Source organism: Lentilitoribacter sp. JB5-8, from assembly GCF_055693385.1.
The window spans coordinates 3,332,501-3,390,171 of sequence record NZ_CM146332.1; the positions used below are offsets into that span (position 1 = coordinate 3,332,501).

Genomic DNA, 57,671 nt, shown 5'->3' on the forward strand with positions numbered 1-57,671 from the left:
ATCGCTCATCTAACTCAACTTAAAAACTAAGCCAGATCAGCAACAATTTTACGCCCTTTAAAAAAGCTTACCGAACAAACACAAGTAAAACCCGCTAGCGACCTCGTCGACCGCTCTCGTTCGGTGAGATGCGTTCTACACACACCAATCATAACCGTCAACACCAAAATCTAAAAAAATGTCATAAAAACGAAAAAAAACTGAATTTCTTAACAAGACATTACCCACCAAAATGAAATAGTGAACAAAAACAATATCTTAATAAATTTTGCTATTTTTACACAAGCCGATCAAAACGGCACATTTTTAATGAAATTCATCAAAACCCACCTATTACGGGGTTAAGCAATCTATTGCCGAAAACACCTTTCCTATACGCCCATATTTCGAAGGCTATTTTTGCCACTTTGAAAGGCAGCTGATTAAAATGGCTAAATTAAATGCACTATCTGGCTCTAATTTAGGATGCTTTCAGCTTAGGCACATTATCTCCCCTCATATATATAAGAGACGACATGAGCGCGGATCATTTCCATATCTGTTTACATAATAAGATAGTGGTTTTCATTTAGAGTGATTTGCGTATCATGCACATTCCAACCTGCAATATGAGTGATACTAAATATGTTAAGTCCTGATCAAAACATCATTGAGAATGTTCGTGCTAAATTTGCCCATGTCGACACCTGCCCTTTTCAAGGTGAACGCATATTCTTTGAAAATGCTGGCGGCGCACTCACATTAAAGTCGGTTGTCGATACATCTGCAAAATTTGCGGCGATCCCCGATAATCAGGGACGGGATAATCCAGCAAGTTATGCCCTTGTTGATATCATTAAAAAAGCAAAAGAAGATGCAAGCATCTTCTTCAACGCGAAATCAGGACAATTCTTTGTGGGCGAAAGCGGCACAGAGCTCATTTTCCGTATTGTTTGTGCCGCTATCATGTCATCGGAAGCTGGTGGTCAGGTTTTGGGAAGCACGCTAGAGCATCCGGCGACCAGAAGCGCCTGCGAAAAATGGGCAAAAGCTGCCGGCAAACCACATATTTTAATCAAACATAATAATGAAACCGGATCAGTTGATGCAAATGCCTATGCTAAGCACATCACCAAAGATACGCGTGTTGCAACAATTCTGCACACCTCCCCCGTTTCAGGAATGGGTGTGGATGTGGCAGCAATTTCAAAGGCGATAAGAAATGTAGCGCCTGATTGCTTTATTATCGTGGATGGTATTCAGCACGCAGCGCATGGCGGGCTCGATATAGATGCATATGATATTGATGCATATGTCGTCTCTCCCTATAAAATGTTCTCGCGCCATGGATACGGTTTTGCCTGGATTTCCGACAGATTATCTGAACTTGAGCATAATTCGCTAGTTGGCGGTCCTGAGAAAAACTGGGAATTGGGCACGCGCGACACCGGTGCTTATGCAACATTTTCCGATGTTGTTGAATATTATGAATGGCTGGGCAGCCAATTTACTAATGCATCAGATCGCCGTGAGAAAATCATGGCTGCAAGTTATGCCATTAAATCTCATGAAACTGATCTAACAAACGCCATGATTAAAGGAACCGGCAACCAAAAAGGTCTGGCAGATATGCCGGAAGTAACGGTGCTATGCGGCATCGATAATCCATTGCGCGAAGGTCTTGTTGCAATGAATATTGATGGCATGGATGCTTTGGAACTTGTTGAAGCACTCAACAATCGCGGCATTCGCACCCATGCACGAAAAGCCGATCATTATTCCGGCAACATTCTTGATCCACTTGGGTTAAAATCCTGCGTGCGGGTTTCCATGTGCCATTATAATACTGAGCATGAGGTGTCGACATTTTTGGCGGCGGTTTCTGAAATCATCGACGAACTAAAGAGTTAATAATCTCTCGATAAAGCGGTTCTTAATCCACCATCTTTCAAGCGGCGGATCTAAACAGATCGTTAATTGAATTCCCAATCCTCATAACTAAAACATAAATGTTTCTTTAGCACTTTTTGCAAGACTGTAACTCCATGCTGGGCATATCGCCCGTCATCGGGGGACAGAGCTTGCAAGATATGTCAAACATAACAAGGGAAATTTCAGCTGATGACAGCGCCAACGCATCTCAAATAAACGGCATGCGCGGCAAACCTTTACGCAAGCTATTTTTCATTCTGACAATTACCTCATTATTTTTTTTCGCAGCCACATATATTGGCATCCAATACGCGCTAAATAATCTACTTGAAGAAAAATCAGATAGCCTAGGCATGGGCTGGGCGCACCATTTGGAAACACAATTCCCTGAGGCTGGAAAAATTGCTGGCGTCACGAAAGGAAGCACTCAATACTCGGCTCTGTTACGAGGAGAGATGGCTGAACTGATTGATGGCATGTTTCAGGTGGGAAGTATTTATCAGCTAGACCTTATAAATCCTGATTGTAATTGTAGTGCAACTTTCGGTTCCTACACAACAAATAGCGGCCATCGTGTACACCATGATCTTAGTGCGCAAAGCAATCTGGATATTAGTTCTGAAAAAGTTGGCTTGGCAGGTTTAGAGCCGGACCCACACCAAGACCACATAACCCGCAACAATAATGATGTTCACCAAGATCACAATACACATGCTAAGACCGAACATGATGTCAAACATGAACATCCAGAACTCATCATCAACAGCGATTTGAAATCGATATGGCCGATGAATTATGCTGCGGCAACAGAAGTTGCGAAAATAGGCGTTCACCCAAGCTACATCGTTAAATCCAGTATCGTAAACCAACCGTCAGTGTTTGGCGAGGTTTATCATCCAGTTTATGCCGATGGTGAGATGCAATATATCATTCGCGTATTGGTAAACTTAGAAGAAGCTTACGTTACTTATACAAGATCGTTATATGGTGGTGCCGTATTTATCTTTATATTGCTGATTGTCGTTGCAAGTTACCCATTGATGAAGGTTTTTCGTACATCTAAAGCACAAAGAAAACTTGATGATAAAGCACATTTCTTAGCAACACACGATGTATTGACTAAAACATATAATCGAAATGCCTTCCAAGAATTTGCTCCCAAGATCTTGCGCTCGTGTGGTGATCGCGAAACATCTGCAATCATTTTCTTATTTGATCTCAACAATTTCAAAGAGATTAATGATTATTACAGCCATCATGCAGGAGACGAAATTCTGCGCGCATTTGCACATGCTTTAAGAGCAAACCTTCCAGGCAATGGATATCTTGCGCGCCTGGGCGGCGATGAGTTTGTAATCATCATACCTGACATTGATCCAACCATGGCAATTGAAGACATTTTAGAGATCCCGGAGGAGCTTGCGACTGAAATCGATAATGGTCGCCAAATTATCCACGCAACAGTTTCCGCGGGAGTAGCGATTTATCCAAGAGATGGCAGTAATATTAGCGAGTTGATCAGGAATGCTGATCTTGCGCTATATGCTGCCAAATCAGAATCAAAAACCAAGCTTTGTGAATACGACGCCGAAATGGGCAAGGTGTTCAATGATCGTCTTGATTTGCGAGATGAATTTAAGTTTGCATTGCTCGAGTCCGAGATTGAGCCTTTTTATCAACCGGTGATGAATACAAAAACTGGCAACGTCATAGGGTTTGAAGCACTTGCGAGATGGCGCCACCCTAAACGTGGGGTTTTAACACCAGGTGTTTTTGGCGAAATGCTTGATGACATTGAGCTGAGCGCAATGGTCGGCGACATTATGTTTGAAAAAGTCATTGGTAATATGAAGGAATGGCAGAAGGCCAATATACCCTTCGGCACAATCGGATTAAATGCAGGCGAAGGCGATCTGTTACGTCCGGGATTTTCGCTTAAAATTATATCTGATCTGGAAAAAAACAATCTAAGCACAGATTTGCTGGCCATTGAGATCGTTGAAACCTGCATGTTTGGCAATAATAAAGACTTATTCATCAACCACCTTACCGCATTAAAGGATGCAGGTTGCCGAGTTGCATTGGATGATTTTGGCACCGGCTATTCCTCGATTACGCAAATAAAAGAAATCCCCTGCACGACGGTCAAAATAGACAAATCCTTTATTGACAATGTTGTTGAAAGTGACGCTGATCGCGCAATTATTCAAGCATTGATTAATCTCGGCCGTGAACTTGGGTTCCATCTGATCATGGAAGGGATTGAAACAAAGGAGCAGATGGATATCCTGAACCAGATTGGTGCAAATTATATGCAAGGATTTTACTTCGCCAAACCAATGCCAGCGCATTCCGTACCCAAATTTATTCAAGATACACTCAGCAATCAAAATGTTGGGCGCAAGGAAGCGTAAGACCGCTTTAAATCGATAAATTGTGATTCTTCTTTTGAAGCTAACAGTGCTAAATACCCGTAAACAATGAAGGTATGAATATGGGTTATATGATTAAGGGCGTTTACCACGAAGGTGAAGACGTTGGAGCTAATTTACCCACCGGTGAATTTGAACGCACAAAAAGCACAATCCGAAACTGGATCACACGATCAGGTGCAAAAGGCCCAACCGGTAGAGATGGATTTAGCCCAGATGCCGGACGCTATCACCTTTTTGTTGCTTGGAATTGCCCATGGGCGCATCGCACATTGCTCACGCGTTCCCTCAAAAATCTTGATGACATTATCTCTATTTCTGTTGCCAAACCAAATCGAAATGAGCAGGGTTGGATATTTGATGAAAGTGGCGAGTTTTCAGACCCGCTTTACGGCCTAAATGCAGTTCATCAAATCTATGCAAAAGATAAAATTGAATATACTGGCCGTATCACCGTTCCGGTCCTATGGGATAAAGTTCAAAACTGCATGGTCAGCAACGAGTCCGCCGACATTGTAAGAATGTTGAACGACGCTTTTGCAGATAAATCCAAGAACACACCCAATCTATATCCGGATGAATTACAAAATGACATCGATAGCTGGAATGAAAAGATATATAACAAGGTAAATAACGGCGTTTACCGCGCTGGCTTTGCCTCCACTCAAAGCGCATATGAAACAGCGGCAATTGAGCTTTTTGAAAATCTAGATGAAATCGATGAACATCTTGGCAATAATCGCTTCTTATGCGGCGATCATTTCACAGAAGCCGATGTGCGACTTTTCCCTACACTTGCACGTTTTGATGTCGCTTATCATTACGCCTTTAAATGCAATTTAAAAAAGCTTTCAGACTATGAAAACCTCTGGCCATATGCGCGGGAAATTTATCAAATGCCCGGCGTTGCTGACACCGTGCGTTTTGAGATTTATAAACGTGGATATTTTAGCAAAAGCGAGAAACGCAATCCATTGGGTATTATTCCAATCGGCCCCATAGTTGATTGGAACAAGGCACATAATCGTTAAGTTGCTCTTTGCGAATAAAATTCGACTTGTCAGCAGATCGATTGCCACTTTATATGAGAGCCATCAATTATAAGGAACACATATATGGCGCTTAAACGAATGGTTTTAGAGCTGGGCATGGGCACAGATATCCGCGGTGAAGACCATACCAAAGCAGCCTTGCGCGCTGTTCACAACGCTTTGCGCCAAAACTCACTTTCGATTGCAGATGCATTTGGTCTTAATCGCGAAGATATGGTGGTTAAAATCATCATCGGGGCTCAAAAGCCTGAAACTGTTGACAAGCAAGCCGTCGCTGACCTCTTGCCATACGGCAAGCCAGAGGTCGTTGTTGAACATGGCGGCATGGACACACTTGCTGAAGATGGATCAAGATCAACCATTATGGTCAATGCTGCATTAGTTGTTTATCTGGACTTGCCAGAGGACAAAGTGTGGGGAGATGCGGCATGAGCAAAGAATTAAAACGCATTATCCTTGAAATGGGTACAGGTAACGATCTTTATGGAGAAGATTATACCAAAGCTGCCAAGCGAGCAGTTCAAGATGCGCTACATCACTCGTCTCTGACCGTTTTTAAAAGCCTAAATATCGACCCAAACTCAATGCAGATCGAGCTCAATCTGGCCGCACAATGCCCTGAAAAAATTGACTTGGACGAGGTGGCTAGCACTCTTCCCTACGGACAGGTTACGGCAAAGGGCATTCAAGGCGGATTAAACATCTATGATGAAGTAACAGATCGCACGACGGTGATCGTGAACGCCGGTATTATTGTAAGACTACCGCTTTAAATCTAACCAATGCGATCAAGCTAGCCTCAAATTTATCCGCCTGGCCCGTCCTGAATCGCTTGATTAAAATCGTCAAAACAGCAATTAAATTCACGCAAATAAAAACTTGTATACATATATACCATATAATAGAATTGCTCTGATATGACGTAATAAAAGAGCCTGATATGAAGAAAAATCCATTAAATGTTGCCATTATTGGCACAGGAATGGTTGCAAAAACGCATTTATTGGCGATTGCTGACCTCAAAGATAAGGTCAAGCTTTGTGGTATTTTCTCTCGCAATTCAGAAAATGCTGGCCGATTTGCCAAACAGGCTGAAGACGTATTGAACGCCCCAGTTAAACAATATGGACACATAGATGATATCGCCAATGATAAAGATGTCGACTTTGTCATCGTACTAACCCCGCCAAATGCAAGACTTGAAATCACAAAAACCCTTGCAGGTGCTGGTAAATCCATCTTGATGGAAAAACCCGTAGAGCGCACTTTAAAGGCTGCGGAAAATATTGTTGAGATCTGCAAACAGGCGAATGTGAAGCTGGGCATTGTATTTCAACATCGCACGCGCGCTGCCTCTCAAAAACTAGGTGAAATGATTGCACAAAACGCTTTCGGTTCGCTATCGATTGTTGATGTGCTCGTACCTTGGTGGCGCGATCAAGCCTATTATGACGAACCAGGTCGCGGCACATATGAACGTGATGGCGGCGGAGTTTTAATTTCGCAAGCCATACATTCATTGGACTTAATGCTCAGTCTCACAGGCGAAGTAAAGCAAGTACAAGCCACCGCACGGACCAGTTCGCTACATAAGATGGAGGCAGAAGACTATGTTACAGCCGGATTGGATTTCGCCAATGGTGCGATTGGATCATTACTGGCGACAACTGCAAATTATCCGGGTGCGACTGAAACCATCACACTGCACTTTCAAAAAGCCGTTGCGGAGCTAAAGGCAGGAGGGCTAAAAATACTGTGGCACGAGGGAAAAGACGCTGGAAAAACAGAACATTATGGCGTTGAAACCACCAGCGGTGGCGGTGCGGACCCCATGGCTTTTACTCATGATTGGCATCGGGCAATCATTGATGACTTTGCCAATTGTTTGATCAATGACACCGCTCCCCTCATCTCAGGTCAAGAAGCTCTAAAAGTCCACAAACTCATTGATGCTTTGGTGGCATCTTCTGATAACAAAACTGCAATTGAGATCTAAGGCGAGATAAAAATGAAAAAGAAACTAAAATTCGCAGCACTTGGATTGGACCATCGTCACATTTATGGGCAAGCCACTCATATGCTTGATATTGGCGCTGAGTTTGTTGGTTATTGGACTGAAGGCAACCCAACAACACTTGATGGTTTTGAAAAACGCTTTCCGCAGACAAAGCGCTTTCATGATAAAAAAGCCCTCTTAGAAGATGAAAGTATCGACCTTATATTGATTGCAGCCATTCCATGCGATCGCGCAGCTCTTGCCATTGAAGCCATGGAGCATGGTAAAGATGTCATGACTGATAAACCAGGTTGCACATCGTTAGATCAGTTGGATGCGATTAAGGCTTGCGTTGCGCAAACAGAGCGCATTTGGTCAGTGGATTTTTCAGAACGTTTTGAAGTTGCTTCCGTGACTAAGGCTGCAGAACTTGTGCACCAAGGCGCAATTGGTAAAGTCGTCCAAACAGTGGGACTTGGACCTCACCGTAAAAATTTATCCACCCGACCAGACTGGTTTTTCAAGCTTGAAAAATATGGCGGCATCATCACCGACATCGGATCGCATCAGATCGATCAATTTCTGTATTTTACCAATTCTACAGATGCTGAAGTCACGATGGCCAATGTTGCAAACTATGCCAATCCTGAACATCCTGAACTCCAAGATTTTGGCGAAGTATCGCTCAAATCAGATCAAGGACATGGCTATGTGCGTTTGGATTGGTATACCCCAGACGCATTACCAACCTGGGGTGACGGACGTCTGACAATTCTCGGAACAGATGGATATATCGAGTTGCGAAAATACATAGATGTAGCGCGCAATAACACAACCGATCACTTATATCTCGTCAACAACAATAAATGTGAGCATATTGAATGTGCTGACGCGGGTTATCCATATTTTCAAAATCTAGCCGATGATATTTTGAACCGAACTGAAACAGCAATGTCACAAGCACATTGTTTTAAAGTCATGGAGCTTTCAATCATTGCACAAGAGATGGCGGATAGATCATTTAATGGACCAACAGCATCATGAAAAAGTTCAATATTGCGATCATTGGCGCAGGAATTGGTGAAGAGCATCTAGCAGCCTATTTAAAAATCCAAGATCAGTTCACAGTCAAAACGCTTTGCGACATTGATGAAAACCGCGCAATAAACGTTCGGGCAGATCACAAACATATCGCAATTGAAACCGATTTTGATGCTATTTTAGCCGACCCCGAAATTGATATTATTGATATCTGCTTACCACCCCATCTTCATTTTAAAATGTCGATGGCGGCATTAGCAGCAAAAAAACATGTTATCTGCGAAAAACCATTAGTGAACTCACTAAGCGAAGCAGATCAACTCGAAAAACAGGCACAAAGATACGAACGTGTATTAACGCCCGTCTTCCAATATCGATTTGGACCCGCTCTTGCCAAGTTAACTGCGTTAATGAAAGCCGGATACACTGGTCGCCCCCTCGTCGCTAGTGTTGAAACACACTGGCACCGTGATGCTGAATATTACAACAATCCATGGCGCGGCACATGGAAAGGTGAACAAGGTGGCGCTGTTTTAGGCCATGCCATTCATAACCATGATCTTTTATGCGCAATATTTGGCCCTGTTAAACAATTATCCGCGTTCACCCAAACACGCGTCAATGACATCGAAGTGGAAGATTGCGCCTCGATTTCGTTTCAAATGCAAAATGGTGCCCTCGCCTCAAGCTCCATCACGCTGGGAGCGGCAAGCGATACAACGCGGTTGCGTTTTTGCTTTGAAAAATTAACGGCAGAAAGCGGAGACCTTCCCTATGCCCCCGCTGATGGTAAGTGGAAGTTTCTTGCAAGAGGTGCTGGAGACATTGGCGCCAAACAAAGTGAAATCGATGCGTTTCTAGAATCAACACCCACGCAACATTCTGGTTATGTCGGCTTTTTTAATGCACTTTATGAAAAGCTCAACGGACGAACAAACAATGCTGTCAGTTTTGAGGACGGACGTCGATCCCTCGAACTGGTTTCAGCAATTTATAAATCCACCCGCAACAACAAGATCATCGACCTACCGCTTGCTTCAGATGATGATTATTTCAATGGTTGGATGCCGAAACTCTAATGCAATTATTTTCAAAGCTAATGCCTGCGTTTAAAGGGGTAATGAAATGAAACAAACATGGCGCTGGTTTGGACCCGCTGATACAATTTCTATCGAAGAGCTTTTACAAGCAGGTGTTCAAGGTGTGGTCTCAGCACTACATCACATCGATACCGGCGCAGTTTGGTCCATTAAAGAAATTCAAAAACGCCAAAAGCTCATTGAAACGCTCAAAGATGGTTCACCGTCCAATATCACATGGGATGTTGTTGAAAGCCTTCCCGTTTCCGAAAAAATAAAGACACAATCTGATGGCTGGCGTGAGGATATATCCAATTACATCCAAAGTCTTCACAATCTCTCTGAGTGTGGCATTCAAACCGTTTGCTATAATTTCATGCCTGTATTGGATTGGACCCGAACTGAATTGCGCTCAAAACTCCCTCATGGCGGTTCTGCTATGCGGTTTAATATCGTTGAGTTTGCCTGTTTTGATATCCACATTTTAAAAAGATTAAATGCGGAAAAAGACTATACAAGCGAGATAACAAACGCAGCTGGAAACTATTATGAAAAACTTGACCATCATGGACAAAATGCACTGCAACACAACATCATTGCAGGTCTTCCCGGTGCCAATGACAATTGGCAAATTGATGATATTAAAGCGTTACTTGAAACCTATAACGACATAGATGCAGATAAGCTTCGTCAAAATCTCGTCGATTTTCTAAGTCTTGTTATACCGACATGCGAAGAACTGGGCATTAATTTGTGTTGTCATCCAGATGACCCGCCATTTTCAATTATGGGTCTACCTCGCATCGTGTCAAACCCTGATGATTATGCACATATCATGAAAGCTGTTGATAGCCCCCACAATGGGATCACATTGTGCACCGGATCACTGGGAGTTGCAAAAGATATTGATTTTGAACACTTTATCTCCCAATGGGGGCATCGAATTCATTTTGTGCACCTGCGCAACACCACGCGCGAAGGACCATCATCTGACGAAAAGCACAGCTTTTATGAAGCAGCACATCTTGAGGGTGATACAAATATGGTTGGTGTCATTGCTGGCCTCTTAAACGAAGAGAAAAAACGCCGACAACAAAACCGCACGGACCACGAAATACCTATGAGGCCCGACCACGGACAGGAGATTTTGGACGACTTGCATCGTAACTCAATGCCGGGCTATCCACTAATTGGCCGTGTACGCGGACTTGCAGAACTCCGAGGAATTATAAAAGCGCTTGAATAAAGCGTTTTTCATCATTTCAACTTGGAAAACCAATCTTCAAGGTGTTTTATCTCATCCTTTGAATATCTGATACCAAGTTTTGACCGCCGCCATAAAACATCATCGGCACACGTTACCCATTCATGTTCTATCAGATAACCAACTTCTGCTTCAGTCAATGTATGGGCAAATTGAACACCGAGATCTTCATATGACTTTGCGTCTTTTGTAATTTTCCAAGCATTCGTGCCGTAAGAGCGCACCAATCGTGCTGCATGATTTTGCGTCAAAAACGGATATTCCGATTTAAGTTTTGCAACTTTGGAATCATATTCAGACGGTGCAAAATCACCACCAGGCAACATGCCTTCAGCTGTCCAAGGTTTTCCTTTTGCACCGATGGTTTCTTCAATCTTTTCCAACATTGATTCTGCCAACCTGCGGAACGTGGTAATCTTTCCGCCAAAAATATTAATCATGGCGGCTTGATTATCGGGTTGCTCCTTTTTCAAAACATAGTCGCGTGTTGCTTCTTGCGCTGCGGTCGCACCATCGTCAAACAATGGACGAACACCTGAATAAGTCCACACAATATCGTCTTCAACAATTGGTTTTTGGAAATATTCGCTCGCAGCATCACACAAATAACTACGCTCTTTCGGAGTAATTTTTACATCAGCAGGATCACCTTCATAATCCTGATCTGTTGTACCAATCAATGTAAAATCTTGCTCATATGGCAACGCAAAAATAATTCTGCCGTCAGCATTTTGGAAGATATAAGCGCGATCATGATCATGCAATTTCGGCACAACAATGTGACTGCCCTGCACCAAACGCACATTCTTTGCATCATTGACCCCTGCGGCTTGACCTAAAACTTTATCTACCCAAGGCCCAGCGGCATTAATAACAATACGTGCTTTGTGTTCAGACACATCCCCTGACTGCATATCCTGGGTTTTAATAACCCATATATCATCCTGACGAATTGCTGAGATCACCTTTGTTTGTGTATTAATAGACGCACCGCGCGCGCGCGCATCCATCGCATTGAGCACCACAAGGCGCGCATCGTTGACCCAACAATCGGAATATTCAAATCCTTTTGTGAACAGGGGCTTTAATGGCTTACCAGTCTCATCAGTCTTTAAGTTCACTGTTTTTGTTGGTGGAAGTAACTTACGCTTCCCAATATAATCATAAAGAAAAAGCCCAGCACGCAATAACCATGCGGGACGTAAATCTTTATGATGCGGCAAAATAAACCGCATTGGCCAAATAATATGTGGCGCAGCTTTTAATAAAACCTCACGTTCACTTAGTGCTTCTCGCACCAGGCGAAACTCGTAATGCTCAAGATAGCGTAATCCACCATGAATCAACTTTGACGACCATGAAGAAGTCCCACTCGCCAGATCATTCATCTCAGCAAGATAAACAGAATATCCTCGGCCCGCCGCATCACGCGCGATTCCGCAGCCATTTACGCCACCACCGATTACAAATACATCCATCAGATCAGACAATTTATTCTCCATCATCGTTCATTATGATGATGGATATAACCGAAACGAAAATAAAATGAAAGCATAACGAAAATAAAATTTTCGTTATTTGCCGTTAAATCGAAAACACGTTCATCGGACCAATATGTGTTTGCTGCGGATCATTGAACTGCGATTTCGGTGCGATTGTAAAGCACTCTTGGTCAAACCACTTCCAGTCATCACGCCAGGTCCAACAACCATGTTTCTTATAAACATTGGTGAATTCCTGTGCATAGGCAATATCCGTTTTGAAGCATATCGGGTCTTGAAGTTCCGCACCGAAATAAGTTTTTGCCAACGGCAATGATCGATTTGACAGATAATTGCCCATCCATTGCTTAAATCCGATCTCAGACTGCAACTGATCGACCACCCGAAAAACTTGTAGATGGTCTTCATGTCCGTATTCTCCCCATGGATTATGGGTAAAGACATTCATGTCTGATGTCAGTTCAGCTCGCAAAAGCTCGATGATCGAATAGTAATTCTCGGTGTAAATCTGTGATATGCTTTTGGGAGCAGAATTTGTTGCAAGCCCAGGTATGGCCCGAACAGCTCGCCTCTTCAGCTCACGTTTAATGGCTTCATTACTAAAGATGATGCCATATTGAGAGATCTCTGGCTTCTCCCAATTGGCACATCCATATGTACCAGCCTCGGTTATTTTTAAAGATTTAATGTTTGGATGCGGTAATTCTGCAAGTGCAGCTGCTCGTTTTGCACCAATATCTGGTTCCGCCCAAAAATCTTCGTAGACCACAATAATCTTGCTAGCCTCACGTAGAATTGATGAAAACCAAAGGTTCTCATCGTCTGGATGTGCAACAACAACCACAATATTTGACAATATTGTGCTCTCTGGATCAGCCATGAACGCCCCTTCAAAGTTAGACCCGCATATTAAATTGTAATCGCATTTCGCAAGATTTCGATCGACTGGAGCAAAACCTGATGAAAAACGTGCAAACACATGTCTGCATTCGTCACCATAACATAAGAAACCGAAATGGCAGTAAAGACTTTTGAGGAAGGTTAATTCTTAGGAGGTGCTGTGCTCTCACGCACAACCAGATCAACATCCATTACAATCACATCTGAATCTGAGATCGCACTGTCGTTCATCATACGAGATAACAATATTTGAGCGGCTTGACGTCCAAGACCTAATCTATCCTGTCGCATGGTTGTAAGCGCCGGTACAAAATGTTCGGCAAGCTCAATATCATCAAAACCAATCACCGCCATATCTTCAGGAACGTTGATATTGGAAGCTGAGAACTCCGCAATCAAGGCACAAGCAATCTGATCTGACGCACAGAAAATTGCCGTTGGCTTTTCATCCATCTCCATAATTCGTCGCGCGGCAAGCCGTCCAGAATTTAAATGGAAATCACCATCTAAAACCCATTCTTTACGAACCGGGATATTATGTTCTTTGAGGGTTTTGATAAAACTCTCATGCCGCGCATCTGTCAGCACATTCCCCTGAGGCCCCATAATATGTGCAATTTTCGTATGCCCTAAATCAATAAGATGTTTAACTGCTTCAACAGCGCCCCTACGGTTCGCGCTTCTGACAGATGGAAAATCAGCGTTATCCAACCACTCACAAGCGAAAACGATTTGATTGCGTTGCGGTGCTTCAACCAGATCTCTCGCCACATCCCGATCAAGCCCGCCATCGAACACAATCATACCATCAGCACGACCATCATTAAAATAATCAATAAGATGCTCACCAGCTGCAGATATCTGTGCCGTTTCAGCAATCAGCATGGAAAATCCGTTAGGGGAAAGCACGGTCTGAATACCCTGCAGGATCTGTGAAAAAAACGGATTTCCAATATCCGGCAACAGAACTAAAATCGCATTAGATTTGCGTGTTCGAAGGTTGCGAGCGGCTCTATTTACACGATATCCAGTGGCCTTTACAGCCTCCAAAACAGCTTCTCGAGTTGCTTTACTCACAACCGAAGGGTTACTTAGAGTGCGAGAGATAGTGGCTGTTGAAACTCCAGCAACTTTTGCAACATCCTGAATTTTAACGGATTTTTTCAATCGACTTCCAACCAACGCAAAGTATTTTTTATAGAACTACTTTTTTTTGTTGACTCATTCAATAAAAAAAGAAATCTTTATGTAATCGTTTGCAGGCGTGTTTTCAGAAGACACCAATGTAATCGATTACAGACACATTTAACTCAACAATCGTTATTTCTGGGAGGAAATTGTATGAGAATTCTAAAAACAGCATTGGCTGTTACTACAGCTTTGTCTTTCACAACACTTGCAAACGCAACAGATCTTGAAGTTACACACTGGTGGACTTCTGGTGGTGAAGCTGCCGCTGTGGCTGAATTTGCTAAAGCGTTCGACGCGACAGGCAACAAATGGGTAGACGGAGCGATCGCCGGTTCAGGTGGTACAGCGCGTCCAATCATCATTTCACGCATCTTGGGCGGTGACCCAATGCACGCTACACAGCTAAACCACGGTCGTCAGGCTGAAGAGTTGGTTGAAGCTGGTTTGATGCTTGACCTAACAGATGTTGCAGAAGCTGGTGGCTGGCGCGATGTTGTAAACCCTGTTCGCCTTCTAGACAGCTGTACTGTTGACGGTAAAGTTTATTGTGTTCCTGTGAACATTCACTCACCACAGTGGTTGTGGTTGTCACACGAAGCATACAAAACAGCTGGCATCGACGTTCCTTCTGATTGGTTTGAGTTTGTAGAATCAGCTCCAAAACTAACTGAAGCTGGTATCGTTCCACTAGCTATGGGTCAGCAGTCATGGCAGACAAACCTCGCATTCGGTGCGATCATGGTTGCTGTGGGCGGTACAGACCTTTACCTTGACGTTCTAACAAACAAAAGCGCTGAAGCTGCTGCAAGTGCTGAAATGACAAAAGTGTTTGAAGCATTTGCTGCTGCACGTCTATTGTCAGAAGGTTCAAACGTTCAAGACTGGAACCAAGCAACAAACTTGGTGATCACTGGTAAAGCTGGTGGCCAGATCCATGGTGACTGGGCCCAAGGTGAGTTCCAAGTTGCAAACCAAACAGCTGGTACAGACTACACATGTCTTCCTGGCTTGGGTGTAAACGAAATCATCGCAACTGGTGGTGATGCATTCTACTTCCCTAAGCAGGATGATCCAGAAATCGAAAAAGCACAAAAAGAACTTGCTGCTTTGATGATTTCACAAGAAGTGCAAGTCGCCTTTAACCTCAAGAAAGGCTCATTGCCGATCCGTGGTGATGTTGATCTTTCAGCAGCAAACGACTGCATGAAAAAAGGTCTTGCTATTCTAGCTGCTGGCAACATTTTGCCAGATGGCGTGAACGCATACACAGCAGATACACAAGGTCAGATGGACGACCTTACTGTTGAGTTCTGGAACGACAAAAGCATCACAGTTGCTGATGCACAAGCTCGTTACGTTGAAATCATCAAAAACGCTGACTAAGAGCTGAATATTATCAGGGCTGCAGTTTAAAACACTGCGGCCCTGGTTTTTATCAGTCTAGTTACAAGGCACACCCAAATACCTCTCAGACAGGGGTGTTTTGATGTACTTTGAAAAAAAGTAAAGGGGAGGCATGATGTCACTTTCGGACGCAGAACATTTGAGCGGAGCTGCAAAGCCACCGTCCAAACTGTTCAAAAACTTAACGGCTAAAATCGCTGCTATTCCGATGATTTTCACAGCGGTAGTCGTATTTATCGGATGTACGATCTGGACGATCTACCACTCCTTTACAAAATCACGCCTGTTGCCCGCACCGGACAAATGGGTTGGTTTAGACAATTATGAACGTCTATGGAGCGAAAACCGTTGGGTGGTTAGCATTGAAAACCTTGCGATCTACGGCGTCTGCTCGCTGATTTTGTCACTCGTTATTGGCTTTTTACTCGCCGCATTGCTGGACCGTAAAATCCGATTTGAAAACACAATCCGAACCATCATTTTGTATCCATTTGCGCTTTCCTTCGTGGTGACCGGTCTTGTCTGGCAGTGGATTTTGAACCCGGAACTTGGCCTTCAAAATGTTGTCCGCAATTTAGGCTTTGAGAACTTCACCTTTGACCCGATCAACAACGCAGAAATCGTAATCTTCGGCATCTTGATTGCAGGTATCTGGCAAGGTTCAGGCTTTGTGATGGTCCTTCTGCTTGCAGGTATGCGCGGCATTGATGAGGATATCTGGAAAGCCTCACGCGTTGAAGGTATCCCAGCTTGGAAAACCTATCTTTTCATTGTGATCCCAATGATGCGCCCAGTATTTGTGACCGCTCTTGTGATCATCTCAGCAGGTATCATTAAAGTTTATGATCTGGTTGTGGCGCAAACATCTGGGGGACCGGGTATCGCGTCTGAAGTTCCAGCTAAATACGTGATCGACAAAATGTTCCAATCACAGAATTTGGGGCTCGGTTTCGCAGCTTCTACAATGATGTTGCTAAGTGTTTTGGTGGTTCTAATTCCATGGGCCTACCTTGAATTTGGAGGTAAGAAAAATGGCTGATACGACCGCAACTACATTTGAAGGTCCAAGCGGACCAAAGCCAAAGAGAGCGTTCTCTTCAACCAATATCATTATCTACGGCACATTGTTTGTCGTTTGCTTATACTACCTCTTGCCACTCTATGTCATGATCATGACATCACTTAAAGGCATGCCGGAAATCCGTTTGGGCAATATTTTTGGCCCTCCGGTTGAAGTGACATTTGAACCATGGGTGAAAGCTTGGGCAGAAGCTTGTACTGGAATTAATTGTGATGGTCTAAGCCGCGGGTTTAGTAATTCGATTTGGATCTTGGTACCATCTGTATTCCTGTCGATCGCCATTGCATCAGTTAATGGCTATGCGTTGGCAAACTGGAAATTCAAAGGTTCTGAAGTCTTCTTCACTATTTTAATCTTTGGTGCATTCATTCCCTATCAGGTTATGATCTACCCAATCGTGATTTTGCTTCGTGAAAGTGGCGATGGGATAACCAATATTATGCAATTCTTCTATGAGGATGCACCAAGGTTCCGTCTCATGGGCTCACTCTCTGGCCTCGTCATCGTACACACAATCTTCGGCATGCCGATATTAACATTGCTCTTCAGAAACTACTTCACATCTGTTCCTGAAGACTTGTTTAAAGCTGCCCGTGTTGATGGCGCAAAATTCTGGGGTATTTACTTCCGCATTATGTTGCCAATGTCACTGCCGATCTTCGTCGTCGCTATGATCTTGCAAGTCACAGGGATTTGGAATGACTTCCTCTTTGGCGTGATCTACACCAAGCCTGAAACATATCCAATGACAGTGCAACTCAACAATATCGTAAACTCGGTTCAAGGCGTTAAAGAATATAACGTTAACATGGCGGCAACTCTTCTAACCGGCCTTGTACCACTCATAATTTATTTCGCTTCTGGCAAGCTATTTGTTCGCGGCATCGCAGCCGGCGCTGTAAAAGGATAATAAAAATGACAAACACCAACCCTTCAGTTGAAATCAAACAGCTCGATCTTAGCTTTGGTAGAGTCGAAGTTCTTAAAAACTTAAACCTTGAAATTGCGCGCGGCGAATTTCTAGTCCTTCTTGGATCATCAGGTTGCGGCAAATCTACTTTGCTAAACTGTATTGCAGGCCTTTTGGATGTGACAGGTGGTCAGATTTTCATCAATGATAAAAACGTCACCTGGGCTGAACCTTCTGACCGCGGTATTGGGATGGTATTCCAATCATACGCGCTTTATCCGCAGATGACAGTGGAAGGTAACATGAGCTTTGGCCTCAAAAACGCTGGGATGGCAAAAGACGAGATCAAGCGCCGTGTTGATAAAGCCGCCGGTATTTTACAGCTTGAGCCATTATTGGCACGTAAACCATCAGCTCTATCTGGTGGTCAGCGCCAGCGTGTTGCGATCGGTCGCGCTCTGGTTCGTGATGTGGATGTGTTCTTGTTTGATGAACCGCTCTCTAACCTTGATGCAAAACTTCGTACTGATTTGCGTGTTGAGATTAAGCGTCTTCACCAACAGCTTCAAAACACAATGATCTATGTTACGCATGACCAAGTGGAAGCGATGACATTGGCTGACCGGATTGCCATCATGAAAGACGGCATCATCCAACAGCTTGATGATCCAAACACAATCTATGCCAAGCCTCGCAACAAATATGTTGCCGACTTTATCGGCTCACCTGCGATGAACTTCTTTAAAGGCGATATCAAAAACGGTTCATTTAAAAGCCCTGAAGTCCAGATGGACCTAAAGGGATACGAGACTGTAGAAGATAAAGTGCCTGATACTGAGGCATGGCTTGGTATTCGACCTGAGCATATTTTATCCGGAGACAACGCTAAGGGCTGCTCATTCGTTGGAGATGCGACAATTGAAATCGTTGATCCAATGGGTTCCGATACGCTTGTTTGGGCATCGCTTGCAGGACAATCCATCCGGGTTCGAACTGAAGGACAGTCTTCACTCAAAGTTGGTGAAACACTTAAGATTGGCTTCAATGCAGACAAACTTTCAATATTTGACACAGCTACTGAACTAAGAGTTTAAAATGGTGTTAAAAACTTCGTTGCTTGGCTGCTGGGATCTGAAAGACGAGACCAGCAAATATAGCCTGCCGTTCAAAATTCCAGGAGATGGCATAACAGCACTTCACAATGAAGGACTGATTAGCGATCCATATTTTGGCCGAAACGAATATGACGTTCGCTGGATTTGTGATCGCGACTGGATTGCCAAGCGCTCATTTGAGGTGACAGATACAGACCTTGATTTGGTTGTATCTGAACTCGACACTGTGTCTGAGATCAAAATCAACAACGAAGTAATTCATGAAACCAAAAATGCATTTAGAACCTACCGAGCATCGGTAAAGTCAGCCCTACGCCAAGGGCAAAATGATATTGAAATCCGCTTTAAGGCGGTCACAAAATACGCAAATGCGCAGCAAGAAGCTCAACCTTACTTCGTGCCAGATATGAAGAAAATGTGCCCTATCCATAACGGGAATATGGTGCGCAAACCACAATGTGATTTTGGCTGGGATTGGAATATTGCGCTCGCGCCATTTGGCTTGTTTGGAGATATATATCTTGAACCAAGCAAAGCGGTTCGATTTGAAAACTTTAAAGTCAATCAGACCCACAGTAACGGCACTGTTTCGGTTGAACTATCAGTCGCGATTGCAAATAACGCGAATAATGATCTTGATTGTGTATTCAGCTTAGATGGCCAAGATATTAAAGGAACCTATGACGCAACACGAAGCATAGCAATTGCAACTATTGAAATAACAAACCCAGATTTATGGTGGCCAGCTGGCCAAGGCGATCAAAAACTTTACGACGTGACCGTTTCAATCGGTGAAGCCAAACTGCAAAAACGTATCGGTCTTTGTGATATTAAACTTGTCAGCGAACCTGATGAGGTGGGTCGTTCCTTCGGCTTTGAGGTAAATGGTCGAGCTATATTTGCCAAAGGCGCCAATTGGATTCCTGCTGATGCGTTAGCCGGGCGAATTTCAAAGCAGGATGTAAGCGAGCTGCTACAATCCGCTGTCGATGCAAACATGAATATGATCCGCATCTGGGGCGGTGGTCGCTATGAACCGGATTGGTTTTACGACATGTGCGACGAACTCGGACTGATGATCTGGCATGACCTCATGTTCTCCTGCAATTTATATTCAGCAACCGATGAATTCATTTCAGAGATCGAAATTGAAGTTAAAGAAGCAGTCCTTCGCATCGATTATCACGCATGTATTGCGGTGTGGTGTGGCGATAATGAATTGTTGGGTGCGCTAACCTGGTTCGAAGAAGCTGTTAAAGACAGAGATCGCTATCTCGTCGGTTACGATCGGCTTAACCGGGCGATTGAAAAACAAGTGAAAGGCAGCGCACCTCATTCTAATTGGTGGCCATCTAGCCCCTCACCTGGACCCATGTCTTTTGGTGACACATGGCATGACGACACATCCGGCGACATGCATTTCTGGTCGGTATGGCACGAAGGTAGAGACTTTGATCATTATCGCGATGTATCACCGCGGTTCTGTTCAGAATTCGGCTTCCAATCCTATCCATCAATGAATGTCATCCGACAATTCGCTGAAGACGAAGATTTAAACATCGCGTCACCTGTTATGGAAAGTCACCAAAAAGACAAAGGTGGTAATGCGCGCATTGCAGAAACAATGTTCCGCTACTTCCGCTTCCCAAACAGCTTCGAAAATTTTGTCTATCTTAGCCAGGTTCAACAGGGTCTTGCTATCAAAACCGCTGTTACGCATTGGCGAAGCTTAAAACCTCACAGCATGGGTGCACTCATCTGGCAACTCAATGACACTTGGCCGGTTTGTAGCTGGGCAAGCTTGAATTATGGCGGCGACTGGAAACTGCTCCATCACATGGAAAAGCACTTCTTCACACCTTTGCTTGTCAGCGCTGTTCCAATGGACGATAAAATTGTGCTCAGAGCCTCCAACGATCTTCCACAAGCAAGCAAGGCTGAATTGCAGGTCTTTGCACTATCAATGTCAGGCGAGCAACGTGAATTGGCAACCAAAACATTCAACGTTGGTATCGAGCAAGCAATCGATATCGTTGAAATTTCAAAAACCGATATCTGCGATGATATTTTGGTTTACAAATGGATAGATGAAGAAGGCGCAGTGATGCAAGATCACCTTGCACTTCAACCATACAAAGCCTATGCGCTGCCGGATCCAAATATCTCATTTGATATTGAGGAAAAAGAAGGCGTCTTTAGCCTTACTCTTCGCGCTGACAAACCAGCATTTTACGTTTCAATTGAAGCCGATGTTTCCGGGCGTTTTTCGGACAACGGGTTCCTCATGACGTCGCACGAAGATGTCGTGATCACGTTCGTACCTAAAGACAACGGTGCGCGAGCTAATTTTGTTATTCGCGATCTAAGAAACGCGACCTTATAAATTATATAAAGGAAAAATCATGCAGAGCTTTTCATATCAACTTTATTCCTCCCGTAACTTTCCGCCTCTGGATATCACATTGCAGATGCTATCTAATTTGGGATATGCAGGCGTGGAAAGCTACGGCGCCCTTTTGCTAGAAATACAAGATCCAGCCGCAACACGCGCGATGTTGGATGAGAATAACCTAGCAATGAAATCCAGCCATGTTGGCCTTGATTTCATTAAAGATGATCCAAAAGCAGTTATTGCTCTTTGCAATGCGCTTGGCATCACCAATGTTTACGGACCATATTTACAGGCAGAAGATCGTCCAACAACATCAGATGGTTGGATTGATTTTGCAAAATCGCTGACTGAAATGAGCAAGCCACTGCGCGACGCAGGCTTGGGATTTGGCTGGCACAATCACGATTTCGAATTCACTGCACTTGCAGATGGTGGCATGCCGATGGAAATCATGATGGATGAAGCCGACACGCTTGAAATGGAATTTGATGTTGCTTGGGCTGTTCGCGCAGACTACGACCCAATCGAGTTCATCAAGAAATACGCCTCTCGCATTACAGCAGCTCACGTTAAAGATATTGCACCTGCAGGTGAATGTGTCGAAGAAGATGGTTGGGCCGATGTTGGTCACGGCGTTATTGATTGGCCAAGCATTTATGGCGAGTTGCGCTCAGTTGGTACCGAGCTGTTTGTTATGGAACATGACAATCCAAGTGATCACCATCGTTTTGCAAAGCGCTCTTTAGAAAACTGCTTAAAATTCTAAGTTACAGTAAGGATGAAACTCATGAAAAAACTAGGTGTAGGCATCATTGGCTGTGGCAACGTTTCTGCCCATTACATGCGTTATGGCAATACATTTAATGGCACTGAAGTCATTGCATGCGCAGATATTAATCCTGAGGCTGCAAAAGCGCGCGCAGAGGAATTTAATTTGCGCGCTGATACGATAGAAGGTCTGCTCGCTGCAGATGACATTGATATCATCATCAATCTCACCATTCCAGCGGCCCATCTTGAAGTCTCGCGCTCGATCCTGAATGCTGGCAAACATGTTTATTCAGAAAAACCTTATGTGCTAAGCACAGAAGAAGGTGATGAGCTAAAAAAACTTGCGACTGAAAAAGGCCTTCGCATTGGTTCTGCACCAGATACATTCTTGGGCGGAAGTCATCAGCATGCAAGACAACTGATTGATAGCAATGCAATTGGCAAGGTTACATCTGGCACCGCTATCGTAATGAGCCATGGCATGGAACATTGGCATCCGAACCCGGACTTCTTCTTCCAACCAGGTGCTGGTCCGGTATTAGACATCGGTCCTTACTATATTTCAAACTTGGTACAGCTATTAGGACCTGTTGAAAATATATCAGCCATGACATCAACGCCGTCTAAAACCAGAACGATCTCAAACGGCCCACGTAATGGCGAGCAAATTCCAGTTGATACACCTACAACGATCCATGCTTTGCTGCAGTTTAAATCTGGCGCAATCATTACCGTGATTTGTAGTTGGGATGTTTGGAACCATGATCATAATCACATGGAGCTTTATGGTGAAGATGGAACGATGTATCTGCCAGACCCAAACTTCTTCGCTGGCGATCTGAAGATCACATCACAAGGCGAAGCGGTTGATCTTCCATCTTGGGAACATCCTTTCTCAGTGCCAAACTTTAAGAATGACAATGCGGGTGGCCAGATGCTTGCAAACTATCGCGGTGCAGGTTTGTCCGACATGTCCCTCGCGATCCAAGAAGGTCGTGAGCACAGATGTTCAATGGAATTTGCCCATCATGTGGTTGATGTCATGACATCCATATTGAAGGCTGGTGAAACAGGTCAAACAGTCCAATTGACAACAACTTGCGAGCGCCCCGCGGCTCTTGATGCTGCAGCAGCGCAAGAACTATTAGCGTAAAAGTTAGGTAACGGAGGAAATGAAATGCCAAATACAATGAAAGGCCCAGGAATATTTCTGGCTCAGTTTTTAGGTGATGAGGCACCATTTAACTCGTTACCGGCAATTACCAAATGGGCGGCAAGCTTGGGCTATGAAGGCGTGCAAATTCCAACTTGGGATGCCCGCATTTTTGATCTTGAAAAAGCGGCAACATCGCAAGCTTATTGCGATGAAGTTAAGGGCATTTGCCAAGATGCTGGCGTTGAGATCACCGAGCTTTCAACGCACCTCCAAGGCCAACTGATCGCGGTCAACCCCGCTTACGATGCGCAGTTTGATGGATTTGCCCCCAAAGAAGTGCATGGCAATCCCAAAGCACGACAAGAATGGGCTGTTCAGCAAATGTTGTGGGCCGCAAAAGCCTGTCAAAATTTGGGGTTAACCGGTTCAGTCTCATTCACTGGATCCCTCGCCTTCCCTTATCTGTATCCTTGGCCACAGCGCCCACAAGGCTTGATTGAAGAAACCTTTGCAGAGCTTGGGCGCCGCTGGACTCCAATTCTCAATGCCTATGAAGATGCAGGTGTTGATGTTGGCTATGAAATTCACCCAGGTGAAGATGTATTTGATGGCATTACATTTGAAATGTTCTTAGAGGCTGTTGGCAATCACAATCGCTGCATGATCAATTATGATCCATCACACTTCTTGTTGCAGCAATTAGATTATCTCGACTTTATTGATATTTATCACGAACGCATCAGCGCATTTCACGTCAAAGACGCCGAGTTTAACCCATCTGGTCGTCAAGGCGTTTATTCCGGTTATCAAAGCTGGACACAACGCGCTGGACGTTTCCGTTCGTTAGGCGATGGTCAGGTTGATTTTGCAGGGATCTTCTCTCGCCTTGCCACACATGGATTTGATGGTTGGCCAGTGCTTGAATGGGAATGTTGCTTAAAACACCCAGAAGTCGGTGCTGCAGAAGGTGCACCGTTCATCAAAAAGCACATCATTCCGTTAACAGACAAAGCATTTGATGATTTCGCGGATGCTGGAACGGATATGGATGCAATCCACAAAATGATTGGGATTAAATAGGAAATACAATGACCTGCACTGATTTGCAAAACCCTTTAAAACTAGGCATGGTTGGCGGTGGTGAAGGAGCTTTCATCGGTGCTGTCCATCGCATTGCTGCACGTATTGACAACAGGTTCTCGCTCGTTGCGGGTGCATTGTCATCAAACCCTGATCGTGCCCTAAGATCAGGCCAATCTCTTGGTCTTGCAGAAGACCGCATTTATTCAGACTTTAAACAAATGGCAAAGATGGAAGCAGCGCGTGACGATGGTATTGATGCTGTCTCCATTGTTACGCCAAACCATATGCATGCGCCTGTCGCAAAAGCGTTTTTAGAAGCTGGCATTCACGTCATTTGCGACAAGCCTCTGACGGCGCAATTGGACGAAGCGCTTGAGCTGGAGCAAGTCGTCAAAAGCAGCGGCAAATTATTTGTGCTTACACATAATTACACCGGCTATCCGATGATGCGTCAGGCACGAGAAATGGTGCAAAACGGTGATCTTGGTGCCATTCGTGTAGTACAAGCTGAATACGCGCAGGATTGGCTCACCGAACCCGCTGATGATGATAATAAACAAGCGGCTTGGCGCACAGATCCGAAAATGGCTGGCGCGGGTGCAATTGGTGATATTGGTACCCATGCATATAATCTGGCTTGTTTTGTCTCAGGCCTTAAAGTTGAGCAATTGTCAGCTGAACTTTCGAGCTTTGTCGGCGCTCGTCTTGTAGATGATAACGCACATATTAATTTACGCTTTGAAAATGGTGCGCGTGGCAGCATTTGGGCGAGCCAAATTGCACCCGGCAACGAAAACAGCTTAAGACTGCGGGTTTATGGCGACAAAGGCGGCATTGAATGGTCGCAAGAAAATCCAAATAATTTATGGTTCACCCCGTTTGGAGAACCCAAAAGATTGATCACCCGCTCTGGCGCTGGTGCATCGGACTTAGCAAATCGTGTGAGCCGCACACCTGGCGGGCATCCTGAAGGTTACCTTGAAGGCTTCGCTACAATTTATACAGAAGCTGCCGATGCGATTTTAGCCCACAACAATAGCTCTGCTTTAGCTGCCGGCCATCATATCAACTCAATTGAAGAAGGCATGGCTGGCATGAGATTTATCGATGCCTGTCAGAGCTCCTCAAAAAATGATGCAGGTTGGGTCTCTCTCTAGTTTGATATGATATTTACCCTGAAGTTCTAAACTTCAGGGTAATAACCAAAACTTTTAAAGCTGGCCGATTTGCCATGTCCGTTCATATCAAACGCGACCATGCCAACAAACGCGCCAGTAAACGAGGAATGTTCACCCACACCACCTTCATCTGATATTACCGAGGCATCCATTTCAGGGCCGATGGGTTGCCATACCTGTTCACCGACCATGCGCCAAAAAAACTGCTGTACTTTCCGGTCAACTTCCACACGCAATTCGACCTCACCATCTGGAATAGCGACAGGCACTTCCAGTAGAAAATCAATTTCGCCCATCGGCCAGTTGCCAGGGCAAGATTGGATCACCAAACAGCGACCGAGCTCTTCATCAGCTGTGACCAGAAGTGCATGATATTTTGTTTGATTATAATAGGTCGTCAGACCAGCACCATGTTGATAAAGCTCAGGCGAGAAATCTGTAATTGTCGATGCAGAGTAACAATGATGTTCTTGACGCCGCGCGACCAAAGCTTGCTCAAACCAGCTGCCGATCATCTCACGACCAATTAACGTAAGACCGCTACTTTCGCTTTTAAAAATTCGGTCCGTTTCAGGTGTACGCAACCATTGAAATTCCTTCGGCAACGCTTGCCCGGTAAATTGATGCTCAACAGCTTTTGGCGCATTGGGTTCTAAACCATTTAGCGCAATTTCTTCACGTGCCAATGAAGAACCATGTTCAAGATAAAGCCAGTCATCGTCTTTCCAAACACAGCGTTCTATCCCTGTTTCACGCCCCAGCGGACAAAATCGGCCTTCAAGCGGTCGCCCCATCAAAAATGTATGATAGAAATCACCATTTGGCGTATCAACATACTGGCCGTGCCCTGTACGTTGGATCGGATGATCAGAGGCATCTTTTGCCGTGATTAAATGTTTATCAGGGTGTGTTTCATAAGGCCCCTCAATGTGCCGTGAACGCGCCATCGTCACCGCATGCTGATAACCTGTTCCACCTTCCGCAACCGTTAAATAATAGTAACCATTGCGTTTGAAGATATGGGGTCCTTCTGTCAAACCAAGATCAGTCCCTGGATAGATATCGATGGCAGGGCCAAATAGACCTTTTTCTTCCGACCATTCCTGCAACAAAGTACCATTGAAGCGGTGATGCGCCTGATTAACACCTGTGCCCTTTGCACGATGGTTCCATTGCATGTTCACAAACCATTTTCGACCATCATCATCATGGAATAAAGACGGGTCAAATCCGGATGAATTTACAAAGATCCGCTCTGACCATTCGCCGTCAATCGTATCGCAAGATACAATATAATTGTGCGTATCTTTAGAGCTGCCCCATAAGCGTTTTACATCAGTATAAACCAACCAAAACTTCCCATCAGCGTGGCTTAAACACGGCGCCCAAATGCCGCCACTGTCTGGATTTCCACGCATGTCCAATTGGTCAGCTCGGTTGAGAGGACGTGAGACAAGTTCCCAATTAACAAGATCCTTACTATGATGGATTTGAACGCCGGGATACCATTCGAAAGTGGATGTTGCGATATAATAATCATCCCCCACCCGACAGATTGATGGATCTGGATTAAACCCCGGCAATATTGGATTTTTTATCATGACATCCTCCCTTTTTTTAACGATTAAAAAAATACATTAATTTGGAGAGAACACCAAGTCCTTTCAGTCAAAAAAGCCAAATAAATATGATTATTTGGATAAGTCTTTGATCTCCATATATTGAGCAATCGTATTGATTTCTTGCATCCAACTATTCACAAGCCCGAGCGATGATGGCGCAGCTGATACACCAGGCGCAATTTCATTTTTCAAAACAGAATTTACCGCAAGGGCAACTGTGATAGAAACGAGTTGCGCCATGGCTGATCCTTGTTCGTTCCCATGCGCATCCAAGGAATACGTCTTGTGATAAACCGTTTCACCATTTAAGTTTTCAGCCTGCAAAGACACACAAAGCACAACGCGGTCAGGTTCATTTTCATCATAGGAATGTTGGGCTAAAAGATCATCGGAGATCTGCTTTAATCGCGCATCCCCCTCAGTACCCGTCAAAGTCTCGATCTCTTTAAACAAACCATCCCAAGCCTGCGCCCAACCGTTAAGTCGTAAGGTTCCGCGCACAAACTGTTTGACCTTCCAATCAGCATCAAATTTATAATCTTCGATGAAAGGCAAACTGTCTCTGTTTGGATAAACCTCAAACTCTTCATCTTTGGCGAGCGGTGCTTTAAAGGTAGAAATCGCATCCCAAGGGCGCGCCACATCATAAGGCTTGAAGTCCTTTATGGATTTGGATGGAGACCGCAGCGCTTTTAGAACGCCCAACGGCGACCAACTAAACTTATACCGAAAGTCATTTGCAAACTTCGGCACGCCACCACAATAAGACACAAAGCTCAATTCGTTATCCGCATTGTAGGTATCAGATTTACGATAATCATCGACCAACCAATGCGCCATCAGGTGATCAATCCCTGGATCAAGCCCAACCTCATTGACAAAGCACAAGCCTTTTTCACGCGCTGTGGAACTTAAATCCCGCATCTCTGGAGAGATATAAGAAGACGACACAAAATGCGCGTTGTTGGCAATACACTTCACCGCAATTGGCACATGCCAGTCACCCGGCAACATGGAAACTGCAAGGTCCCCTTCCCCTAAAGCATTGCCCAACGTATCAATATCAAAGGCACGAATATCAGCATCTAGTCCAGCGAGTGCAGCTTGCGCCGTTGCAACGGTTCTATTCCAAACCACAACATTGTGACCTTCTGAGATCAGTTTTTTCAAACCTGGAATGGATGAAAGGCCAGTACCAACCCAATGTATTGTCGTCATGATATCGCCCTTTTAAAGTTCTGATGTGTGTTGTTTGAAAGACTCATATGCACCTGCCCAAACACCTTGATCCATATTATCAAGTTTAAGCAGATACGGAAGCAATTGCTCAGCATAATCCTGACTACTTTCAACAGGAAGCATAGAAGGTAAATTATCAATTGCCATCACATCAAGATAATTCGGTGCTGACTGAACCCGAATGATGGGATCCGCAAAAGTAGTTGAACGATCATAAACAGGCACCGGATTATAAGGACTATTTGGATCACATGAGACATCGGCAATCACACGAAGTTGCCGATCCTTAGCAACAGCAGATTTTGGCACAAATACCGGGACATTTGGAGACGCTAAAATGCAGTTCACAAAGATTGTATGCTCTAAAATTTCAGGAAACGGACCACCATGTGCCGTTTCAGCCATATCCCATTCGCTCACATCCAAACCAAGAGATTTAGCTAGTTCTAAAGCCCCACTACCGACGCGGCCCTTCGCACCAATAATGATAACATTGGGCTTTGTGGCGCCGTCATTCAGAACAGTTTGGCAACCTTCTTCAAGTTCAGCGATCAGATCATCTTTATCGCCATAAACCCCGACTTTACCAAGCTTTTGATCATTTTGCTGAGAAAGCCAGGCCATCATACCGACAGCAGCTCCTGCAAAACCTGCCCAATATCCAAATGCAGCAATTCGGCGCTTGTTTTCATCCAATAAATATTCAAGATCATAAAGTGCACCGCCGCCACGCTTAAATCTCGATAACAGTGCCGGACCTTCCGCCTGCCCTTTATAGGCATGGCCAAACATGATGTGGCGATGAGCTAGGTCAGGGCCATCCTCATCTAGTTCTTTTAACCCAAATATAATCGCATCAGATGGCGCATTAACCCAGGAATGAGCTGCTGCAATAGCGCAACCGGTCTCTTCATATTGCGAAATATCGATTGCGCGCGAAGGACTTTCTTCAACCGTTACCCTATGTCCCGCTTCCATAAGTTTGCTTACACCCTGAGGTATAACACCCACCCGTTGTTCAAATTCTCTTTGTTCGGATCGAACCCAAATATGCGCCATATTACCCTCTTAGAATTGGACTATTTGGTCCCATATATAAAATCCACCGTCAACCAATTTTCTGGTATGCAAGCGCTTTCATTTGTGCCACAAATAGCGAAATCCCTCCTAAAATAACACGCAAATCACTTTGCTGATGTCTAAAGGCCAATCCAATGCCAAAAATACACTTTGAAAAACCTTTTACACAACAAGAATCAATCCCAGAAACCGCGATTGCCGAGGCAGTAAAAGTACTGCAATCAGGAAGGTTACACAGGTATAATCTTGTTCCTGACGAGAATGGTGAAGCCAACCAGTTGGAAGTTGAATATGCTGAATACCAAGGTTCAAAATATTGCCTTGCGACTACTTCAGGTGGGACGGCTATGCAAATCGCATTGCGTGCTGTTGGAACCAAACCCGGCGACAAGGTGTTAACAAACGCCTTTACGCTCGCTCCGGTCCCAGGCGCTGTTGCCGCGATTGGTGGTGAGCCAATATTTGTTGAAACAACAGACGAGCTGACAATAGACCTTCAAGACTTGGAGACAAAATTTAAAGAAACCGGCGCAAAAGTTTTGCTTTTGTCACATATGCGCGGCCATATCGCCCCAATGGAAGCACTTTGTGCCATCGCCAAACAGCACGGCGCGGTGATCATTGAAGATTGTGCACATACTATGGGCGCAGAATGGAATGGGATTAAAAGCGGTAATTTTGGCGTTATCGGTTGTTTCAGCACACAAACATACAAGCATATGAATTCTGGTGAAGGTGGGTTCTTAACCACCGATGATCCAGACCTCATGGCAAAGGCAACGATCCTGTCAGGATCATATATGCTTTATGAAAAGCATCTCGCCAGACCAGACATGTCAGATTACGCTGATGCAAGATATGAAATGCCGAATTGTTCATCTCGTATGGATAATTTGCGCGCAGCAATTTTAAGACCACAACTTGCTCAACTCGATCATAATATTGATCGATGGAACTCAAGATATCAGGTGCTAGAACAAGCATTTAAAAACACCGGTGGACTGAACATTCGTGAACGTCCTCAAAGTGAGAAATATGTTGGCTCTTCCATTCAATTTTTAATCCCTGATTGGCCGCAGGAAAAAATTTCTCTGTTTGTTAAAAACTGCTTCGATCGCGGGGTTGAATTAAAATGGTTCGGTGATGCAAATCCGGTTGGCTTCACCTCGCGATATGATAGTTGGACCTATGCGCCAAAACAATCATTGGCACAAACCATTGAAATTTTGAAACGCATCATGGATATGCGTATTCCGCTCAGTTTTTCAGAGGAAGATTGTGCAGTCATTGGAACCATCATCGATGAAGAATTCACCGCGCTAAATGACTAATAACGGCGCGAATAATTCACCAGACAATGTGAAATTAGCGATCTCTGCGATCATCTTCGCAGTGTTTTCACTCTCATTGGGTGATGCGATTATAAAATCGATCAGTGTCAGCTTTCCGTTATGGCAGCTTTATGTGCTTCGATCTGTCATTGCTATTCCGCTTCTGCTGATCTTTATCAAATGGCGTCATTCAGATTTGACACTGATACCAAAAGCTATCGGCTGGGTTCTGTTACGCAGTTTCTTTATGGCTGCCATGCTTGCAACATACTATATCGCGCTACCGCATTTGCAGCTTTCGGTCGCCGCAGCCGCTTATAACACATTACCGCTTTTCATTATTTTGTTGTCTGCAATTGTTCTAAGACAAAAAATCCAACCTATCGGATGGTTCGCAATTGGCTTGGGATTTGTGGGGGTTTTGTTTTTACTACGTCCAACGATTGACGGATTTAATCTTTACGCACTGCTCCCGCTATTCGGTGCTGTGCTCCACGCAAGCGCTATGCTTTTGACGCGCACAAAATGCAAGAATGAAAACCCATTAGTGCTCACATTGTTTATCAACTACATGTTCATCGCAATTGGCGGACTTGTGACACTGAGCTTACTATCATTAAATTTGCCACAAGATATCGTTGAGCTAAATTCATTTTTACTAAGCGGGTGGGTGAAGGTAGGCACACTTGAAATTGTTGCTCTGGTCATTTTAGCAAGCACAATTTTATTGGGTAATATATTTGGCGCCATAGGTTATCAAATCGCCTCACCGCATATCGTGGCACCATTTGATTATTTCTATCTGATTTTCAGTGTCCTTTGGGGCATTTTGTTTTTTGCCGAATTCCCGAACACGACAACGATTATTGGTATGATTTTGATTACTTCAGCAGGCATCATTACCATAAGGCAAAAGTCGTAACGAGAAGACCTGTGACCTTCTGCCTATTGCAAAATTAATGGTAAATTCTTACGTTTAAAACCAACATCGGGAGTTTATTTCTCCTTTCAATTTAGCAAATGCAAACGGGTGACCACTATGAAAAAGTTAAAAACATCTTCAAAAGATATGGTTGCTGCAGCACGTGCAAAAATTGAGGAAATTGAAACAGCTGATCTGATAAATATGGTGGATGATGATAACGTTGTCATCGTTGATATTAGAGACATTCGCGAGCGCCAACGAACAGGATACATCCCCGGAAGCTTTCACGCTCCACGCGGGATGATCGAATTTTGGGTCGACCCGGATAGTCCATATTTTAAAGACGTGTTTGGCCAAGACAAAAAATATGTCTTCCACTGTGCATCGGGTTGGCGCTCAGCAATTACTGTTGCAACATTAAATGATATGGGCTTTGAAGCATCGCACTTAAAAGAAGGCTTCTCCACTTGGGCGGACAAAGGTGGCCCTGTAGGAACTGATAAATCATAACGCGGTTATCGCATTACGAAGTCAGCATTTCTTGCAGCATGTAATATGATTTTTTCGGTGTGCGCTCCTGTGTGTCGAAATCAACATGAACAATGCCAAACCGTTCATCATAACCAAAGGCCCATTCAAAATTATCAAGCAGCGACCAGGCAAAATATCCTTGAACATTGACGCCATTTTCAATGGCAGATTTTACAGCCCCCAAATGCAGCTGGAAGAATTCACAGCGAAGATCGTCTTCAACTTTGCCGTCGGATACATGGTCATGCAATGCCATGCCGTTTTCGGTTACAAAAATTGGAATATCCTTGGAATATTCAGTCGAAATTCGATTTAAGAAAAATTCCAAACCTTCAGGGTAAATTTCCCATCCCATAGAGGTCTTCGGAAGATTGCCCTTATGGGATTTAGCAAACGGGAATACGCCCGTGCCATCATCAGAAATGAAATTGCGGGTGTAATAATTAAGCCCTAACCAATCAATTGGCTTGGAAATGACCTCAAGATCCTCCTGCCATCCATCAGGCATGTGCGGGGCAAAATACTCCATCACATTCTCAGGATATTGCCCTTTGAAAATTGCGTCTGCAAACCAACGGTTATAAATTCCATCAAACAAATCGCGCGCGCGAATATCTTCTTCTTTATCGCTATCAATTGCGCCAAATTCCATATTTAGCACAATGCCAGCATTCGTGTCGGTCTCATTGCGAATAGCTTCCATCCCAAGCCCGTGGGCTAAAAGGATATTATGCATGGATTTAACGCCTGCTTCGAGCGAAGTTAAACCAGGTGCATGATGTCCCAAAAAGTGGGAAAGCCATGCCACACACCAAGGCTCATTAATCGTTGCAATAGAGGCTAGTCGATCACCAAATCGATTGGCCATAATAGCAGAAAAGTCCGCAAAATATTTAGCAGTATCACCAGATTGCCAACCGCCCTTTTGCGACAAAGTTAGCGGCAACTCCCAATGGTACAGCGTAAGGTGCGGCTCTAACCCGCGATCCAAGCAACCATCGATTACTTTGTCATAAAAATCCAAACCCACCGGCAGTGCTTTGCCCTTTCCTTCAGGCTGAATGCGTGGCCACGCCGTTGAAAAACGATAAGCAGACATGCCAGCATTTTTAATGAGGTCTAGATCTTCAGCCCATTTTTCAAAATGCGCACAAGCAATATCCCCATTTGACTTGTTAACCGTGCCACCACGTTTGGCAAATTCATCCCAATGAGATGGTCCGCATGTGCCAAGCTTCGTCCCTTCAATTTGGTAAGACGCGGTCGCTGCACCAAATATAAAATCGTTCGGGAATTCCTGACGCGAAATGCGCTGTTCACTCATTTAAGGTCCCCTCCATGCTGCCGTTTAACAAAGAACACTGACCTGAGCGTTCCGATGCTTGATCAAAAAATGTAATCGATTACATATACAATTACAAATGCGCTATTGGCAAGTGATTTCTTACAAAACCACGTTCAATATTGTGTAAAGCAAGCCAGATTAAATAGTTACGAGGTAAGGCACATCAAAGAAATGCTCTTCGAGATTATTGCCTTCCCCAATGCGATCAACGATGAGGAATTTAGATGCGCTGTTGAATGGCGTAAGTACACCATGCCAGACATTGCGGTGATAATTCACGCCTTGCCCACCCTGAGATAAAAACACAACAGGCTGTTTCGGTGTTCCATTGTCATCTTCCGCAACAATGACCAGAAATGGTTGTTGCTCAAGCGGGATAAACGCCTGACTGCCAAGCGGATGCCGCTCAACCATTTTCAGTGTCAGCGGAACTTCATAGGGGCGTCCATAACCAAGACTAATTCCAGTATTTGCCCCCTCTCCAATGACATCTGAAATGGCAAGGCCGTGATACCGATCACAGAAACCATTATTAATGGCAAAGTTTGGGTTGCGATCAAAATCAATCACATCACCAAAGGGTGCAAAAAGCTTCGATGTAAGCGCTGTCGCTTTAATCTCAATCATCTCTAAAAGCTCAATTTGGCGTGGCGATTTACATCCTTATAAAGCAAGTATCTAAATTTGCCGGGACCGCCAGCATAACATGCCTGCGGGCAAAATGCGCGTAGCCACATGAAGTCACCAGCTTCCACCTCAACCCAATCCTGATTGAGGCGATAAACCGCTTTGCCTTCCAAAACGTATAATCCGTGTTCCATAACATGAGTTTCGGCAAAAGGGATCACAGCGCCCGGTTCAAAGGTCACCACATTAACATGCATATCATGGCGCAGATCATCTGAATCGACAAATCGCGTTGTCGCCCAAGCACCGTCGGTATCGGGCATGGGCGTTGGCGCAACATCCTTATCGCTCGTGATGACCACATCGGGATAATCGATGCCTTCAACCTTCTCATATTTTTTGCGTATCCAATGAAAGATTGCAGGATCCCCTGTATGATTTCTCACCGTCCATGTGGCAGTTGGCGGAATATAGGCAAATCCCCCTCACCCAAAACATGCAATTCACCATTAATGGTTAGGGTTAAATTACCGCTAACAACAAAAACAACTCCTTCTGCCTCAGGATCGGGCTCTGGTTTTTCACTCCCGCCACCTTCGGACACTTCGACAATGTATTGCGAGAATGTTTCAGCAAAACCAGATAATGGTCTTGCAATAATCCATGCGCGCGTTTTATCCCAAAACGGCAATTTGCTCGTCACAATATCCTGCATAGTGCCATGCGGGATCACTGCGTAAGCATCGGTAAACACTGCTCGGCCGGTTAAAAGCTCTGATTGCGGAGACAAACCACCTTTTGGCGTGGCGTAGGATTTAGAACTCATAATCGTCTTTCTTATGCGCTTGGTAAAATATCGTTCAAACGCAATCTTGCTATGCGCTCGACTTGTTTGCATGCTGTTTTAAATTCTTGATCTTTGTTGTTCTCAATACGTTTTTTAAACGCTTCAAGAATTTGCGCCTTGGTATTGTCTTTCACAGCAATGATGAATGGAAAACCAAATTTTGATGTGTATTGATCATTCAAATCCGTAAATGTCGCGCGTTCCTCATCCGTTAATGCATCAAGACCTGCGCTTGCTTGCTCCTGGGTAGATTCAGCCGTCAATTGTTTTGCAGCTGCAAGTTTGCCAGCCAAATCAGGGTGCGCATTCAAAACGCCAAGTTTCGCGTCATCAGAAGCTGTTCTAAATTGGTAGACCAATGCTGCGTGTAACCCACACGCGGTATCATTTGCTGGTGCAAGTTCGTCATCAAATGCGCGCTCGGCAATCCATGGAGAAAGCTCAAAGATACCGCCATATGCACGGATAAAGTCGTCTTTATTCATCTCGCAAGGACGCGGATTTTGTAATAGTTCAGCATGATGTTCACGCCAATGCCGCGCAATATCGATACGGCGTGCGCACCAAACACGTTCATGCGATTGTACATAGTCCAAGAAGCGCTCTAAAGCAGCGGCGCGACCCGGACGCCCAACCAGGCGACAATGCAATCCAATATTCATCATTTTTGGGCTACCAGCTAACCCTTCTGCATAAAGAACATCAAACGTGTCTTTCAAATATGCATAAAACTGATCACCAGAATTAAACCCTTGCGGTGTCGCAAAGCGCATATCATTGCAGTCCAATGTATAGGGAATAATCAGCTGCTGATGGCCATCATGATCATACCAATAAGGCAAATCATCTGCATAAGTATCAGAGACATATTCAAAGCCGCCCTCTTCGCAAATCAGATCAACCGTATTGACCGAACAGCGACCTGTATACCAACCTAATGGGCGTTCACCTGTGACCGCCGCATGCATATCAATCGCGGTTTGGATGTCATCGCGTTCAGCATCTTTATCAAAGTCTTTATATTCAATCCACTTCAAGCCATGAGAAGCGATTTCCCAATTAGCGGATTGCATAGCTTCAACTTGTGCTGGCGAACGCTTTAATGCTGTTGCCACACCATAGACGGTCACGGGGATATCTCGCGATGTGAACATTCGGTGCAGTCGCCAAAAACCCGCGCGAGCACCGTATTCATAAATCGATTCCATGTTCCAATGGCGTTGACCTGGCCAAGCTGCAGCCCCCACAATTTCGGATAAAAACGCTTCAGACGCCGCATCCCCATGCAGAACGTTATTCTCACCGCCCTCTTCATAATTGACCACAAATTGCACAGCGATGGCTGCATTATCAGGCCAAACGCTTTCAGGTGTGTTTGCCCCACAACCTTGCATATCTCTTGGGTATCTATTTTGCACTATAAACTCCGAATTTAGCAACTTACTTTATCTTCAAACACTGCGAACACTATCAGAATTTTTTTGAAGAATTTTCGCATATAATTTTATCAAGCACCGCCATCCACCAATTGCTTTTTCAATTCTTTAGACATGAAATCAATAAACAGACGGATTTTGGGATCCTGAAGTCTCTTATGTGGATAGACACACGAAAACGGCAGACTAATCGGTGGCGTTTCTTTCACAACCTCAATCAATTCACCGCTTTGCAGATATTGTTTCACCTCAAAAACCGGCTTATTGATAATGCCACAACCTGAAAGCGCCCAATCGGTGAGAACATCACCATCATCTGATTCAAGCGGACTGACAAATTCATAACGCTCAATCTGATCGCCGGTCTTCAGGCTCCAGAAAAATTCCGTCAATCCGGGATATCGCAGCAAGAGGCATCTATGATTGTATATAAACAAATCTCCGGCTTTTTCAGGCATCCCATGGTTTTTGATATATTCAGGCGATGCACACAAAACACGATCGAAATCATAGATCGGTAAAACCCGTAATTCTGAATCAATCAAGCGCCCGAGCACGAAGGCCGCATCCAAGCCCTCATTCGTAATATCTACTTTGCGATCCGACAAACGCAAGCGTACATTAATATCAGGATAAATCTCCTGAAAATTCGGGATCATTGGTGCGATCAACTTTTTCCCAATACCCAAAGGTGCGGACACAAAAATAGTCCCCTTGGGCTTGGCGGTAATCTCAGAAACACTTCCCTCAACCTCACTAATTGTATCAAGGATTTTCACCGCACCTTTGTAAAACAATTCGCCTTGTTGTGTGGGCGTCAAATTGCGCGTTGTTCGGTTAAACAATCGTGCACCCAAATGTTTTTCAAGCTCCGATATACGGCTACTCGACACAGCGGGAGAAATCCGTAGATCACGGCCAGCTGCGGACATGGAACCAAGTTCATAAACTCTGACAAACGTTTTTAGGTTGTTGACATAAGACATGAGGTAAACATAGCATTATCATTATTTTTTTGAAAGTCCTAGAATTTTATTGATATTCAAACACCTTAAAATGGGTGTCAAAATAATGTTTAATAAGTGTATGCATGCTTGATAGAGGGGTCTAAACGTGTACGAATTTGCAATAAGCATGGAATGGGTTTCATTTGCTGCTCGATGGTTCCATGTCATTACCGCAATAGCCTGGATTGGCTCTTCGTTCTACTTTATCGCGCTCGATCTCGGGCTGCATAAACACGACAATCTTCCAAAAGGTGCCGCAGGTGATGAATGGCAGGTGCATGGTGGTGGTTTTTATCACATTCAAAAATATATGATCGCACCAGAAAAAATGCCAGAAAACCTGGTTTGGTTTAAATGGGAAGCCTATAGCACCTGGCTATCGGGCTTCGTATTGCTTGCCTTGGTCTACTATCTCGGCGCCGAACTTTATCTTGTGGATCCCAATGTTTTAGATATCACCCCCACAACAGGCATTTTAATTTCATTGGCATCAATCGGCTTTGGTTGGATCGTTTATGATCTGCTCTGCAAATCACCTATTGGAAACAACAATACAAGATTGATGATCCTGCTCTATTTTGTGCTTGTTGCCATGGCATGGGGATATACACAAATCTTTACAGGACGCGCTGCATTTTTGCATTTGGGCGCGTTTACCGGCACCATCATGTCGGCCAATGTTTTCTTCATCATTATCCCAAATCAGAAGAAAGTTGTTGCGGATCTATTGGCAGGAAAAAGTCCTGACCCTGCGCTTGGCATGCAAGCAAAACAACGTTCCACGCACAACAATTACCTTACGCTTCCTGTTATATTCCTGATGCTATCAAACCATGCGCCTTTAGCATTTGCCACAGAATTTAACTGGATTATCGCGTCGCTGGTATTTCTAATGGGCGTTACCATTCGCCATTATTTTAACACCAAACATGCACGCAAAGGCGATCCGATTTGGACATGGTTGGTAACAGTTATTTTGTTCATCATCATTATGTGGCTATCGAGCGTTCCAAAGGTGCTGGTGGGTGAAGATGAAAGCGCAAAGCTGACAAATTACGAACAGCAATTCGTCTCAGCCACACATTTCGAACAGGTTCGCGATACGGTTCTTGGACGATGTTCAATGTGCCATGCCAGCGAACCAGTGTGGGATGGTATTATTGCAGCACCAAAAGGTGTTTTACTTGAAACCGACTCACAAATCGCAAAAAATGCCAAAGCAATCTATTTACAGTCCGGCCGAAGTCACGCCATGCCGCCAGCGAATATCACTTTTATGGAAGAGAGCGAACGAAAAGCCGTTGTTCAGTGGTACAATGAAGTGATTGCAGGCAAATCGTAAAACACCGCTGCGTCACTTGTGAATAGAGCTTGAATTACACAACTTTAAAGATAGCATAAACGTTATGCCAATCAGGAGAATCAGAACCCAATGAGCGCTGCCAATAATGACCAAGGTCGTTTAACGACACATGTTCTTGATACTGCAAACGGAACTCCGGCTGCGAATATGCAGATTGATCTTTACAAGATTGATAATAATTCAAAAGAACTGCTTCTAACCATTCATACAAACCACGATGGTCGCGCTAACTCTCCGTTAATGGAAGGTAATGGTTTTCAAGAAGGCGTTTATGAATTGGTCTTCCATGCCGGTAAATATTTCGCTCGAGGTGAAGAGATAAGCTTCTTAGATGAAGTTCCCATCCGCTTCGGCATCAACAATGCCGATGAGCATTACCACGTGCCGCTACTTGTTTCCCCTTTCAGCTTTTCAACATATCGAGGCAGCTAAATTGGCAGAGACCAAAGATCACATAAACTTTGTGCTCAATGATGAAGCAATCAGCCTGTCAGACCTTCCATCTGGCCTGACGCTGCTTGATTATATTCGCCTTAACAAAAGCCTTAAAGGCACCAAGGAAGGTTGCGCTGAGGGCGATTGCGGCGCATGCACGGTCTTAGTGGGCAGGCTAACAGATAATGGTCTCAGCTATGAAACCGTCAATTCTTGCATCCGCTTTATGGGTTCGCTAAATGCCTGCCACATTGTGACTGTGGAGCACCTCACAGGTAAAAATGGTGAATTACATCCCGTTCAGCAGGCAATGGTCAATCAGCATGGCAGCCAATGCGGATTTTGCACGCCTGGATTTGTCATGTCGCTTTACGCATTATGGATGACAACGCCAAACCCAACCAACATGCAGATCGAACGCGCATTACAGGGCAATTTATGTCGCTGCACGGGTTATGAACCCATTATTAAAACTGCAATTGAGGTATCAAATAGCGCTGATCCCGTTCATGATAAGCTCAATGTTGAACGCGCAGATATGATCAAACGACTCTCAAAGATGCGCGATATTCAACGAATTGAAATACGCCACAAAGAAGATCTCGTGATCATTCCAAAAGATGTAGCGGATCTGAAATCAGCACGTGCAGAATATCCAAACTCTACGATTGTTGCTGGATCTACAGATGTCGGACTTTGGGTGACCAAACATATGCACGACATCTCGCCCACGATCTTTATCAATCACCTAAGTGAGCTGCATCAGATCGACGTTCAAACCGATGGCATTCAAATCGGTGCATGTGTGTCCTATACCGATATGCAATCCATAATTTCCAAGCACTTCCCGCAAATGGAGGTATTTTGGAACAGAATTGGTGGTGAGCAAGTGCGCAATATGGGCACAGTTGGCGGCAACATTGCCAATGGCTCACCAATTGGCGACACTCCTCCTGCGCTCATCGCATTGGGTGCATCTGTTACCTTGTCGTCCGAAAATGGCCATAGAACATTACCGCTCAAAGACTTCTTTATCGAATATGGCAAGCAAGATCGAACAAAGGGTGACTTTGTTGAAAGTGTATTTATTCCTTTTGTTAGATCCGAAGAACTCTTCACCGTTTACAAAATCTCAAAGCGCCGGGATGAAGATATCTCAGCCCTTTGTTGTGCTATTAAAATGACCATTGAAAATGACAAGATATCTCATGTCAGCATCGCCTTTGGTGGCATGGCGGGAACACCGATGCATGCTATTGAAACTGAGAAATTGCTTGAAGGCCAACCCTGGTCACTTGAGACCATTCGAAATGCAAAAACTGGTATTGATCGCGATTTCTCACCACTCACGGATTGGCGGGCCTCCAAAGAATATCGCGCTCTTGCAGCGAAAAACCTTCTTGAACGTTTCTATATTGAAATAACGGATGGTGTGTCCGCGTCTCAACTTGATCGCAACGCGATTTGCGAGGCTGCGGAATGACCAACGCAACCAATATAAAGGGCGGTGTTCATCAAGCACAAAAACACGATTCAGCCCATAAACATGTTTCAGGCCAAGCTGAATATATCGATGATATTAACGAGCCAAGCGGATTATTGCATGCTTATTTGGGCCTATCCGAAATTGCCAACGGTAAAATCATCTCCATGGATTTCTCTGCAGTGGAAGCAGATGGTGATGTTATTGGCGTTCTAACGGCAACTGATATCAAAGGGGAAAATGATATTAGCCCCACGGGCAAAAAAGATGATCCCGTCTTTGCCGAAAAGATTGAATTTCACGGACAGCCTATTTTTGCCGTTGTGGCTAAAACGCGAGATGCCGCTCGCCGTGCGTCAAAACTTGCTAAAATCGAATATGAAACCACTTCGCATATCACTGATGTTGCCGATGCTATTGCGCAAGATTATCCGCTTGTAACAGAACCTCTGACCCTCAAACGTGGCGATGCGTCAAAGGCATTGGAAACTGCACAAAATCGCATCAGTGGCCAAATGCGAATTGGCGGACAGGATCACTTTTATCTCGAAGGTCATATCGCAATGGCGATCCCCGGAGAAGATGATGATGTCTTGGTCTATTCCTCCACACAACATCCGAGCGAAGTTCAGCACATGGTGGGCCATGTGTTAGACATCCCCTCTCATGCCATCACCGTGAATGTGCGTAGAATGGGAGGAGGATTTGGTGGCAAAGAAACGCAATCCAACCTCTTTGCAGCGGTTGCTGCACTAGCCGCTAAAAAGTATAATCAAGCTGTAAAAATTCGCCCTGATCGCGATGATGATATGATCGCGACCGGCAAACGCCATGACTTCCTTGTCGATTATGATGTGGGCTTTGAGAAAGATGGTAAAATCACAGCACTTGATGCAACTTTTGCTGCACGCTGCGGAAATTCAGCCGATCTGTCTGGACCCGTCACGGATCGCGCATTGTTCCATGCGGATAACTGTTATTATTTCCCCGATGTCACATTAAAGTCCAAGCCCTATAAAACCAATACGGTTTCTAACACTGCGTTTCGCGGGTTCGGTGGACCTCAAGGCATGTTGGGTGGTGAACGGGTAATCGAAGAAATCGCTTATGCATTGGGCAAAGACCCGCTTGCGATCAGAAAGGCAAATTTCTACGGCGAAACCATCCGTAATATCACGCCTTATCATCAAGAAATAAATGATAACATTATTGGCCAAATTGTTGAGCAACTCGAAACATCGAGCGATTATCAAGCGCGACGAAACGCCATTATTGAGTTTAACAACAACAAAGGCATTATCCGCAAGGGCATTGCACTAACCCCGGTCAAATTTGGCATCTCCTTTACAGCTACTTGGTACAATCAGGCAGGTGCTTTGGTGCATATTTATAATGATGGCTCGATCCACCTTAATCATGGTGGCACCGAGATGGGCCAAGGCCTGAACACAAAAGTTGCGCAAGTTTTAGCTGATGAATTTCAGGTGGATTTAGAACGGATCAAAATCACCGCGACCAACACAGGCAAAGTGCCAAACACATCCGCAACGGCTGCATCTTCTGGTTCGGATCTTAACGGTATGGCAGCTGCAAATGCGGCCCATCAAATCAAAGAACGATTGATCAAATTCGCCTGTGAAACGCATAATGTCAGCGAAGATGAAATTGCTTTCGTCACCAACGAAGTGCAGATCGGCAATAAGAAAATCAGCTTCGATGAATTCATTCATTCAGCCTATATGGCGCGCGTACAATTATCCGCGGCTGGTTTTTATAAGACCCCGGATATTCATTGGGATCGCGAAGCAGGTAAAGGTCGCCCGTTTTACTATTTCGCTTATGGCGCATCCGTATCAGAAGTCAGCATCGATACGCTGACCGGCGAATATCAAATTGATCGCGCTGATATTTTACATGACGTTGGCAAATCGCTTAACCCAGCAATCGATATCGGCCAAATCGAAGGCGGATTTGTACAAGGCATGGGATGGCTCACTACCGAAGAACTTTGGTGGGACGATGCTGGGCGTTTAAGAACCCATGCGCCATCAACATATAAAATCCCGCTCGCATCTGACCGTCCGCGGATTTTCAATGTCTCCCTTGCCGATTGGTCCGAAAACCGCGAAATGACAATCCGTCGTTCCAAAGCCGTTGGTGAACCTCCATTCATGCTCGCAAATTCTGTCCTTGAAGCACTCTCGATGGCTGTTGCTTCTGAACAAGATTACAAGATCTGCCCACGATTAGATGCACCAGCCACGCCCGAGCGAGTATTGCTCGCTGTTGAAAAACTGAAAGGCGGGTAAATTGTATTTAGAACGCCATGATATCGAAAAATTTTTAGCTGATAATGCGCCTGTTGCAGGTGTCAAAATCACGCAAATCAAAGGATCAACACCGCGCAATCAAGACGCATGGATGCTGGTCGCACCTTCCTCAATTTTTCGAACAATTGGCGGTGGACAGCTCGAAAGCATCGCGATTGAAAAAGCCCGAAATCTGTTACAATCAGGTTCTGAAGACAAACTCGAACTCAATGTTCCCCTCGGCCCAGAAATTGGCCAATGTTGCGGCGGACATGTTTCCATCTCGATCGAACGGCTTGACGATAGTGATCGCGATACTTATCGCAAAATGCTCAAAGCAGAATTCAACGAGCAACCACATATCTACATTTTTGGCGCAGGTCATGTCGGCAAAGCATTGGCTGAAGCATGTGCGCTGCTGCCCTATAAACCAATCCTCATTGATAGCCGTGAAGACGAATTATCCGGTGCACCACAAGGCATTGAAACCCACCTGACTTCCCTTCCCGAAGCTATTGTTAGAGCCGCCAAACCAGAAAGCGCATTCGTTGTGCTCACACATGATCATGCACTTGATTTCATGATCGTGGAAGCAGCACTGGCACGGAGCGATACAGCCTATATCGGCATGATTGGCTCAAAAACCAAGCGCGCGTCATTTAACAGTTGGTACAAACAAGAGACTGGCCAGTCTCAAAATTTGGATAGGCTGACGTGCCCAATCGGTGGAAAAGCTATAGATAGTAATTCCCTTGGTGATAAACGCCCAGAGATCATCGCAGCGCTTGCTCTCTCAGAAATCATAATTCAAATAGACAAAGCCAAACATGGTGATGCTGACTATTCTGCATCAACTTCACACTTTGGGGTAAACATATGACAGAACACTCGAACTATCGCATCGAGCTTGATGCGATCACCAAGTCATTCCCTGGTGTATTGGCCAATGACCGCGTTAGTTTTGCTATCAAGCCCGGTGAAATCCATGCGCTTTTGGGCGAAAATGGCGCAGGCAAATCAACACTTGTAAAAATGATTTACGGCATCATGCAGCCCGATGAAGGTGAAATACGCTGGGAAGGTGAAGTAATTAAAGTCGCCAATCCTAAAGCCGCCCGCAAGCTTGGCGTCGGTATGGTTTTTCAGCATTTCTCGCTCTTTGAAGCCATGACCGTTTTAGAAAATATTGCGCTTGGCATGGATGCAAAGATTTCGCAGAACCTGCTCGAAGATAAAATTCGCGAAGTCATGGATGTGTATGGGCTCAAACTTGATCCGCATCGCATTGTTAGCACCTTGAGTGTGGGGGAACGCCAACGCATTGAAATTGTGCGGGCATTGCTGTTAAATCCGCGATTGCTGATCATGGATGAACCAACATCCGTGCTGACCCCGCAAGAAGTGGCTCAACTTTTTGAAACCTTGCGAAAGCTATCAGCAACGGGATGCTCAATTTTATACATCTCTCACAAACTCCACGAGATTAAAGAGCTTTGTGATCAGGCTACGATTTTGCGTGGCGGCAAAGTTGTCGGTCATTGCGATCCGAAGCAAGAAACTTCGAAAAGTATGGCCGAGATGATGATTGGCGGCGATCTCAAGCAAATTGAAAAAGAGGTCAAAACCGAGTTTGGCGAACCTCGTTTTGTGGTCAAAAATCTCAGCCAAGAGGGTGAAGGCGACTTCGGTGTTGCATTATCTGATATCAGTTTCACAGTTCGCGCAGGAGAAATATTTGGGATTGCTGGTGTTGCCGGCAACGGCCAAAACGAGCTTTTGATGGCTTTGAGCGGAGAAACGCCGTCTCTCAACGCCGAGACCATAAAGCTCGATGGCAAATCAGTCGCCGATCAAAATATTCTCCAGCGGCGCAAGCATGGACTATGTGCTGTACCAGAAGAGCGTAACGGCCATGCTGCCGTGGTCGATTTCTCTCTGTCAGACAATGCCATCCTCACAGCCAGAGATCGCATGAACCTCTCCAATAAAGGCATTATCAAGCATGCTGATGCGCGCAAATATACGAAGTATGTTATTTCCACATTTGGCGTAAAAACCACAGGCGACGCTTCACCAGCAGGGTCATTATCCGGGGGAAATCTACAAAAATTCGTGGTGGGTCGAGAGATCATGCAGAAACCTGATGTGCTGCTGATATCCCAACCAACATGGGGTGTGGACGCGGGCGCGGCTGCAGCTATTCACCAAGCAATTGTTGATCTGGCGGCAAACGGCTCAGCAATCATTGTCATTTCACAAGACCTCGATGAATTGCTCGCAATTTGCGATGAAATGGCCGTCATCAACGAGGGTAAATTATCAAAAACTCTGAAAGTTGGTGAAGCATCGGTAGATGAGATAGGCCTGCTGATGGGTGGTGTCCATGGCGAACCAAGTACAAGTCAGGACCAGGTGGAGAATGCCCATGCTCATTGAGTTGGAAAAACGTAAAGAGCCAAGTCAGGCGATGCTCTATCTAACGCCAGTTATTGCCGTACTGGCGACCATGCTTGTTGGTGGCATCCTCTTCTCGCTAATAGGACATAATGGTTTTGCAGCGGTGCGCGAGATTTTCATCACGCCGCTCATTGATACCCATAAATGGCAGGATTTGGGAATCAAAGCCGCGCCTTTGATACTAATTGCAGTTGGTCTTTCCATCGGTTTTCGCGCAAATGTCTGGAATATTGGCGCTGAAGGGCAGTATATTGTCGGTGGATTAGCTGGCACGGGCGTCGCCCTCCTCACATGGGAACTTGAAGGCTGGTGGATCTTACCGCTTATGTGTATCGCGGGAGTAATCGGTGGCGGGCTTTACGCAGCGATCCCTGCATTTTTAAAAACCAAACTTAACGTCAATGAAATCTTGTCCAGTTTGATGCTGACTTATGCGTCCATTCAGCTTTTGTACTATCTGATGCGTGGCCCGTGGAAAGACCCTGAAGGATTTAACTTCCCGCAAACAAGACTTTTCAACGATTCTCAAATCCTGCCCGAAATCATCCCCGGAACGATTGTGCATCTGGGTGTGCCATTGGCGTTCATCATCGCAATTATCGCATGGTTTGTGATGAGCAAATCAATCTTCGGATTTCAAATTCGCGTTGTAGGTTCAGCGCCGGCCGCCGCGCGCTACGGTGGATTTAGCGCCAGACGTACGATCTGGGCAGCCATGCTTATTGGCGGTGGTTTTGCAGGTTTGGCTGGCATATTCGAAGCCGCTGGCCCGTTCCAGCAGATGGTTCCGCAATTCCCAACAGGATACGGTTTTACTGCAATCATTGTCGCTTTCTTGGGCCGCTTACACCCTATCGGAATAATCTTAGGTGGGTTGGTGCTCGCTGTCTCCTATGTGGGTGGTGAAATTGCGCAAACATCCTTGGGTCTGCCAAATGCGGCTGCAGGTATCTTCCAAGCCATGATGCTGTTCTTCCTACTCGCAACCGATATCTTGGTGAAATATCGTCTCAAGTTGAACACGGCTAAACAGGCAGGAGATGCATCATGAATGATACAATCATCATTTCAATCATCATGACAGTTGTTGGCGCGTCGACGCCCATCCTTCTCGCGGCACTTGGCGAACTCGTTGTTGAAAAAAGCGGTGTGCTTAATCTTGGCATCGAAGGCATGATGCTAATCGGCGCTGTGGTTGGATTTGCCGTAACGCTGACAACGGGATTTCACTTGCTTGGAATTGTCGTCGCAATGCTCGCCTCAACATTATCGGCCATGTTGTTTGCCTATCTCACCTTAACGCTCACCGCCAATCAGGTGGCGACTGGTCTGGCGCTCACCATATTTGGCATCGGGATTTCCTCGCTGATGGGTGAACCTTATGTGGGCAAAACCATAGAAATCTTCAGCTCATGGTTTCCAGCATCTCTTGCCGAACATCCGCAGCTGCGCGTGATTTTCGGCTATAGCCCATTGGTTTACGTATCTTTGGCTCTAACTATTGGTGTGAGCTATTTCCTGAAAAAGACACGTGCTGGGCTAATTCTACGTGCTGTGGGAGAATCAGATCTATCTGCGCACTCCATCGGCTATTCCGTTATTGGCGTGCGTTATGCAGCTGTTGCATTTGGCGGTGCAATGGCGGGCCTTGCAGGCTGTTATTTCTCGCTTGTGCTTATTCCACTTTGGTCAGAGGAACTAACCGCGGGGCGCGGCTGGATCGCATTGGCGCTAGTGGTGTTTGCCGCTTGGAAACCATCGCGTTTGCTGCTTGGTGCTTATTTGTTTGGCGCCATCATGACATTGGAGTTACATGCAAAAGCAGCTGGGTTCTCATTTATTGCACCCGAACTACTTGCGGCAATGCCGTACCTTGCTACAATCGTAGTGCTCGCGCTTATATCACTACGCAAATCATCCGGTTTAGCCGCACCAGCATGCTTGGCAAAACCGTTTAAACCATCAACATAATGATAACGATGAATGGAGAGACATCATGAAACTTATTTCGAGACGTAACGTCCTTAAGTCCGCCGCGGCGGCAAGTACATTACCTCTACTTGGAAAATCAGCTTTTGCTATGGATCCGGTAAAGGTTGCGTTTGTTTACCTTGGACCAATTGGTGACCACGGCTGGACATATGCGCATGAGCAAGGCCGTCAGGCAGCCATTGCAAAATTCGGCGACGCAATTTCAACAACAATCGTTGAAAATGTAGCCGAAGGTCCAGATTCTGAGCGTGTTATTCGCCGTCTTGCAGAAGAAGGTAACGATCTTATCTTCACATGTTCATTCGGTTACATGAACCCAACGCTTAAAGTTGCTAAGCGCTTCAAGGATGTGAAATTTGAGCATGCAACAGGCTATAAACGTGCACCAAATATGGCAACATATAATGCACGCTTCCACGAAGGCCGTGCAATTTGCGGCACCATCGCTGGTCACATGTCTGAATCAGGCACAGCTGGTTACATTGCGTCTTTCCCAATTCCAGAAGTGGTGATGGGCATTAACGCATTCACGCTAGCTGCGCAAAAGGTCAACCCAGACTTTAAAACCAATGTCCTTTGGGTAAACAGCTGGTATGATCCGCCAAAAGAAGCGGATGCAGCCACTGCATTGATCGACCAAGGCGCTGACATCATCACACAGCACACTGACAGCCCTGCAGCCCTTCGCGTATGTGAAGAACGCGATCTTTTGGCCTTCGGTCAAAGCTGGGACATGACATCATTTGCTCCAAAAGCGCATTTGACTGCGATCATGGATATTTGGGGTCCTTACTATATCGACCGTATTCAAAAGGTTATGGACAAGAAATGGGAAAGCGCTGACACTTGGTGGGGCTTTAAAGAAGGCATCGTTGCCCTTGCGCCATACAATGAGCGGATTCCTGCAGATGTTGTTGCAGAAGCTGAAGCCATCAGAGAAGGCATCATTGACGGATCATATGATGTATTTACTGGTCCAATTAAAGATCAGTCCGGCACTGTTCGTCTCGCAGAAGGCAGACTAACAGACGGTGATCTTCTATCCATGGATTGGTACGTTGAAGGCGTCCAAAGCTAATTTGGTTTTATAATATCAAGCCATTCGCGATTAAAATCGCGGATGGCATCTATCGAGTTCTGGAAGGCATAGAATGAGTGTTTTAATCTTACGCGGGCGTATTCTAAGTTTTATCTCAGAACCTCAATCACTCGATGATGATGATTGCTATATTTACATCGAAGATGGTGCCCTCGCCTTATTGGATGGATTGATCATCGCACGTGGCGAATTTTCAAATATTTCCAAGAAATACCCAGACGCAGACATTAATGATCATCGTCCGCACCTTATCCTACCCGGTTTTATCGATACACATGTTCATTTCCCGCAAATGCAGGTTATCGGTTCCTTTGGTGCCAAACTGTTGGATTGGCTCAACACTTACACATTTGTTGAAGAGCAAAAATTTGCTGATCCCCAACATTGTGAACGCATAGCGAAGATATTCTTTGATACATCGCTGCGCCATGGCACGACAACAGCAGTGACCTATTGCTCGGTTCATAAATCATCAGCTGATGCGTTTTTTAAAGAGGCGAAAAACCGAAATCTCCGCATGATCGGTGGCAAGGTCATGATGGATCGAAATGCACCCGAAGCTTTACGCGACACGCCGCAATCTGGCTATGATGACACCAAAGCACTGATTGCAGATTGGCATGATGTTGATCGTTTAAGCTATGCTATCTCACCACGATTTGCGATCACATCAACACCCACTCAGCTTGAGATGTCACAAGCGCTGATGCATGAGCATCCTGATTGTTATATGCAAACGCATTTGTCCGAAAACTTAGACGAAATCGAGTTCGCCAAGCAGCTTTATCAATCTGCCAGAGACTATCTTGAGATCTATGACATGTACGATCTCTTGGGCGATAAAAGCCTGTTCGGCCATTGTATCCATCTCTCAGAGCGCGAGAAGGCATCCATGGCTGAAACCGGATCAATTGCTGTTTTTTGCCCGACATCAAACCTGTTTTTGGGCAGCGGCTTATTTGATTTTGATGGCATGAGAGAAAAAGGCGTAAGAACCTCTGTTGCGACTGACACCGGAGGCGGCACAAGCTATTCAATGCTTAAAACCATGGATGAAGCTTATAAGATCCTGCAGTTACGCAACCAGATCCTCTCACCACTTCATTCCTTTTACATGATGACATTGGGCAATGCTAAAGCTCTAAGTCTAGCCGATAAAATCGGAACACTTGATGTGGGATCAGAAGCGGATGTTATTGTACTCAATGCAAGCCCAACACCCACAATGAAACTGCGTTATGAAACCGTGACGACGCTTTCAGAAGAGCTTTTCATGCTGCAAACAATGGGCGATGATCGAAGCATTGCGGCCGTTTATGTTGCGGGAAAAGCTTCACATCCTGATCTTTAGGATTTCTCTGAGAGTTTCTTTGCAAGTTGGTTTTGCTTCTCAATTAGCTTAGGAAGTTCAACGCTTGTCAACACACCGTCTCTAACGATCTGCTTTCCTTCAACGAAAAGATCACGCACGTCAAATGGACCACATAATACAAGCGCCGCAACAGGGTCCCATGATCCTGCCGCGGCAAGTCCGGAAACATCCCAAATTGCAATGTCAGCGCGTTTACCAATCTCAATAGAACCACAATCATCACGACCTAAAACTTGCGCACCACCCAATGTTGCAATTTCCAAAGCCTCACGTGCAGCCATTGCATCAGCACCATTTTGAACGCGTTGTAATAGCATCGCTTGTCGCGCTTCAGATAGAATATGCGCACAATCATTGGACGCTGAACCATCAACCCCCAAACCAACTTTAACGCCTTTGTCGCGCATTTTGCGCACAGGCGCTATCCCAGAACCCAAACGACAATTTGAACAAGGACAATGCGCGACGCCAGTTTTGGTGCGAGCGAATAGATCGATCTCGTTCGTATCGAGCTTTACACAATGAGCATGCCAAACATCATCGCCGACCCATCCTAAATCTTCCGCATACTGACCTGGGCGACAACCAAATTTTTCAAGACTATAAGCGATGTCTTCATCATTCTCAGCCAGATGAGTATGCAGCATGACTTTTTTGTCACGCGCTAACAAAGCTGATTCTCGCATTAGGTCGCGGCTAACAGAAAATGGTGAACAAGGGGCCAGACCAACGCGCACCATTGCCCCCGGATTTGGATCATGGAATTTATCCACAACGCGGATGCTGTCGTTTAAAATATCATCCTCTCGCTCAACCAAACTATCGGGCGGCAATCCCCCATCGCTCTCGCCAATACTCATTGAACCGCGGGTGGCGTGAAATCTCAAACCAATCTCTTGCGCAGCGCTGATTGTATCATCAAGCTTTGCACCATTTGGATAAAGATAAAGATGATCCGAGCTCATTGTACACCCGGACATGGCCAGCTCAGCCAAACCAAATTGTGCGGAAATATGAAATTCCTCTGGCCCAAATTTCGACCAAATCGGATAGAGCGTTTGGAGCCATCCAAACAACAACGCGTCTTGTCCATTTGGAACCGCTTTGGTCAAGCTTTGATATAAATGATGATGGGTATTTACAAGCCCAGGGGTTACAACACAATTTTGCGCATCAACTACCTGATCAGCATCGCCAGAAAGGTTGTGACCAATCGCCTCAATCACGCCATCGCGGACAAAAATATCCGCATCTTTTAGTTCTGCGCGATCCTGGTTCATCGTCACCAAGCATTTCGCATTTTTTATCAAAACCGTCGGCATTTTATTCCCTGTTTCAGCTTTAAAACCAAAAATACTATCAAATTCACTCAAAAACCGGCGCAAACGCAAAATCACCGCTTACACAAATTTTACAATTCTTGTAGAATCTGCGTCATAGTGACCGATATTTTGCCCATATTGGATAAAAACTCCCCAATAGCAGCGAATATAGAAGTTTTTGCCACCGTTATCTATCAAAAAACAGTTTTACAGAATGTTTTTGAAACGTTACCGTATCAATCTGCGGAGTAAACACATAATGGCAACGAAAAGTTCAGTACGACAAGATATTCATAATTCGGAAATCCCGGTATTATGCCGGTCTTGTGAAGCACGTCATCGCGGTATTTGCGGCGCTATGACCCCTGAACAACTTCTAACGTTAAGCAAGCACACGCGCCGCACTCAAAAAGACACCGACGCAAACCTAATCGTTGCGGACAGCAAAGCAACGCAAGTATCAAACATTTTGCGCGGGGTCGTGAAGCTTACGAAAATTATGCCCGATGGACGCCAACAAATTGTCGGTCTTCAATTCGCGCCTGATTTTTTAGGCACACCATTTGGCGAATATAACAATATCGATGCGGAAGCTGCGAACAATGTGCAATTGTGCTCTTTTCCAAAATCTGTTTTGGAAGACATGATCAAACAATCTCCAGAACTTGAGCATAAGCTGCATCAACAAGCGCTCAAACAATTGGATGAAGCGCGTGACATGATGCTCACACTTGGTCGAAAAACAGCTGCAGAAAAAGTCGCCAGCTTTTTATATATGCTGGCCATTCATCTAGACCCAGAAATTGACCATGACACCGATCAAGTTGAATTTGAACTTCCGCTAAAGCGCGCTGATATCGCTGATTATTTGGGCTTAACGATTGAAACCGTCAGCCGTCAGATTACCAAGCTCCGAAAAGATGGCGTGGTGCATATTGAAAACAACCGCCTGTTTAAAATACCTGACATCTATCGTCTAAAAGCACGTGGTGAAAGCTAAACCGCTTTTGAATATTTAAAGTCTGCACCTTTAAGATAAGCATCAAACTGTGATGCGATAATGCGTGTAAACGGTTTTCCATCGCTTTGGATCTCAAACACGTCATTGTCCATATTAGCCAAATTAAATGGATCTTTCGCAATAAATTCTGCAGCTATATTTCGGTAAATCTCTGGTGCGGCAGTCATTTCCCTTAATGCGCCAAAGTCAAATTTAAAATCACACATAATGCGTTCGATTATATGCGACCGGATCTTATCATCTTCGGTCAAAAACAACCCTTTGGCGGCGGCAAATTCATCATTCTCGATCATTTCTTGATAACTCGAAGTCGCAACAACATTTTGGTAAAACCCATCTTTCGTGCGGCCAATTGATGAACCACCCAACGCTATCAACGTATTGCATTCATCTGTCGTATAGCCTTGAAAATTTCGATGAATACGGCCCGTCTCAGCAGCGATTGCGAGCGTATCATTTGGCTTTGCAAAGTGATCGATCCCAATACTCTTATAACCGGCGCCAATTAATGCGCGACTGGCGGCCATAGAATGCTCAAACCGTGCATGACTATCAGGTAAATCATCCTGAGAAATCATATTCTGATGCTTTTTCACCCACGGAACATGCGCATATCCAAACAGCGCTATTCGGTCAGGCGAAAGTGATACACACTTCGAAATCGTATCCATAAGACGCGCAAAACTCTGTCTCGGCAGCCCATATAAAGCATCAATATTGATTGATTTAATACCCATCTGGCGCAGTGATGCGACCACATCTTTGGTCAATTTAAAGCTCTGCGGACGGTTGATAGCTTTTTGCACATCATCGTGAAAGTCCTGCACCCCAATGCTGGCGCGGGTTACACCAAAATATTTCATCCCCACTAACACATCTTCATTCACATCAGATGGGTCGATCTCAACGCTGACTTCTGAACCAGCCAAAAACTGAAAAACGTTATCCAATGTCTTGCGAAGACGTACAAAGTCTTTGCTTTTGAGCAAGCTTGGAGAACCGCCACCTAAGTGGATCTGCTGAATTTTTGGCTTGAAATCCAGCTTATTGCCAAGCATCTCAATCTCTTTGATGAGATAATTCATATACCGCGCAACGGGCGCATATTTTAAAGTGTGTTTGGTGTTACACCCACAAAACCAGCACAATTTATCGCAATAAGGAATGTGGATATAAATTGACACAGGTTCATCCGCGGTCAAATTTTCCAACAAATCATTGAGTACTTTTGCCCCCACCCCTTGTGAGAAGTGTGGTGCAGTTGGATAGCTTGTATAGCGTGGAACAGCTGTCGGGTAATGCGACAACACAGCTTTGTAATCGAGCATAAGATGAGCCGTTATTTTGAGATGAGAGGAATGAGATGTTCGCGTTCAAAAGCAATATGGCGCTTCACACCTTCGAAAAATCCACGCAACATATAGCCTAGTTTTTCAGGATTATCTTGTTCGCCATGCACTAAATCTATGAGCGCTTCGGAAACCTCCTCACCAAAGCTTTCATCCTCCCAATGTTCGGCATGTAAGCGGTTGAAAATCTGCTGCAGTCGTTCGCCGTCCCCTTCCTTTTTCGCAAGATATGGGAACAACACGTTTTCCTCAAAATCATGCGCACCTTTGAAAACTGGATAAATAGACTTTGCTGCATGCAAACACATCTGCGGATCAAAATCTTCGGGCAAACTATCAGCTATTTTTTCAAGGACTGCACACAGCGAAACTTGTTCTTCTATGTGTTCGTCAATTGCGAGGGTTAGTGACTCAGGCAAAACCTCGGCATCCTTTCCGATTGAGTTCATAATCATATTCTCACCTTCATCGGTTCACCCACCAAATTGGGTTTGTAAAACAAGAAAATCAAAACATTGCGTGAAACCAATATGCGCGTGACAAAAACTGTTAACATTGATCTAGATCAAAGCCCGATTGTGTTTTTCAAACTATCTCTCTCATCGTTATCGAGCGTTTTTGGGCGCTCACATTTGAACGAAGATGAGGGGTTCACATGACTTCCGGAATACCAATTATATTTACCGCACTGGCCGCCTTTGCTGCCATGTTGGCGGCTGCATTTGGGCAAGATAGCTTGTTCCAGGCGCATATGACTGTGCTTTGCATCGCAATGGCTTTAGCCAGCATTGTGATGCTTCGTAATCTGAAATTTGCACCTGACTGGGATAAGTCAAAACCAGCGAAAGCTGATCCATCTGAATATATGGATGATGTTATTCGCGCAGGGGTAATCGCAACAACATTTTGGGGAGTCGTTGGCTTTCTTGTGGGTGTTGTGGCGGCTATGCAGCTGGCTTGGCCTGAACTTAACTTTCAACCCTATTTCAATTTCGGGCGCATCAGACCACTGCACACATCTGCAGTGATTTTTGCCTTTGGTGGTAACGCCCTGATTGCAACTTCGTTCTATATCGTTCAACGCACATGCCGTGCGCGACTTTGGGGTGGTGGACTTGGATGGTTCGTCTTTTGGGGATACCAACTCTTCATCGTTATGGCTGCAACAGGCTACTTGCTTGGTATCACCCAAGGCAAAGAATATGCAGAACCTGAATGGTATGTTGATCTTTGGCTAACAGTTGTTTGGGTCGCTTTTTTAATCGTTTTCCTTGGTACGCTTGTGAAACGTAAAGAGCCGCATATTTACGTCGCAAACTGGTTCTTATTATCGTTCATCATCACCGTTGCGATGTTGCACTTGGTCAATGGTTTGACAATGCCGGTCTCACTGCTTGGCTCTAAAAGCTATTCAGCATTTGCAGGTGTTCAGGATGCTTTGACCCAATGGTGGTACGGCCATAACGCGGTTGGTTTCTTCCTAACAGCCGGCTTCTTGGGCATGATGTATTACTTCGTTCCAAAACAAGCAAACCGTCCGGTTTATTCATATAGACTATCCATCATCCACTTCTGGGGTTTGATCTTCCTATATATTTGGGCCGGTCCTCACCACTTACATTACACAGCATTACCTGATTGGGCTCAGACATTGGGTATGGTCTTTTCCATCATGCTTTGGATGCCATCATGGGGTGGTATGATCAACGGTCTTATGACCTTGCAAGGTGCTTGGGATAAAGTGCGTACCGATCCAATCCTGCGTATGATGGTGATCTCACTCGCCTTTTATGGAATGTCGACTTTTGAGGGACCAATGATGTCAATCAAAACCGTCAACTCGCTATCTCACTACACTGATTGGACCATTGGTCACGTGCATTCAGGTGCACTCGGATGGAATGGTATGATCACCTTTGGTGCGCTTTATTACCTTGTGCCAAAACTTTGGGGTCGTAACCAGCTCTACTCACTTCGCATGGTGAACTGGCACTTCTGGCTCGCAACTTTAGGCATCGTGGTCTACGCAGCTGTGATGTGGGTATCAGGCATTACACAAGGCTTGATGTGGCGTGAATATGATAGCCAAGGTTACCTTGTGTACTCCTTCGCTGAAAGTATCGCAGCGATGCATCCATACTATGTCATGCGTGTATTTGGTGGCCTTCTATTCCTCTCAGGCTCAATCGTTATGGCCTACAATTTGACCATGACAATCCTTGGTAAATCTCGAGATGAGCAACCGTTCACCTCTGTGGCAACTGCTGCGACACCAGCTGAATAGGAGCTAGAAACATGTCACTTTTATCAAAACACACAGTCCTTGAGAAAAACGTCACATTGTTGATGGTTACCTCACTTGTCGCCGTTACCATCGGCGGCATCGTGGAGATCGCACCCCTTTTCTATCTCGAAAATACCATCGAGAAAGTTAAAGGTATGCGCCCCTACACACCTTTGGAGCTCGCAGGTCGTAACATTTATATCCGTGAAGGATGTTATGTTTGCCACAGTCAGATGATCCGTCCATTCCGCGATGAAGTTGAACGCTACGGTCATTATTCGCTGGCAGCTGAATCCATGTATGATCACCCATTTCAGTGGGGGTCAAAACGTACAGGCCCAGATCTGGCCCGCGTTGGTGCGCGCTATTCAAATGAATGGCACGTTCAACACTTGATTGACCCTCAATCTGTGGTGCCAGAATCCATCATGCCGCAATACGGCTTCTTGGCTGAAAACGAGTTGGAATTCAACAACCCTGAAAGTCATTTGGTCGCCAATCGTCGCGTAGGTGTCCCCTATTCTGATGATATGGTTGAAAACGCTCAAGCCGATCTCGTTGCGCAAGCAGATCCTGATGCTGATTGGGATGGATTAGAAGAGCGTTATCCAAAAGCCGTCCTTGGAGATTTTGATGGTGATCCATCCAAATTGACTGAGATGGATGCATTGGTTGCCTATCTTCAAATGCTCGGAACATTGGTGGATTTCTCCGCCTATGAACCCGACCAGAACATTCGCTAGGAGGATTGATCATGGATTTTGAATATCAAGCCATGCGCACATTCGCTGATAGCTGGGGATTGCTCTACATGTTTGCAATTTTCGTCTTCGTCGTTTTCTGGACCTTTCGTCCAGGCGCAAAATCACTCTCCGACGACGCAGCACAAATTCCATTTAAAGAGGACTAAACCATGAAAGATCACAAAGAAATCGATGATATTTCAGGTGTTGAAACAACACAGCACGAATGGGATGGCATTAAAGAGCTCAACAACCCATTGCCACGCTCATGGCTTTGGGGGTTATATGGAACAATCTTATTCTCCATCGGCTACACCATCGTCTATCCAGCATGGCCAGGCATTACCACCAACACCAAGGGTATTTGGAACTGGTCAAGCCGCGGTGAGCTTGCAACTGAAATGACAAAAGTCGAAGAGAGCCGTCAGGTTCTTGGAGACCAACTTGTTAGTGTCGAGCTGGAGGATGTGAGCCAAAACCCTGACTTGCTGCAATTTGCAGTTAATGGTGGGCAATCTGCCTTTAAAGTTTACTGCTCTCAATGTCATGGTTCAGGCGCCAATGGTGGCACAATCTACCCAAGTTTGATCGATGATGATTGGATCTGGGGCGGTACTTTGGAAGACATCTACATCACTTTGCAGCACGGCATTCGCTATGAGCAAGACGATGATACGCGTTTGTCTGAAATGCCAAGATATGGCGCTGATGAATTGCTTGAACGCAATGAGATTGTCGATGTTGCTTGGTATGTGCGCCAAATGTCTGGTCAGGAGTTTGATGCCGAAGCTGCAGCACGTGGACAAACTGTTTTCGCTGACAATTGCGCTGCATGTCACGGCGAAAAAGGTGAAGGCATCCGCGAACTTGGTGCACCTAACCTTAGCGATGCAATCTGGTTTTATGGAAACACACATGAACAGATCGTTGCGCAAATCTCAGATCCTAAACAGGGTGTAATGCCAGGTTGGACGGGTCGCTTATCTGAAGTGAC

At 45.0% G+C, this 57,671-nt stretch carries 49 protein-coding genes and 1 pseudogene (1 of these 50 cut by a window edge); 36 read left to right on the top strand and 14 right to left on the bottom strand.

Annotated features, from left to right (window positions below; translation table 11 throughout):
• The first annotated feature begins 624 nt into the window (after positions 1-624).
• From ACZ1GZ_RS16245 to uxuA, 9 genes are all read left to right on the top strand, one after another.
• Positions 625-1,890, top strand: coding sequence for an aminotransferase class V-fold PLP-dependent enzyme (locus ACZ1GZ_RS16245; RefSeq protein ID WP_472665915.1), 1,266 nt, complete (start codon positions 625-627; stop codon positions 1,888-1,890).
• Positions 1,891-2,069: 179 nt separating this feature from the next.
• Complete coding sequence (locus tag ACZ1GZ_RS16250; protein ID WP_472665916.1) at positions 2,070-4,325, top strand: putative bifunctional diguanylate cyclase/phosphodiesterase; 2,256 nt, start codon at positions 2,070-2,072, stop codon at positions 4,323-4,325.
• Positions 4,326-4,405: 80 nt separating this feature from the next.
• Positions 4,406-5,374 (top strand): glutathione S-transferase family protein, encoded by a 969-nt coding sequence (locus ACZ1GZ_RS16255; protein ID WP_472665917.1) that lies wholly within the window; start codon positions 4,406-4,408, stop codon positions 5,372-5,374.
• An 84-nt stretch (positions 5,375-5,458) separates the two neighbouring features.
• A complete protein-coding gene (locus ACZ1GZ_RS16260) occupies positions 5,459-5,827 on the top strand; it encodes a Lin0512 family protein (protein ID WP_472665918.1) in 369 nt (122 codons plus the stop codon).
• Positions 5,824-6,168, top strand: coding sequence for a Lin0512 family protein (locus ACZ1GZ_RS16265; RefSeq protein ID WP_472665919.1), 345 nt, complete (start codon positions 5,824-5,826; stop codon positions 6,166-6,168). The genes ACZ1GZ_RS16260 and ACZ1GZ_RS16265 overlap by 4 nt, the downstream gene beginning before the upstream one ends.
• Before the next feature lie 167 nt (positions 6,169-6,335).
• A complete protein-coding gene (locus ACZ1GZ_RS16270; protein ID WP_472665920.1) occupies positions 6,336-7,391 on the top strand; it encodes a Gfo/Idh/MocA family protein in 1,056 nt (351 codons plus the stop codon).
• A gap of 12 nt (positions 7,392-7,403) precedes the next feature.
• Positions 7,404-8,435: a Gfo/Idh/MocA family protein gene (locus ACZ1GZ_RS16275; RefSeq protein ID WP_472665921.1), complete on the top strand. Its 1,032-nt coding sequence runs from the start codon at positions 7,404-7,406 to the stop codon at positions 8,433-8,435.
• Positions 8,432-9,511, top strand: a complete 1,080-nt coding sequence (locus ACZ1GZ_RS16280; RefSeq protein WP_472665922.1) for a Gfo/Idh/MocA family protein — start codon at positions 8,432-8,434, stop codon at positions 9,509-9,511. The genes ACZ1GZ_RS16275 and ACZ1GZ_RS16280 overlap by 4 nt, the downstream gene beginning before the upstream one ends.
• Positions 9,512-9,557: 46 nt before the next feature.
• Positions 9,558-10,757: a mannonate dehydratase gene (gene uxuA / locus ACZ1GZ_RS16285; RefSeq protein ID WP_472665923.1), complete on the top strand. Its 1,200-nt coding sequence runs from the start codon at positions 9,558-9,560 to the stop codon at positions 10,755-10,757.
• Positions 10,758-10,768: 11 nt separating this feature from the next.
• Here the strand turns inward: uxuA and glpD are convergent, their stop codons facing one another.
• The 3 genes from glpD to ACZ1GZ_RS16300 form a co-directional block, all read right to left on the bottom strand.
• Positions 10,769-12,277 (bottom strand): glycerol-3-phosphate dehydrogenase, encoded by a 1,509-nt coding sequence (gene glpD, locus ACZ1GZ_RS16290; RefSeq protein WP_472668336.1) that lies wholly within the window; start codon positions 12,275-12,277, stop codon positions 10,769-10,771.
• Between the two features lie 82 nt (positions 12,278-12,359).
• Positions 12,360-13,157, bottom strand: a complete 798-nt coding sequence (locus tag ACZ1GZ_RS16295) for a hypothetical protein (protein WP_472665924.1) — start codon at positions 13,155-13,157, stop codon at positions 12,360-12,362.
• A gap of 161 nt (positions 13,158-13,318) precedes the next feature.
• Positions 13,319-14,344, bottom strand: a complete 1,026-nt coding sequence (locus ACZ1GZ_RS16300) for a LacI family DNA-binding transcriptional regulator (protein WP_472665925.1) — start codon at positions 14,342-14,344, stop codon at positions 13,319-13,321.
• Positions 14,345-14,518: 174 nt separating this feature from the next.
• Between ACZ1GZ_RS16300 and ACZ1GZ_RS16305 the strand changes: the two genes are divergently transcribed.
• From ACZ1GZ_RS16305 to ACZ1GZ_RS16345, 9 genes are all read left to right on the top strand, one after another.
• A complete protein-coding gene (locus ACZ1GZ_RS16305) occupies positions 14,519-15,751 on the top strand; it encodes an ABC transporter substrate-binding protein (RefSeq protein WP_472665926.1) in 1,233 nt (410 codons plus the stop codon).
• Positions 15,752-15,887: 136 nt separating this feature from the next.
• Positions 15,888-16,811, top strand: a complete 924-nt coding sequence (locus tag ACZ1GZ_RS16310) for a carbohydrate ABC transporter permease (protein WP_472665927.1) — start codon at positions 15,888-15,890, stop codon at positions 16,809-16,811.
• Positions 16,804-17,763 (top strand): carbohydrate ABC transporter permease, encoded by a 960-nt coding sequence (locus ACZ1GZ_RS16315; RefSeq protein WP_472665928.1) that lies wholly within the window; start codon positions 16,804-16,806, stop codon positions 17,761-17,763. Before ACZ1GZ_RS16310 ends, ACZ1GZ_RS16315 begins: the two co-directional genes overlap by 8 nt.
• A 5-nt stretch (positions 17,764-17,768) precedes the next feature.
• Entirely contained in the window at positions 17,769-18,857 is a 1,089-nt protein-coding gene (locus ACZ1GZ_RS16320; protein ID WP_472665929.1) for an ABC transporter ATP-binding protein, read from the top strand.
• A 1-nt stretch (position 18,858) separates the two neighbouring features.
• Complete coding sequence (locus ACZ1GZ_RS16325; RefSeq protein WP_472665930.1) at positions 18,859-21,261, top strand: beta-mannosidase; 2,403 nt, start codon at positions 18,859-18,861, stop codon at positions 21,259-21,261.
• A 19-nt stretch (positions 21,262-21,280) separates the two neighbouring features.
• Complete coding sequence (locus ACZ1GZ_RS16330) at positions 21,281-22,036, top strand: sugar phosphate isomerase/epimerase family protein (RefSeq protein WP_472665931.1); 756 nt, start codon at positions 21,281-21,283, stop codon at positions 22,034-22,036.
• Positions 22,037-22,057: 21 nt separating this feature from the next.
• Positions 22,058-23,194: a Gfo/Idh/MocA family protein gene (locus ACZ1GZ_RS16335; RefSeq protein WP_472665932.1), complete on the top strand. Its 1,137-nt coding sequence runs from the start codon at positions 22,058-22,060 to the stop codon at positions 23,192-23,194.
• 24 nt (positions 23,195-23,218) lie between these two features.
• Positions 23,219-24,277, top strand: a complete 1,059-nt coding sequence (locus ACZ1GZ_RS16340; protein WP_472665933.1) for a sugar phosphate isomerase/epimerase family protein — start codon at positions 23,219-23,221, stop codon at positions 24,275-24,277.
• 8 nt (positions 24,278-24,285) lie between these two features.
• The gene (locus tag ACZ1GZ_RS16345) at positions 24,286-25,437 is read left to right on the top strand and encodes a Gfo/Idh/MocA family protein (protein ID WP_472665934.1); all 1,152 of its coding nucleotides are present in this window, start codon (positions 24,286-24,288) and stop codon (positions 25,435-25,437) included.
• A gap of 26 nt (positions 25,438-25,463) precedes the next feature.
• Here the strand turns inward: ACZ1GZ_RS16345 and ACZ1GZ_RS16350 are convergent, their stop codons facing one another.
• The 3 genes from ACZ1GZ_RS16350 to ACZ1GZ_RS16360 form a co-directional block, all read right to left on the bottom strand.
• Positions 25,464-27,059, bottom strand: coding sequence for a glycoside hydrolase family 43 protein (locus ACZ1GZ_RS16350; RefSeq protein ID WP_472665935.1), 1,596 nt, complete (start codon positions 27,057-27,059; stop codon positions 25,464-25,466).
• Positions 27,060-27,149: 90 nt separating this feature from the next.
• Positions 27,150-28,298: a saccharopine dehydrogenase C-terminal domain-containing protein gene (locus tag ACZ1GZ_RS16355; protein ID WP_472665936.1), complete on the bottom strand. Its 1,149-nt coding sequence runs from the start codon at positions 28,296-28,298 to the stop codon at positions 27,150-27,152.
• A gap of 12 nt (positions 28,299-28,310) precedes the next feature.
• Positions 28,311-29,378 (bottom strand): saccharopine dehydrogenase, encoded by a 1,068-nt coding sequence (locus ACZ1GZ_RS16360; protein WP_472665937.1) that lies wholly within the window; start codon positions 29,376-29,378, stop codon positions 28,311-28,313.
• A gap of 155 nt (positions 29,379-29,533) precedes the next feature.
• Between ACZ1GZ_RS16360 and ACZ1GZ_RS16365 the strand changes: the two genes are divergently transcribed.
• The 3 genes from ACZ1GZ_RS16365 (at position 29,534) to ACZ1GZ_RS16375 (ending at position 32,165) form a co-directional block, all read left to right on the top strand.
• Positions 29,534-30,730 (top strand): DegT/DnrJ/EryC1/StrS family aminotransferase, encoded by a 1,197-nt coding sequence (locus ACZ1GZ_RS16365; protein WP_472665938.1) that lies wholly within the window; start codon positions 29,534-29,536, stop codon positions 30,728-30,730.
• Complete coding sequence (locus ACZ1GZ_RS16370; protein ID WP_472665939.1) at positions 30,723-31,652, top strand: DMT family transporter; 930 nt, start codon at positions 30,723-30,725, stop codon at positions 31,650-31,652. Before ACZ1GZ_RS16365 ends, ACZ1GZ_RS16370 begins: the two co-directional genes overlap by 8 nt.
• Positions 31,653-31,769: 117 nt before the next feature.
• A complete protein-coding gene (locus tag ACZ1GZ_RS16375; RefSeq protein ID WP_472665940.1) occupies positions 31,770-32,165 on the top strand; it encodes a rhodanese-like domain-containing protein in 396 nt (131 codons plus the stop codon).
• A gap of 13 nt (positions 32,166-32,178) precedes the next feature.
• Here ACZ1GZ_RS16375 and ACZ1GZ_RS16380 read toward each other — a convergent pair whose 3' ends face one another.
• The 5 genes and pseudogenes from ACZ1GZ_RS16380 to ACZ1GZ_RS16400 all read right to left on the bottom strand — a co-directional run bounded on the left by ACZ1GZ_RS16380 (position 32,179) and on the right by ACZ1GZ_RS16400 (position 37,427).
• On the bottom strand, positions 32,179-33,510 hold the full coding sequence (locus tag ACZ1GZ_RS16380; protein ID WP_472665941.1) for a GH1 family beta-glucosidase: 1,332 nt from the start codon (positions 33,508-33,510) through the stop codon (positions 32,179-32,181).
• A 159-nt stretch (positions 33,511-33,669) separates the two neighbouring features.
• Positions 33,670-34,158 (bottom strand): ureidoglycolate lyase, encoded by a 489-nt coding sequence (locus tag ACZ1GZ_RS16385; RefSeq protein WP_472665942.1) that lies wholly within the window; start codon positions 34,156-34,158, stop codon positions 33,670-33,672.
• Positions 34,159-34,160: 2 nt separating this feature from the next.
• Positions 34,161-34,984: pseudogene (locus ACZ1GZ_RS16390) on the bottom strand (bifunctional allantoicase/(S)-ureidoglycine aminohydrolase).
• An 11-nt stretch (positions 34,985-34,995) separates the two neighbouring features.
• Positions 34,996-36,399, bottom strand: coding sequence for an allantoinase PuuE (gene puuE / locus ACZ1GZ_RS16395; RefSeq protein WP_472668337.1), 1,404 nt, complete (start codon positions 36,397-36,399; stop codon positions 34,996-34,998).
• 113 nt (positions 36,400-36,512) lie between these two features.
• Positions 36,513-37,427, bottom strand: a complete 915-nt coding sequence (locus ACZ1GZ_RS16400) for a LysR family transcriptional regulator (protein ID WP_472665943.1) — start codon at positions 37,425-37,427, stop codon at positions 36,513-36,515.
• A gap of 127 nt (positions 37,428-37,554) precedes the next feature.
• On the opposite strand from ACZ1GZ_RS16400, the gene ACZ1GZ_RS16405 reads away from it, so the two are divergent.
• From ACZ1GZ_RS16405 to guaD, 10 genes are all read left to right on the top strand, one after another.
• A complete protein-coding gene (locus ACZ1GZ_RS16405; RefSeq protein ID WP_472665944.1) occupies positions 37,555-38,790 on the top strand; it encodes a urate hydroxylase PuuD in 1,236 nt (411 codons plus the stop codon).
• A 90-nt stretch (positions 38,791-38,880) separates the two neighbouring features.
• A complete protein-coding gene (gene uraH / locus ACZ1GZ_RS16410) occupies positions 38,881-39,243 on the top strand; it encodes a hydroxyisourate hydrolase (RefSeq protein WP_472665945.1) in 363 nt (120 codons plus the stop codon).
• Between the two features lies 1 nt (position 39,244).
• Positions 39,245-40,729, top strand: coding sequence for a xanthine dehydrogenase small subunit (gene xdhA / locus ACZ1GZ_RS16415; protein WP_472665946.1), 1,485 nt, complete (start codon positions 39,245-39,247; stop codon positions 40,727-40,729).
• Positions 40,726-43,038, top strand: a complete 2,313-nt coding sequence (xdhB, locus tag ACZ1GZ_RS16420) for a xanthine dehydrogenase molybdopterin binding subunit (protein ID WP_472665947.1) — start codon at positions 40,726-40,728, stop codon at positions 43,036-43,038. Before xdhA ends, xdhB begins: the two co-directional genes overlap by 4 nt.
• Before the next feature lies 1 nt (position 43,039).
• Positions 43,040-43,918 (top strand): xanthine dehydrogenase accessory protein XdhC, encoded by an 879-nt coding sequence (xdhC, locus tag ACZ1GZ_RS16425; RefSeq protein ID WP_472665948.1) that lies wholly within the window; start codon positions 43,040-43,042, stop codon positions 43,916-43,918.
• Positions 43,915-45,474, top strand: coding sequence for an ABC transporter ATP-binding protein (locus tag ACZ1GZ_RS16430; protein ID WP_472665949.1), 1,560 nt, complete (start codon positions 43,915-43,917; stop codon positions 45,472-45,474). Before xdhC ends, ACZ1GZ_RS16430 begins: the two co-directional genes overlap by 4 nt.
• The gene (locus tag ACZ1GZ_RS16435; RefSeq protein WP_472665950.1) at positions 45,464-46,546 is read left to right on the top strand and encodes an ABC transporter permease; all 1,083 of its coding nucleotides are present in this window, start codon (positions 45,464-45,466) and stop codon (positions 46,544-46,546) included. The genes ACZ1GZ_RS16430 and ACZ1GZ_RS16435 overlap by 11 nt, the downstream gene beginning before the upstream one ends.
• The gene (locus ACZ1GZ_RS16440) at positions 46,543-47,466 is read left to right on the top strand and encodes an ABC transporter permease (protein WP_472665951.1); all 924 of its coding nucleotides are present in this window, start codon (positions 46,543-46,545) and stop codon (positions 47,464-47,466) included. Before ACZ1GZ_RS16435 ends, ACZ1GZ_RS16440 begins: the two co-directional genes overlap by 4 nt.
• 25 nt (positions 47,467-47,491) lie before the next feature.
• Positions 47,492-48,565 carry a BMP family ABC transporter substrate-binding protein gene (locus tag ACZ1GZ_RS16445; protein WP_472665952.1) on the top strand — a complete coding sequence of 358 codons (1,074 nt, stop codon included), beginning with the start codon at positions 47,492-47,494 and terminating at the stop codon, positions 48,563-48,565.
• 73 nt (positions 48,566-48,638) lie between these two features.
• Positions 48,639-49,937: a guanine deaminase gene (gene guaD / locus ACZ1GZ_RS16450; RefSeq protein ID WP_472665953.1), complete on the top strand. Its 1,299-nt coding sequence runs from the start codon at positions 48,639-48,641 to the stop codon at positions 49,935-49,937.
• Here guaD and ACZ1GZ_RS16455 read toward each other — a convergent pair.
• Positions 49,934-51,280, bottom strand: a complete 1,347-nt coding sequence (locus ACZ1GZ_RS16455) for an 8-oxoguanine deaminase (RefSeq protein ID WP_472668338.1) — start codon at positions 51,278-51,280, stop codon at positions 49,934-49,936. The genes guaD and ACZ1GZ_RS16455 overlap by 4 nt on opposite strands.
• A gap of 259 nt (positions 51,281-51,539) precedes the next feature.
• Here ACZ1GZ_RS16455 and ACZ1GZ_RS16460 point away from each other — a divergent pair, with 259 nt between their 5' ends.
• The gene (locus ACZ1GZ_RS16460) at positions 51,540-52,280 is read left to right on the top strand and encodes a Crp/Fnr family transcriptional regulator (RefSeq protein WP_472665954.1); all 741 of its coding nucleotides are present in this window, start codon (positions 51,540-51,542) and stop codon (positions 52,278-52,280) included.
• Here ACZ1GZ_RS16460 and hemN read toward each other — a convergent pair.
• Positions 52,277-53,629: an oxygen-independent coproporphyrinogen III oxidase gene (gene hemN / locus ACZ1GZ_RS16465; RefSeq protein WP_472665955.1), complete on the bottom strand. Its 1,353-nt coding sequence runs from the start codon at positions 53,627-53,629 to the stop codon at positions 52,277-52,279. The two genes, ACZ1GZ_RS16460 and hemN, sit on opposite strands and share 4 nt — an antisense overlap.
• 11 nt (positions 53,630-53,640) lie before the next feature.
• Positions 53,641-54,105 carry a hemerythrin domain-containing protein gene (locus tag ACZ1GZ_RS16470; RefSeq protein WP_472665956.1) on the bottom strand — a complete coding sequence of 155 codons (465 nt, stop codon included), beginning with the start codon at positions 54,103-54,105 and terminating at the stop codon, positions 53,641-53,643.
• A 200-nt stretch (positions 54,106-54,305) separates the two neighbouring features.
• Here ACZ1GZ_RS16470 and ccoN point away from each other — a divergent pair, with 200 nt between their 5' ends.
• The 4 genes in view from ccoN to ccoP are tightly spaced (at most 11 nt apart) and all read left to right on the top strand, a layout consistent with a single transcriptional unit that may run on beyond the window.
• Complete coding sequence (ccoN, locus tag ACZ1GZ_RS16475; protein WP_472665957.1) at positions 54,306-55,934, top strand: cytochrome-c oxidase, cbb3-type subunit I; 1,629 nt, start codon at positions 54,306-54,308, stop codon at positions 55,932-55,934.
• Positions 55,935-55,945: 11 nt separating this feature from the next.
• Positions 55,946-56,677, top strand: coding sequence for a cytochrome-c oxidase, cbb3-type subunit II (ccoO, locus tag ACZ1GZ_RS16480; RefSeq protein WP_472665958.1), 732 nt, complete (start codon positions 55,946-55,948; stop codon positions 56,675-56,677).
• 11 nt (positions 56,678-56,688) lie between these two features.
• Positions 56,689-56,844, top strand: a complete 156-nt coding sequence (locus ACZ1GZ_RS16485; RefSeq protein ID WP_472665959.1) for a cbb3-type cytochrome c oxidase subunit 3 — start codon at positions 56,689-56,691, stop codon at positions 56,842-56,844.
• A gap of 3 nt (positions 56,845-56,847) precedes the next feature.
• On the top strand, positions 56,848-57,671 hold the 5' portion of the coding sequence (gene ccoP, locus ACZ1GZ_RS16490; RefSeq protein WP_472665960.1) for a cytochrome-c oxidase, cbb3-type subunit III. Its footprint extends 49 nt past the window's final position; only the first 824 of its 873 coding nucleotides appear in the window; the start codon lies at positions 56,848-56,850; its stop codon lies off the right edge, out of view.

Bases quoted from the DNA above. Each gene is read 5' to 3' on its own strand.
- ACZ1GZ_RS16245 (WP_472665915.1), top strand. From the start codon at position 625: ATGTTAAGTCCTGATCAAAACATCATTGAGAATGTTCGTGCTAAATTT.
- ACZ1GZ_RS16250 (WP_472665916.1), top strand. From the start codon at position 2,070: ATGTCAAACATAACAAGGGAAATTTCAGCTGATGACAGCGCCAACGCA.
- ACZ1GZ_RS16255 (WP_472665917.1), top strand. From the start codon at position 4,406: ATGGGTTATATGATTAAGGGCGTTTACCACGAAGGTGAAGACGTTGGA.
- ACZ1GZ_RS16260 (WP_472665918.1), top strand. From the start codon at position 5,459: ATGGCGCTTAAACGAATGGTTTTAGAGCTGGGCATGGGCACAGATATC.
- ACZ1GZ_RS16265 (WP_472665919.1), top strand. From the start codon at position 5,824: ATGAGCAAAGAATTAAAACGCATTATCCTTGAAATGGGTACAGGTAAC.
- ACZ1GZ_RS16270 (WP_472665920.1), top strand. From the start codon at position 6,336: ATGAAGAAAAATCCATTAAATGTTGCCATTATTGGCACAGGAATGGTT.
- ACZ1GZ_RS16275 (WP_472665921.1), top strand. From the start codon at position 7,404: ATGAAAAAGAAACTAAAATTCGCAGCACTTGGATTGGACCATCGTCAC.
- ACZ1GZ_RS16280 (WP_472665922.1), top strand. From the start codon at position 8,432: ATGAAAAAGTTCAATATTGCGATCATTGGCGCAGGAATTGGTGAAGAG.
- uxuA (WP_472665923.1), top strand. From the start codon at position 9,558: ATGAAACAAACATGGCGCTGGTTTGGACCCGCTGATACAATTTCTATC.
- glpD (WP_472668336.1), bottom strand. From the start codon at position 12,277: ATGGAGAATAAATTGTCTGATCTGATGGATGTATTTGTAATCGGTGGT.
- ACZ1GZ_RS16295 (WP_472665924.1), bottom strand. From the start codon at position 13,157: ATGGCTGATCCAGAGAGCACAATATTGTCAAATATTGTGGTTGTTGTT.
- ACZ1GZ_RS16305 (WP_472665926.1), top strand. From the start codon at position 14,519: ATGAGAATTCTAAAAACAGCATTGGCTGTTACTACAGCTTTGTCTTTC.
- ACZ1GZ_RS16310 (WP_472665927.1), top strand. From the start codon at position 15,888: ATGTCACTTTCGGACGCAGAACATTTGAGCGGAGCTGCAAAGCCACCG.
- ACZ1GZ_RS16315 (WP_472665928.1), top strand. From the start codon at position 16,804: ATGGCTGATACGACCGCAACTACATTTGAAGGTCCAAGCGGACCAAAG.
- ACZ1GZ_RS16320 (WP_472665929.1), top strand. From the start codon at position 17,769: ATGACAAACACCAACCCTTCAGTTGAAATCAAACAGCTCGATCTTAGC.
- ACZ1GZ_RS16325 (WP_472665930.1), top strand. From the start codon at position 18,859: ATGGTGTTAAAAACTTCGTTGCTTGGCTGCTGGGATCTGAAAGACGAG.
- ACZ1GZ_RS16330 (WP_472665931.1), top strand. From the start codon at position 21,281: ATGCAGAGCTTTTCATATCAACTTTATTCCTCCCGTAACTTTCCGCCT.
- ACZ1GZ_RS16335 (WP_472665932.1), top strand. From the start codon at position 22,058: ATGAAAAAACTAGGTGTAGGCATCATTGGCTGTGGCAACGTTTCTGCC.
- ACZ1GZ_RS16340 (WP_472665933.1), top strand. From the start codon at position 23,219: ATGCCAAATACAATGAAAGGCCCAGGAATATTTCTGGCTCAGTTTTTA.
- ACZ1GZ_RS16345 (WP_472665934.1), top strand. From the start codon at position 24,286: ATGACCTGCACTGATTTGCAAAACCCTTTAAAACTAGGCATGGTTGGC.
- ACZ1GZ_RS16350 (WP_472665935.1), bottom strand. From the start codon at position 27,059: ATGATAAAAAATCCAATATTGCCGGGGTTTAATCCAGATCCATCAATC.
- ACZ1GZ_RS16355 (WP_472665936.1), bottom strand. From the start codon at position 28,298: ATGACGACAATACATTGGGTTGGTACTGGCCTTTCATCCATTCCAGGT.
- ACZ1GZ_RS16360 (WP_472665937.1), bottom strand. From the start codon at position 29,378: ATGGCGCATATTTGGGTTCGATCCGAACAAAGAGAATTTGAACAACGG.
- ACZ1GZ_RS16365 (WP_472665938.1), top strand. From the start codon at position 29,534: ATGCCAAAAATACACTTTGAAAAACCTTTTACACAACAAGAATCAATC.
- ACZ1GZ_RS16370 (WP_472665939.1), top strand. From the start codon at position 30,723: ATGACTAATAACGGCGCGAATAATTCACCAGACAATGTGAAATTAGCG.
- ACZ1GZ_RS16375 (WP_472665940.1), top strand. From the start codon at position 31,770: ATGAAAAAGTTAAAAACATCTTCAAAAGATATGGTTGCTGCAGCACGT.
- ACZ1GZ_RS16380 (WP_472665941.1), bottom strand. From the start codon at position 33,510: ATGAGTGAACAGCGCATTTCGCGTCAGGAATTCCCGAACGATTTTATA.
- ACZ1GZ_RS16385 (WP_472665942.1), bottom strand. From the start codon at position 34,158: ATGATTGAGATTAAAGCGACAGCGCTTACATCGAAGCTTTTTGCACCC.
- puuE (WP_472668337.1), bottom strand. From the start codon at position 36,399: ATGCAAGGTTGTGGGGCAAACACACCTGAAAGCGTTTGGCCTGATAAT.
- ACZ1GZ_RS16400 (WP_472665943.1), bottom strand. From the start codon at position 37,427: ATGTCTTATGTCAACAACCTAAAAACGTTTGTCAGAGTTTATGAACTT.
- uraH (WP_472665945.1), top strand. From the start codon at position 38,881: ATGAGCGCTGCCAATAATGACCAAGGTCGTTTAACGACACATGTTCTT.
- xdhB (WP_472665947.1), top strand. From the start codon at position 40,726: ATGACCAACGCAACCAATATAAAGGGCGGTGTTCATCAAGCACAAAAA.
- ACZ1GZ_RS16430 (WP_472665949.1), top strand. From the start codon at position 43,915: ATGACAGAACACTCGAACTATCGCATCGAGCTTGATGCGATCACCAAG.
- ACZ1GZ_RS16435 (WP_472665950.1), top strand. From the start codon at position 45,464: ATGCTCATTGAGTTGGAAAAACGTAAAGAGCCAAGTCAGGCGATGCTC.
- ACZ1GZ_RS16440 (WP_472665951.1), top strand. From the start codon at position 46,543: ATGAATGATACAATCATCATTTCAATCATCATGACAGTTGTTGGCGCG.
- ACZ1GZ_RS16445 (WP_472665952.1), top strand. From the start codon at position 47,492: ATGAAACTTATTTCGAGACGTAACGTCCTTAAGTCCGCCGCGGCGGCA.
- guaD (WP_472665953.1), top strand. From the start codon at position 48,639: ATGAGTGTTTTAATCTTACGCGGGCGTATTCTAAGTTTTATCTCAGAA.
- ACZ1GZ_RS16455 (WP_472668338.1), bottom strand. From the start codon at position 51,280: ATGCCGACGGTTTTGATAAAAAATGCGAAATGCTTGGTGACGATGAAC.
- ACZ1GZ_RS16460 (WP_472665954.1), top strand. From the start codon at position 51,540: ATGGCAACGAAAAGTTCAGTACGACAAGATATTCATAATTCGGAAATC.
- hemN (WP_472665955.1), bottom strand. From the start codon at position 53,629: ATGCTCGATTACAAAGCTGTGTTGTCGCATTACCCGACAGCTGTTCCA.
- ACZ1GZ_RS16470 (WP_472665956.1), bottom strand. From the start codon at position 54,105: ATGATTATGAACTCAATCGGAAAGGATGCCGAGGTTTTGCCTGAGTCA.
- ccoN (WP_472665957.1), top strand. From the start codon at position 54,306: ATGACTTCCGGAATACCAATTATATTTACCGCACTGGCCGCCTTTGCT.
- ccoO (WP_472665958.1), top strand. From the start codon at position 55,946: ATGTCACTTTTATCAAAACACACAGTCCTTGAGAAAAACGTCACATTG.
- ACZ1GZ_RS16485 (WP_472665959.1), top strand. From the start codon at position 56,689: ATGGATTTTGAATATCAAGCCATGCGCACATTCGCTGATAGCTGGGGA.